This window comes from Actinomyces sp. HMSC075C01 (genome assembly GCF_001812965.1).
GTDB lineage: Bacteria > Actinomycetota > Actinomycetes > Actinomycetales > Actinomycetaceae > Actinomyces > Actinomyces acetigenes.
The window spans coordinates 1-57,671 of the sequence record NZ_KV811020.1; the positions used below are offsets into that span (position 1 = coordinate 1).

The 57,671-nt window shown below is 66.4% G+C and carries 42 protein-coding genes, 2 tRNA genes, 1 other RNA gene and 2 pseudogenes (1 of these 47 running past the window's edge); 20 read left to right on the plus strand and 27 right to left on the minus strand.

Annotation, left to right across the window (positions count from 1 at the left end):
* Positions 1-510: 510 nt before the first annotated feature.
* Complete coding sequence (locus HMPREF2883_RS15260; RefSeq protein WP_218079138.1) at positions 511-726, minus strand: hypothetical protein; 216 nt, start codon at positions 724-726, stop codon at positions 511-513.
* A 55-nt stretch (positions 727-781) separates the two neighbouring features.
* A complete protein-coding gene (locus HMPREF2883_RS15265) occupies positions 782-1,042 on the minus strand; it encodes a hypothetical protein (protein ID WP_218079139.1) in 261 nt (86 codons plus the stop codon).
* A 904-nt stretch (positions 1,043-1,946) separates the two neighbouring features.
* On the opposite strand from HMPREF2883_RS15265, the gene HMPREF2883_RS15890 reads away from it, so the two are divergent.
* From HMPREF2883_RS15890 to HMPREF2883_RS15600, 5 genes and pseudogenes are all read left to right on the plus strand, one after another.
* Positions 1,947-2,213 (plus strand): helix-turn-helix domain-containing protein, encoded by a 267-nt coding sequence (locus HMPREF2883_RS15890; protein WP_141759096.1) that lies wholly within the window; start codon positions 1,947-1,949, stop codon positions 2,211-2,213.
* On the plus strand, positions 2,210-4,483 hold the full coding sequence (locus HMPREF2883_RS14840) for an RNA helicase (protein ID WP_141759097.1): 2,274 nt from the start codon (positions 2,210-2,212) through the stop codon (positions 4,481-4,483). Before HMPREF2883_RS15890 ends, HMPREF2883_RS14840 begins: the two co-directional genes overlap by 4 nt.
* A gap of 386 nt (positions 4,484-4,869) precedes the next feature.
* On the plus strand, positions 4,870-5,457 hold the full coding sequence (locus tag HMPREF2883_RS15895; RefSeq protein ID WP_371080708.1) for a plasmid mobilization protein: 588 nt from the start codon (positions 4,870-4,872) through the stop codon (positions 5,455-5,457).
* A 1-nt stretch (position 5,458) separates the two neighbouring features.
* Positions 5,459-5,890: pseudogene (locus HMPREF2883_RS15900) on the plus strand (relaxase/mobilization nuclease domain-containing protein); the annotation flags it as partial.
* 412 nt (positions 5,891-6,302) lie between these two features.
* Entirely contained in the window at positions 6,303-7,262 is a 960-nt protein-coding gene (locus HMPREF2883_RS15600) for a hypothetical protein (protein WP_070661673.1), read from the plus strand.
* Positions 7,263-7,344: 82 nt separating this feature from the next.
* Here the strand turns inward: HMPREF2883_RS15600 and HMPREF2883_RS09810 are convergent, their stop codons facing one another.
* Together HMPREF2883_RS09810 and HMPREF2883_RS09815 are read right to left on the minus strand one after the other, a co-directional pair.
* Positions 7,345-8,043 carry a hypothetical protein gene (locus HMPREF2883_RS09810; RefSeq protein ID WP_141759099.1) on the minus strand — a complete coding sequence of 233 codons (699 nt, stop codon included), beginning with the start codon at positions 8,041-8,043 and terminating at the stop codon, positions 7,345-7,347.
* Positions 8,044-8,083: 40 nt separating this feature from the next.
* On the minus strand, positions 8,084-8,836 hold the full coding sequence (locus HMPREF2883_RS09815; protein WP_070661683.1) for a hypothetical protein: 753 nt from the start codon (positions 8,834-8,836) through the stop codon (positions 8,084-8,086).
* 258 nt (positions 8,837-9,094) lie between these two features.
* Between HMPREF2883_RS09815 and HMPREF2883_RS09820 the strand changes: the two genes are divergently transcribed.
* Complete coding sequence (locus HMPREF2883_RS09820; protein WP_256277425.1) at positions 9,095-9,337, plus strand: helix-turn-helix domain-containing protein; 243 nt, start codon at positions 9,095-9,097, stop codon at positions 9,335-9,337.
* A gap of 242 nt (positions 9,338-9,579) precedes the next feature.
* Here HMPREF2883_RS09820 and HMPREF2883_RS09830 read toward each other — a convergent pair whose 3' ends face one another.
* Positions 9,580-10,125, minus strand: coding sequence for an antirestriction protein ArdA (locus HMPREF2883_RS09830; RefSeq protein ID WP_070661689.1), 546 nt, complete (start codon positions 10,123-10,125; stop codon positions 9,580-9,582).
* 233 nt (positions 10,126-10,358) lie between these two features.
* Between HMPREF2883_RS09830 and HMPREF2883_RS15905 the strand changes: the two are divergent.
* A pseudogene (locus HMPREF2883_RS15905) lies at positions 10,359-11,345 on the plus strand (recombinase family protein); the annotation flags it as partial.
* A gap of 548 nt (positions 11,346-11,893) precedes the next feature.
* On the opposite strand, the gene ssrA reads toward HMPREF2883_RS15905, so the two are convergent.
* From ssrA to ftsE, 5 genes are all read right to left on the minus strand, one after another.
* Positions 11,894-12,264, minus strand: a transfer-messenger RNA (tmRNA) gene (ssrA, locus tag HMPREF2883_RS09850).
* A gap of 164 nt (positions 12,265-12,428) precedes the next feature.
* Positions 12,429-12,965, minus strand: a complete 537-nt coding sequence (gene smpB / locus HMPREF2883_RS09855) for an SsrA-binding protein SmpB (RefSeq protein WP_070661703.1) — start codon at positions 12,963-12,965, stop codon at positions 12,429-12,431.
* A gap of 155 nt (positions 12,966-13,120) precedes the next feature.
* On the minus strand, positions 13,121-14,437 hold the full coding sequence (locus HMPREF2883_RS09860; protein ID WP_070661706.1) for a peptidoglycan DD-metalloendopeptidase family protein: 1,317 nt from the start codon (positions 14,435-14,437) through the stop codon (positions 13,121-13,123).
* Positions 14,438-14,443: 6 nt separating this feature from the next.
* The gene (gene ftsX, locus HMPREF2883_RS09865) at positions 14,444-15,361 is read right to left on the minus strand and encodes a permease-like cell division protein FtsX (RefSeq protein ID WP_070661709.1); all 918 of its coding nucleotides are present in this window, start codon (positions 15,359-15,361) and stop codon (positions 14,444-14,446) included.
* 12 nt (positions 15,362-15,373) lie between these two features.
* Positions 15,374-16,063 (minus strand): cell division ATP-binding protein FtsE, encoded by a 690-nt coding sequence (ftsE, locus tag HMPREF2883_RS09870; RefSeq protein WP_070661807.1) that lies wholly within the window; start codon positions 16,061-16,063, stop codon positions 15,374-15,376.
* A 215-nt stretch (positions 16,064-16,278) separates the two neighbouring features.
* Here ftsE and HMPREF2883_RS09875 point away from each other — a divergent pair, with 215 nt between their 5' ends.
* Entirely contained in the window at positions 16,279-16,839 is a 561-nt protein-coding gene (locus HMPREF2883_RS09875) for a TY-Chap domain-containing protein (RefSeq protein ID WP_070661712.1), read from the plus strand.
* Here the strand turns inward: HMPREF2883_RS09875 and HMPREF2883_RS09880 are convergent.
* From HMPREF2883_RS09880 to HMPREF2883_RS09895, 4 genes are all read right to left on the minus strand, one after another.
* Entirely contained in the window at positions 16,832-17,527 is a 696-nt protein-coding gene (locus HMPREF2883_RS09880; RefSeq protein ID WP_070661715.1) for a single-stranded DNA-binding protein, read from the minus strand. The two genes, HMPREF2883_RS09875 and HMPREF2883_RS09880, sit on opposite strands and share 8 nt — an antisense overlap.
* Before the next feature lie 167 nt (positions 17,528-17,694).
* A complete protein-coding gene (locus HMPREF2883_RS09885) occupies positions 17,695-19,194 on the minus strand; it encodes a GTPase (RefSeq protein WP_070661718.1) in 1,500 nt (499 codons plus the stop codon).
* Positions 19,191-20,792: a GTPase domain-containing protein gene (locus tag HMPREF2883_RS09890; protein ID WP_070661720.1), complete on the minus strand. Its 1,602-nt coding sequence runs from the start codon at positions 20,790-20,792 to the stop codon at positions 19,191-19,193. The genes HMPREF2883_RS09885 and HMPREF2883_RS09890 overlap by 4 nt, the downstream gene beginning before the upstream one ends.
* Positions 20,793-21,099: 307 nt before the next feature.
* Positions 21,100-21,172, minus strand: a tRNA-Arg gene (locus HMPREF2883_RS09895).
* Positions 21,173-21,570: 398 nt separating this feature from the next.
* On the opposite strand from HMPREF2883_RS09895, the gene HMPREF2883_RS09900 reads away from it, so the two are divergent.
* Positions 21,571-24,261: an ATP-binding cassette domain-containing protein gene (locus HMPREF2883_RS09900; protein ID WP_070661724.1), complete on the plus strand. Its 2,691-nt coding sequence runs from the start codon at positions 21,571-21,573 to the stop codon at positions 24,259-24,261.
* 99 nt (positions 24,262-24,360) lie between these two features.
* Here the strand turns inward: HMPREF2883_RS09900 and HMPREF2883_RS09905 are convergent, their stop codons facing one another.
* Entirely contained in the window at positions 24,361-26,865 is a 2,505-nt protein-coding gene (locus tag HMPREF2883_RS09905) for a serine/threonine-protein kinase (protein WP_070661728.1), read from the minus strand.
* 183 nt (positions 26,866-27,048) lie between these two features.
* On the opposite strand from HMPREF2883_RS09905, the gene orn reads away from it, so the two are divergent.
* The 3 genes from orn to HMPREF2883_RS09920 all read left to right on the plus strand — a co-directional run bounded on the left by orn (position 27,049) and on the right by HMPREF2883_RS09920 (position 28,920).
* Entirely contained in the window at positions 27,049-27,660 is a 612-nt protein-coding gene (orn, locus tag HMPREF2883_RS09910) for an oligoribonuclease (RefSeq protein WP_070661810.1), read from the plus strand.
* A gap of 118 nt (positions 27,661-27,778) precedes the next feature.
* Positions 27,779-27,854: transfer RNA gene (locus tag HMPREF2883_RS09915), tRNA-His, on the plus strand.
* Positions 27,855-28,059: 205 nt separating this feature from the next.
* Positions 28,060-28,920: a polysaccharide deacetylase family protein gene (locus HMPREF2883_RS09920; RefSeq protein WP_070661730.1), complete on the plus strand. Its 861-nt coding sequence runs from the start codon at positions 28,060-28,062 to the stop codon at positions 28,918-28,920.
* Positions 28,921-28,927: 7 nt separating this feature from the next.
* Here the strand turns inward: HMPREF2883_RS09920 and tagD (HMPREF2883_RS09925) are convergent, their stop codons facing one another.
* Positions 28,928-29,347: a glycerol-3-phosphate cytidylyltransferase gene (gene tagD, locus HMPREF2883_RS09925; protein ID WP_070661734.1), complete on the minus strand. Its 420-nt coding sequence runs from the start codon at positions 29,345-29,347 to the stop codon at positions 28,928-28,930.
* Positions 29,348-29,886: 539 nt separating this feature from the next.
* Between tagD (HMPREF2883_RS09925) and HMPREF2883_RS09930 the strand changes: the two genes are divergently transcribed.
* From HMPREF2883_RS09930 to HMPREF2883_RS09960, 7 genes are read left to right on the plus strand one after another with little or no spacing between them, the layout of a single operon-like run.
* The gene (locus tag HMPREF2883_RS09930; RefSeq protein ID WP_256277426.1) at positions 29,887-30,303 is read left to right on the plus strand and encodes a dolichyl-phosphate beta-D-mannosyltransferase; all 417 of its coding nucleotides are present in this window, start codon (positions 29,887-29,889) and stop codon (positions 30,301-30,303) included.
* Positions 30,300-31,340, plus strand: a complete 1,041-nt coding sequence (locus HMPREF2883_RS09935; protein ID WP_070661740.1) for an MraY family glycosyltransferase — start codon at positions 30,300-30,302, stop codon at positions 31,338-31,340. Before HMPREF2883_RS09930 ends, HMPREF2883_RS09935 begins: the two co-directional genes overlap by 4 nt.
* Positions 31,341-31,344: 4 nt before the next feature.
* Positions 31,345-32,619, plus strand: a complete 1,275-nt coding sequence (locus tag HMPREF2883_RS09940; protein ID WP_070661743.1) for a glycosyltransferase family 4 protein — start codon at positions 31,345-31,347, stop codon at positions 32,617-32,619.
* Positions 32,612-34,330: a glycosyltransferase gene (locus HMPREF2883_RS09945; protein ID WP_070661745.1), complete on the plus strand. Its 1,719-nt coding sequence runs from the start codon at positions 32,612-32,614 to the stop codon at positions 34,328-34,330. Before HMPREF2883_RS09940 ends, HMPREF2883_RS09945 begins: the two co-directional genes overlap by 8 nt.
* A complete protein-coding gene (locus tag HMPREF2883_RS09950) occupies positions 34,327-35,241 on the plus strand; it encodes an ABC transporter permease (RefSeq protein WP_070661748.1) in 915 nt (304 codons plus the stop codon). The genes HMPREF2883_RS09945 and HMPREF2883_RS09950 overlap by 4 nt, the downstream gene beginning before the upstream one ends.
* Positions 35,228-36,265 carry an ABC transporter ATP-binding protein gene (locus tag HMPREF2883_RS09955; protein WP_070661751.1) on the plus strand — a complete coding sequence of 346 codons (1,038 nt, stop codon included), beginning with the start codon at positions 35,228-35,230 and terminating at the stop codon, positions 36,263-36,265. The genes HMPREF2883_RS09950 and HMPREF2883_RS09955 overlap by 14 nt, the downstream gene beginning before the upstream one ends.
* Before the next feature lie 2 nt (positions 36,266-36,267).
* On the plus strand, positions 36,268-37,044 hold the full coding sequence (locus HMPREF2883_RS09960; protein WP_070661754.1) for a DUF6270 domain-containing protein: 777 nt from the start codon (positions 36,268-36,270) through the stop codon (positions 37,042-37,044).
* A 50-nt stretch (positions 37,045-37,094) separates the two neighbouring features.
* On the opposite strand, the gene HMPREF2883_RS09965 is transcribed toward HMPREF2883_RS09960, so the two are convergent.
* The 10 genes from HMPREF2883_RS09965 to HMPREF2883_RS10010 form a co-directional block, all read right to left on the minus strand.
* Positions 37,095-38,309 carry a glycosyltransferase family 2 protein gene (locus tag HMPREF2883_RS09965; RefSeq protein WP_256277427.1) on the minus strand — a complete coding sequence of 405 codons (1,215 nt, stop codon included), beginning with the start codon at positions 38,307-38,309 and terminating at the stop codon, positions 37,095-37,097.
* 29 nt (positions 38,310-38,338) lie between these two features.
* Positions 38,339-40,735 (minus strand): hypothetical protein, encoded by a 2,397-nt coding sequence (locus HMPREF2883_RS09970; protein ID WP_070661760.1) that lies wholly within the window; start codon positions 40,733-40,735, stop codon positions 38,339-38,341.
* Positions 40,732-42,657, minus strand: a complete 1,926-nt coding sequence (locus HMPREF2883_RS09975) for a glycosyltransferase (RefSeq protein WP_070661813.1) — start codon at positions 42,655-42,657, stop codon at positions 40,732-40,734. The genes HMPREF2883_RS09970 and HMPREF2883_RS09975 overlap by 4 nt, the downstream gene beginning before the upstream one ends.
* Entirely contained in the window at positions 42,654-44,489 is a 1,836-nt protein-coding gene (locus tag HMPREF2883_RS09980) for a glycosyltransferase family 61 protein (RefSeq protein WP_141759100.1), read from the minus strand. Before HMPREF2883_RS09980 ends, HMPREF2883_RS09975 begins: the two co-directional genes overlap by 4 nt.
* The gene (locus tag HMPREF2883_RS09985) at positions 44,486-48,448 is read right to left on the minus strand and encodes a CDP-glycerol glycerophosphotransferase family protein (RefSeq protein ID WP_256277428.1); all 3,963 of its coding nucleotides are present in this window, start codon (positions 48,446-48,448) and stop codon (positions 44,486-44,488) included. The genes HMPREF2883_RS09980 and HMPREF2883_RS09985 overlap by 4 nt, the downstream gene beginning before the upstream one ends.
* Positions 48,449-48,624: 176 nt before the next feature.
* Positions 48,625-49,017 carry a glycerol-3-phosphate cytidylyltransferase gene (gene tagD / locus HMPREF2883_RS09990; RefSeq protein WP_070661767.1) on the minus strand — a complete coding sequence of 131 codons (393 nt, stop codon included), beginning with the start codon at positions 49,015-49,017 and terminating at the stop codon, positions 48,625-48,627.
* 265 nt (positions 49,018-49,282) lie between these two features.
* Positions 49,283-52,480: a CDP-glycerol glycerophosphotransferase family protein gene (locus HMPREF2883_RS09995; protein ID WP_070661770.1), complete on the minus strand. Its 3,198-nt coding sequence runs from the start codon at positions 52,478-52,480 to the stop codon at positions 49,283-49,285.
* A gap of 6 nt (positions 52,481-52,486) precedes the next feature.
* Entirely contained in the window at positions 52,487-53,770 is a 1,284-nt protein-coding gene (wecC, locus tag HMPREF2883_RS10000; protein WP_070661773.1) for a UDP-N-acetyl-D-mannosamine dehydrogenase, read from the minus strand.
* A gap of 75 nt (positions 53,771-53,845) precedes the next feature.
* On the minus strand, positions 53,846-54,982 hold the full coding sequence (locus HMPREF2883_RS10005; RefSeq protein ID WP_070661776.1) for an LCP family protein: 1,137 nt from the start codon (positions 54,980-54,982) through the stop codon (positions 53,846-53,848).
* A 179-nt stretch (positions 54,983-55,161) separates the two neighbouring features.
* Complete coding sequence (locus tag HMPREF2883_RS10010; protein ID WP_070661779.1) at positions 55,162-56,337, minus strand: branched-chain amino acid aminotransferase; 1,176 nt, start codon at positions 56,335-56,337, stop codon at positions 55,162-55,164.
* Positions 56,338-56,423: 86 nt separating this feature from the next.
* Between HMPREF2883_RS10010 and HMPREF2883_RS10015 the strand changes: the two genes are divergently transcribed.
* Positions 56,424-57,245: a gametogenetin gene (locus HMPREF2883_RS10015; protein WP_070661782.1), complete on the plus strand. Its 822-nt coding sequence runs from the start codon at positions 56,424-56,426 to the stop codon at positions 57,243-57,245.
* A 10-nt stretch (positions 57,246-57,255) separates the two neighbouring features.
* On the opposite strand, the gene HMPREF2883_RS10020 is transcribed toward HMPREF2883_RS10015, so the two are convergent.
* Positions 57,256-57,671, minus strand: partial view of a hypothetical protein gene (locus HMPREF2883_RS10020; RefSeq protein WP_070661785.1) — the 3' portion only. Its footprint extends 301 nt past the window's final position; only the last 416 of its 717 coding nucleotides appear in the window; its start codon lies off the right edge, out of view; its stop codon occupies positions 57,256-57,258.

Here is a 57,671-nt window from a genome sequence, read left to right on the forward strand (position 1 = left end):
CCCAGCACTACACCCCACTCCTCGCAGTCCTCACCTGAGACAAACAACGGAGGGCCCAGCGCCCGAAGCGCCGTCACAACCGGACAAAACGTAGCCCCCACCACCCTTGATGGATGGTGGGGGTTCCGTACTGCGTTCCCAAACGCGATACCCGTCCCGTACCCTCACCGGGCAACCACAGGCACTTTTCGTTGGAAACTCGGGAATTTGTGGGGCTCAGGGTGCACGTGTCGAACTCATCCCGGCGCAAGACCACCTACTGCTGGTGGCGCTGTCTGCGTAAGGCGGCGATGCGGCAGAAACAGACTGGAGCACCACTCAGCTGGGTGCCTCGTGTCATGATGGCCGCGAAGTGTCTTCGGTACCTCCTGTAGGAATGCCCGCGTAGCCCGGTGGTGGTCAGGAGGCTTTCCTGAGTCGTACGCCTTGTGGACGTCGGGCAGGATGCTGGGGAGCTGGGCGAGGCAGGTGCTCGTCGGTCTTGTCCTTGGCCAGGCGGATGAGGACGTCCTAGAACTCGATGATGCGGCGGGTGATGGCAGCGGGATTGAGCTGGTTGCGGTAGGAGATCAGGTCAGTCTTCTGAGCCTTGGTCAGGGCGTCGGTATCCAGGAGCCGGCCTGGCGGAGTGCGGGGAGCGTAGTAGAGGCGCTTGCGCCTGCCGGCCTTGTCAGCGCCCCACCCAACGGGCCTTGCGAGTGGGAGTCTAGGGGAGTACAACTTCACGTTGACCTGCTCCCAGAAGGGCAGGACCTCGCGCTCCTCGCTGGTGTCGTAGTGATTAGTAAGTCGGCGTAGCGGCGTACCAGGTGGTTGCCCGGGGCTCGATGATGGCCTGGTCGTTCTTCCTGTAGGGGCGCGAGCGGGCGGGAGTAGATGCCCCGGTTCCCGGCTCAATTCCCACGCCGTGGTTGATGAACTCCGAGCAGCCTACGAAGTTCATGCCCAGGACGGGCAACGGCAGGAAGTCCACGGCAGCTTTCAGGGCGAAGATGATGAGTCTTGTCGGCGACGCCTGCGGATCGAGCGGGTGAAAGTCCATCCCGTGAGCACGTCAGTCATATTCACGGTCCGGGTGAACTTCTCCTTTGAGGGTCGGCCCGCAGTGGGCGACGGTGACAGGCTTCGAAGAACCCAGGCTCGGCCACGAGCCTCGCCAGCCGGGCTTACGGATCTTAATGGAGTCGCGCAGCAACGGACCGGCCATGGTCGTTGACTTGCCCCGCAGCTGGTCGGTGGCTCGCACCGGGGCAAGTTAGTGACCGATGGCCTGTTGCGCTCGTGGCCACTCGGCTCACTTCTGGCTGTGGGCTTGCAGCGGAGCTCGTCGTCGAGCTCATGACCCGCCTCCAGCAGGCCTGGCAGCAGCGGCATGGACTCCTTGAGAATCTTGCCGCACTGCCCGCCACTGGCAGCCCACACCCGCTGAAGTACCTCCAAGGTGCCCGTCAGGAATACCTGCGGACCCCGGCACTAGCCTGCATCAGGCAACCTCATACCACGGTCCACGGACTTCGCGGGCATCCTTGATGAGTCTCGGCGGTGGGTTGATGGACTTGACGGGACGTGCTAGGCTGGGTCGCGACAACTTAATCAAATCGCGCCCGACGGATCGGGCACCCGCTCCTCTCACTGAGCAGCCGTTAGGCTCGAGCGGGTACGGGTGGGGACGATGGCTGCGCCCCTTAGGAATTGAAGTAGGCCAAAGCCGGACTGGACCGGTAGCGTGTGGGGTCTCGTAAGCCCCTTAAGAGATTGCTCGAGGAACGTCCACCTCACCGTCGAAGCCCATGGTTTCCAGACAGCATGGGGGAAGACGAGAGTCAACCTGTAAACGGGCGAGGTACCAGCTGACCAAGAGTCAGCCAGGGGCCTCCATCTGGTGACATTGGCGTGAAAGACAACGCCAGCTACGGGAATGTCGACCAGAGATCGCAGCACACATCATGTGTGCTCGTCTCTGGGAGGAAACTGTGGCTAAAACGCAGCACAAGGGTGTCGCAGACGATGATGTCCACGCTCTGACATCGGTTCAGGCAGGCGATTTCCTTGGACTATCACCTAAAACTCTCGCAAACTGGCGAGCACAAGGAGTAGGCCCGTCATATATACGATACTCGCACGGCCGAGCAGGCCGCATCGCCTATCGGCATGATGACCTTATTGCTTTCATGGAAGCCCATCGCGTTGCTACCGCTGGCGGTGCACGATGAACACACATATCGAACGGCAATTAAGTGGTGCCGAGAACCTCGATAGCGTCGATTCGTTTGGTGATGCTGGACAGGCTGAAGCGGTCGAGCGTCACATGTCAAACACTGTCTGCAACTCTGTAGCAGAAATAGCGGAGGCGGATCTTGGAACCGCGCTGTTGGACGACGGCTCTGCATCTGCACTGACGCAGTGCTGCAACGACACTCCAGCAAGGATCGCCGTCGATCCCATCACGGACGAACTCCAGTTCGAATCTCAAGGGCATCCCTACACGTGCGCGGGCGATCCCTTGGATTCGCCCGCGCACGAGGGGACTGCGTCAGTAGATCCATCGGTAAAGACACATTCAGTCGCCAGCTTTAGCAACATGGAGATCACCTCTGGTTGTTACGAACCGGGGTTCAAAGTCGTAAATTCAACTCAAGATGATCAGGATGCGTCGACTGCGTTCTTTGTCGGATGGAAAAAGAAGGAAAGTAGTGATCAAAAGAAAAGAGCTCGACAGCAAAGCACAGTCTTCAGCATCATGCAGTACCGACGCCATCCCGATACAGGTCAGATCCTTCTTACGCAAGAGGGTATCGACGCCGCGATTAAGGAGCTAGAAAATCAGGGAGTTCTTGATAGATATGCGATGATTTGGCAAGATCGCTGCCCAGTGGAGGAGTGGTCAGAGTATCCAGAGGACTATCCTTCATCAACTGTTGATCTTAAGCCAGTTCATCTGCACCTCGCCCTCATTCTGAATGTACGTAAATCTATTCGTTCAGTTTCTGATCTCTTTCACATTCCTGCGTCTAGGGTTGAACTTGGTGGCACAGCGGTTGCAATCCATGGCGAGTCAATTGCAGGTAAAAATAGTGCAGCGCAGAAAGCTTTTTGGCACCTGTGCACCTACCTGACGCACGAACACTTTAAAAACCTAAAAGCTCGCGATTGCGGAAAAACACACAAGTTCATTTACCCTAGGGCGGAGGTTAGGTCTAACTTTAACTATTCCGATTTTCTTGATGCTGGCCTTCCTGGGGGTAGCGGCTCCACTTCCGGAAAGTCGAAAAAACTGAAGAAAATACTGGAGCTTGCGGTAACTTTCGACGGAATGACTCTTTCGGAAGTTCGTACGAAAGCTCCAGAACTTTGGACTAATCCAGGTGCGAAAGCACACTTCGAGAAGCTGCGCGGAGACTATCTTTCGCACTTACCCGCTCCAGAACAAGTAATTAACTTCTACATTTGCGGCCCTGGCGGTACCGGAAAGGATCTCCTTGCTAAGGCGCTCGCTCGTTCACTAGCGCCGGAAACTAAGCTACCTTACTTTAAAATTGGTGGTGAGAATGTTTCTTTTGAAGGCTATGATGGCCAGCCTGTTGTAGTCTGGGAAGATTTCCGGGTCGCTGACATGATTCGAGCAACCAGAGGGCGGGGCACTTTATTTCGCATTCTTGGTCCATGGCGCGAGGCGGAAGAAGCGCCGGTTGTCAACATCAAGATGTCTAAGACACAGCTCGTTAATCGAATCAATATCGTTACGGGACCACAAGAATACGATGTTTTCCTGCGAGGACTCGCGGGTGAGTACACGTCGATGCGAGGCGGAATTGCCGTTAGGCATGAAGCAGAGAACTTGTCTCAAGGATTTCGGCGGTTCCCGATCATCATCCCAGTTGATGAGCGCGAGTTCTCTATTTATATTAACCTTGGCGTCCTTAATGGCACCCGAGAATACCAAGCATATGAAAAATTTGAGCATATGCGTCAGGACTTGGAGACTCTGCGGCGACGTTGCCGAGGCATTCAGGATGTGGCTGATCGTATTCGTACCATTGAGGAAATCGAGCGGCAAACGGTTGCTCCAATAGTTGAACAAGCTGACCGACTCGTTAACTCATCCGACACAGCTTCAATGGAGGACGTGTTAGCGGAGTTTGCGGATTCAGGGAAGTCGTTCACACCTATCTCATCAACTCCTTCCACGCCTGCGACGTCTGAATCGATTGAGGACGCTGGCCTTGAGACTGCAGCTCTTGAGGAGGAAGCGCGACGTTCGCGTGAAGCAAACTTCCGCACCCAGGCTCGAAAACAGGCGGAAGAGGAAGACAAGGAGCGGCGCGTTGCGCTCGCAATGAAGGGAGAGTTTCCAGGTCCTGACGAGAAGTTCATCAGTAGTCGAACTAGCGAGATCTACTTCCAATTTCTAACGGAAATGGGCGCGCAGGATCAGGACGTTTCCTTGAGAACCCTACAGTGGACCAGTCCTTGGGAGGCATGACTTCAAACTAGAACGCTTGTTCAATGTTATCAAGATACTTGAGTAGATGCGGATATCTGATGTCAATCGAAAGGAGCTTTAAATGTCGGAGACGAACTCTTTTGATGAGTTAGTCCCTGCTGAGCAGAACGGTGGTGGGCGTTTACGCAGGTCAGGAACTCAGTCCGTCAAGGACTGCCAGGAAGTTGATTTGGGGTGCCTTGAGTCGTTGCGCCGGGAGTATGCGGAAATCTGCGAGCGTTTGGTTGGTGAGGTTATGCGCTCTCGAGATGAGAGGCATGCTGAGTTGATTGCTCGCATTAGGTCCGGGTTTGAACGAAATAGTGATGCCCCCAAGCAGGGCACGGAGAGCGAGCGCCACCAGGGCGTTGCCGGTGGTGGTCACCATGGCTGAGCGATGTGTGGCTGAGTGGGACTCGCTCGCGAGTCCCGTTTCCCCTCCGCCCGCAGCGAGCGTAGCGAGTGAGGACGGAGGCCAGCGGGGTTTGGGGAACGAGGGCGGAGCCCGATTGTTCGACAAATCCCCTGCTGGCCTCTCTTCAGAACCGGCTCAGAAGGAAGATCACCGTGCCGGTTCTGTCTCCACCACGCGGCGGCATCGGGAAGCACTGCGCGTGGTGGAGGACAGGGAGACGCTCGATGCTCGCATCGCTGTGCGCGTCTCCCTCTCTGAGCTCGACGCCGTCAGGCGCCGAGCTCGTGGGCTGGGCGTCAAGCCCAGCGCATGGGCACGGGCGGTCCTACGTGATGCGCTGGATACCCGACGCCATGAAGTCAGGGATCTTGCGGCTCACGCTGTGGCGCCTCGGCCCGCTCCCGAGGTATCCGAAGCTGTTGAGCAGTTACGGCGAGTAGGTGTGAACCTCAATCAGGTGCTCCGTCGAGGGGATGTTGTTGATGCAGATCTGTTGTGTGAGTTGCGGGATGCGGTCAGCACCCTGCGTGGGTCACTTGGTGACAGGACGGTGGTGTGAGATGTCGATAGTGAATGTCAAGAGCTCGAGGTGTGTCGCGAGCACGGTTCACTACGTGCTCTACGGATCAGGCAAGCAGGGCAGGCAGCGTGCTGCTGCCAAGCAGCACCGAGCAGCAGCGCTTTCCGTATCCGTGGCGAACGGGAGTACTGACCCGAGTGAGTTCATACGAATGACTCAGGCTCACAACGACGCTTGCAGTCGAAAGGTGGAGGCCTATACCTACATCCTCGCCTTCAGCCCTGACGAGTTCGATGTGCACAGTTCCGAAGACGCCCAGCGGGTCTGCGACATCGCTGAGATGCTCACGAACCGGATGCACAGTGCTGACTATCTCATCGCTGTGCATAGCGACGCTAAAGGGCATCATCTTCACGCTCACATTGTCGTCGCTAACCACGACAATCTGACAGGAAGGTGCCTAAATCGCAACACGAGCTGGGCACACGGGGTGCGCCAACTCAACGATGAACTCATGCAGGAGCTTGGCCTCCAGGTGTTACCGGATCCAGGTAGGCCTAAGCCCGACTGGGACCAGCGTCGCGAGGACTTTGAGGCGGGCGGGTTCGAGCAGGGGCTAGGCGACATCGTCGCTGACGCCCTCTCCGATCCTCGATGCGTTGACCAAGCAGCTTTCGAAGACATTCTTGCAAATAACGGCGTCCGCCTTGCGGTGACCAAACGAGACGGCTGGAGCTACAAGATGCGCAGAAAAGACAGTGGAAAATTAGGCAGACGCAAGGCCTCCTCCCTTACCCCAGAATTCACCTCTGAAGGCGCTCAGGAGATCTTCGAGTACCACGCCAAGAAGATGAAACATAACCCACACGTGAAAGGAAACAGCGATGGGGATTCTCAAACAGATACAGGAGCAAGACGAACGGAACACAACTACGGAGATCTTGCCCGACTTGATCTCGAGACTCGACAGCGTAGAGCAGCATCTGTCCAAACTCACAAAGCACATCTCAGATCAGACAGCCTACATAAAGAGCATCGACGAGAACACGACAGCACAGCTGGAGAGCCTGTTAATCTCGCATCCAGGCGAGCAGCACTCGACCGAGTTCGTCGAGATGCGGAACAGGCTGAGCGAGATCGAGAAGACGATCGCCGCCGTCGCCGAAACGCTCACCGCATCACGACACGTGACACTCCCCGACGGTACGACCATACGATCAGCAGACTTTCAGGCCTACAACTTGACACAGAGGATCAACAACCAGCTCAAGACGATGGTTTCGAGCTGTGACCATCTCGCTAAGGAAGTCCGTCAACGCGGCACTGTTCGCATCAATACCGACAAACTCACCCAGCATTGCCTTGACGTCCTCGATAGACGACTAGCTGTGGCCGTCGAGGGCCCTTTACAGAGGGTCGAGCACAGATTGGACGGCCTTGAGAGACGTGTGTCATCTCTGGGCGCCAAGGAGATCTCTCGTGCCGTCGGCGAGGTTGAGCGGGTAACCACCAAAACCGACGAACTGACGGAAGCGATGCGAGACGCCGAGCTACGTATTGACAGGCTCTCAGCCCGAGTGACTTGGGTGAGCGCAGGACGCATGTGCCTTGCGCTACTTCCACTTGCCGTAGTGCTTCTGGTGGTTGGAGGCCTGACCATGGGGGCCTTCCACGCGCTCGGCATGGGCCCCCTTCTGGGGTGGGCGTGGGCATCGTTCGCAGCGGCTCAGGCATGGTGGGCCAAGGCACTAATCGCACTGGGGACGCTCAGCTGCGTTGCAGCCTTCGCCTGGCTCGTCTGGTGGATCTCGCACCAACTCGCCGATGAGTACGCGCGCTGGTAGCAATCACGACGTACCGAGACAGTGGGGCCCTGAGACCGTTGCGACGGCCTCAGGGCCCCACAGGCACCTCCGCGGAACCTGGTCACATTGTTGTGAGCAAGTGGATCGTCTGGCCAGCGGCCAGGGAGATCAGGGGAAGGAATCCTCCTAGAGGTGTAAACGAGATGACGATCATGATGCCTGCTGTGATGGCGCTTCTCTTCGCCAGGGTTCGTAGCGGCAGGTCGAGCTTCGTGGCGATGAAGCCGAGCAGTACGGCGGGGATGGCCCATATCAGGGTGGGGTTGATGAAGGGGAAGAGGAAGCCCGCGAGGTACAGGGGGTTGTCCTCGAGTACTTCTTCGGTAGTGGCGCCCTTGAGAACTTCGATCATCATGTCGAGCCCCAGCACGTCGGCCACTGTGGCTAGGGTCAGGCAGAAGGCACCTACAGCTACTAGGCCGGGCGCGAGTTCTCTAGCCTGTCGTCCTGTTGGGCTGTCCCATTGAAAGCGTAGCCACCCCCAGAACCGGCTGTTGCAAGCGGACTTGGTGATGATCAGCGACACTGGAACGAAAGCCACCGCCAACATGACTATCACCGCGAACGCGATTGGGAAGATGACGTCGCGATCAGGGGCGATCCCCATCACGGGCTTGCCTGTGGCGACGATATTCGTGGAGATCACGTCTATTGCCCTGAACTCCACGGTGATCAGCGCGATCCACACGAGCAACAGAGCCCACCACCGCTTACGTAGCACGCGGCCGAGCGTCCATGAGCGGGATTGTGCACTTCTCATCTATGTCTCTCCTCGCGGGCGCCTCGAGGGCCAGTTGAGCCTACTTCTTCTTGAGCCAGTTGCCTGAGGTGTCTCGCTCGTACTTCTTGGTCTTGTTGTTGACGAATCCGATGGTGCCGTCCTGCATCACGGTGATGCCGACCTCGGCGATACCGTCGCGGTGCTTGCCGTCGTACATCTGGAAGGTCATGTCGGTGGAGGCCGATGTGTCATCGAAGCTCGAAGCGCAGGACTTCACGATGGTGAAGCTGCTCGTGGAAGTCATGTACAGGCCCTTCTCGGGGTTGGATTCGTTGAGCTCTTTGTTGTCAAAGGAGTCCGTCTTCCCTGGGAACAGGAAGGCGGCCACGTTCTGGGCGGGCGTCTTCTCCTCGCTGCTTCCAGTGCCTTTCTGCTCGAGCTCGGCCCGACGGGTGCTGAGATCAGAGGCGCGGTCCTTGGTCTCTCGCTCGATATCTGCCTCACTGGCAGTATCGCCGAGTTCCTTTTTGACATCCTTGCGGATCTCGTCCTCGGTGGCGCCTCCGAACTCCTCGCGCAGCTGTTCGTCGACGTTCTTGGCCCTCTTCGTCGCCTGCTGCTCCTTGGTCTGCTCGGGCGCTGATGCGACGGCCTCGCCGCCGCTCGCGTAGGTAACCGCGCCATCGACAGCGCACATACTCGATGAGTCGAGCTTGTGTGCGGTGAAGGTGACGCCGGTGACTGGGACCTGATTGCCGTCCTTGGTGACGACGTCGATAAGTCCCTGAGGCACCTGGGCGGTCGCTGCGCCCTTGGAGACGAAGTTGCTCAACGAGGCGAACTCGTAAACCTGGGCTGACGGACTACTCGCACCGCCTGAGGCGCTGCCGGACGGGGCGGTGGCGGCTGAGCACCCGGTGAGTGACACAGCGCCTGCAAGCAGGGCAAACGCCAGGACGGTTCTGGAGGGGCAGGACACAGGGATACCTCGATTCGGTTGGTGGTTCAGCACGATCATACGGAACTCATCGCTTCCAGTGGAAGCGATGAGTTCCTGGAATCGATGGATTCCGCCTCTCACGATGGGGACGTGGCGACATCGTTGAGGCAACGGCTTGGTGCAAATCTGCGCGCCGAGCGTCGTCGCCGTCGGCTCACGCAGGAGGACCTGGCTGAGCAGCTTGGGGTGACAGCCCGATACCTGGGCGGCATCGAGCGGGCGGAGCGCAACATGACGCTCGACTCCGTTGACGCCTTGGCCCAGGAACTTGGGATCGACGCCCTGGACCTGCTGTCCAGCACACCCTCCGAAGGGCTGGCTCAGCGCCCGTAGAGACGCTGAAGGACTGCTGGACCCGGACTCAGTGATGAGGCCACGGCGCTCCAGCTCATTGCCCCGAACTGGACAAGCTCACGCACGCGGACAGCGATCGCCACATCCACAGCGCCACGCAGTGCCGCCAAGTCGCGCAGCTCCGCCTCCCCAAGCGACATGCTGGGGTCACCCACGTGCCATCTGAACCGTGCGACATGGTCGCACGCATTCGACTCCACACTCACAACGACACCCCTCCTCTACAGGTTGTGGAAGACGAAGACACCGCCGCAAGGGGCATCGACAACGGTGAAGTCGTGCCGGCAGTCGCGCTCGTACTTGTCCCAGTCGAAGTGCCGGACAGCGTCCTCCGGCCACTGGTAGAACACGCCGCAGTCGTCGGCCCAGGACTCCACGAACTCACGGAACGAGTCCCAGCAGCCCTGATCGGCCTCCTCGAACTCGCTGGCCGACGGCACGCCGTTAACGTCCAGGGAAGGTGAGCAGTTCTCGTACCAGGCGAGAAGCTCCTCCCAGCGGTCACTTCCGACGTCGACGAAGATCTCACCCCAGGCAGCCGCCCGCGGCTGCGAGATCTTACTGACGCCACGTGGGAGGTACTCAGAGTCGAGCGCGAGCACCTCTTCGCAGCCTGGGTATACATACTCCTGGCCTCCGTGGACCTCGGCGAGGGTAACCTCTTCGATCATGTCGCAGGGGAACCAGCGGCCGACCAGGTGGCCGCTGTTGTTGCAGCTCAAGCATCCGAGCCACACAGCGGGCTGAGCATCGGTTTTCATTGACATTGGAACCTCCCAAGTAAGGAGAGGTCGGGCTGCGATACTCCAGTCTCGGTAAGGACACTCACGGGAACAGCCCGACCACCTCTATTGCCAACCTCGGGCCGTCGGCGACGGCCCCCTGCTCCCACCCCATGGCCGGCCTGACCTTCAGTGTGACGATCACGCCGTAGGATTGTTGATGAGACTGGACGAGGAGGAAAATCGTGAGGCCTATGCCCCCGTACAACGACAATCAGATGGTCGTTGCGTACTACCGATACTCCTCCTCTTCCCAGAACGAGGCCTCTATCGAGCAGCAGCGCGAGATGGTCCACAAGTGGGCGAAGTCACAGAGTCTCGTCGTCGTGAACGAGTACGAAGACGCAGCCAAGACCGGCACCAACGCCGACCGGCCCGGCTACCAGCTCATGCTGCGCGAGCTCCCGAAGATCAAGCCCGCCTACGTCGCGGTGTGGAAGAACGACCGTCTGGCACGCAAACGCACCGAGCTGATCCTGGTCAAGCAGACAATCCGCAAGGCCGGTGCCCGTGTGCACTACATCGAGGGAATCTCCCCCACCGACTCACCCGACTCGGTTCTCATGGAGGGAGTAGCGGACGCCTTCGCCGAGTACTACTCGCTCCAGCTCTCAGCCAACATCCGACGAGGCCAGCGGTATAACGCCGAGCGGGCGCTGAGCAACGGCCACAAGATCTTCGGCTTCTCCGTGGGCTCCGACAAACGGTACGTAGCGGACCCGGAGACCGCGCCCATCGTCACCCAGATCTTCGACGACTACGCCCACGGCGTCTCAATGCAGAAGATCGCGGATCGTCTGAACGCCCAGGGCATCCGCACGATCCGTGGATACCAGTTCACACCCAAGAACCTGAACAAGCTTCTGAAGAACCGCGCCTACATCGGCGAGTACTCCTTCGGGGAGCACGTCATCGAGGACGGCATGCCCCGCCTCGTCGCCGACGACGTCTTCGAGCAGGTCCAACGCAGGTTCGCAATCAACAAGCGTTGCGGGGCCAAGACAAAGGCCGAACTGGCCGCCCAGGGCGAGGAAGCGCCCGTCTACTGGCTCACGGGGCGCATGTACTGTCTGACGTGCGGCGAATCGATGGAGGGCGTGAGCGGCACATCCAAGACAGGCCGAACCTACCGCTACTACTACTGCCTCAATCAGCGCAAGAAGAAGTGCTCAGCCAAGACGTTGCGCAAGGACGAGATCGAGACCCGCGTCATAGAGATCATCGAGTCCTTCCTCCATCAGCCTGAAATGCTGGCCTCGCTGGCTGTCGACCTAGCCGACCACTACCGCAAGACCCACGAGCGCGGCGATGAGGTCCTCAATGCGCTGGAGGCCCGCAGGAGGGACATCGAGGCCAAGCTCGCCAACTTCGTCAAGGCGATCGCCCAGGGGATCTTCAACGCGTCGACCGCTGAGGCCATGAACGCCCTGGAGGCCCAGAAACAAGAACTCGACGCCGCGATCCAGACCGAGCGTGTCAAGGCAACCCTCTTCGAGGACGAGGTCTCAATCGGATCGTTCTACAAGAGGTTCGCCGAAGCTACGATCGACACCGTCGACACACGCGATCAGCTGTTCGACTACTTCGTCGACAAGGTCTTCGTCGGGCCGAACCAGATCGTCATCGTGTCCTACTACTACGACAGCGAGAAGCCCATCGAGTTCGAGGACCTGGAAGAGGCCCTTCTCAGCGGTGACAGAGCGGAGGAAGTGCGAATGTATGCCCGAAAGCACGAGTTCGACACTTCCCCCTCAAGTGGAGATGGGGGGAATCGAACCCCCGTCCGACGGCCGCACAACAGGACTTCTCCGGGTGCAGCTCGCTAGCGTTTTTCTCAGCCCCGGCGTCTCACGCGAGCAAGGACGCCGACGGGCTCAGTCGATGAAAAGTCCCAAGAGCCCTACCGACACGGGCTCTCAGCAGTGGCTTCCTGGATGACGCCAGGAACCGGGGCGGAAGCGCTCCCCGGGCTGACGGACTTCGAGGCTCGCTCAGGCGGCGAGGGCGAAGTCGGTGCGAGTGTTATCGGCACCTATTGGTTCGCGCAGAGCGTTGACGAGATGACTGCGCATCCTCGACCCGCTTCTCCTGAACCTACGACCGTCGTCGAAACCGATCATCCCCTATGGAGGTGTCACCGGACTCCCGCAGGAGACCTGGAACGCGCTCTCAGCAGAGCCAGACCACTTTAGCAGAATCAGGGACAAGAACACAGAAGGCCGCTGACCCGTGCCTCACACGGCCGGTCAGCAGGTAGAAACACTCAAGGAGCCTCACTCCCGCTTGTCTCAGCCCCGACGCCGGTTGGCGGCTGCCATGGCCCGGGCCGCCTCCCGCTTGTCCTGCGCCTCACGCAGCGCCTGGCGCTTGTCCCAGTCCTGCTTACCCCGAGCCAGGGCGATCTCCAGCTTGGCGCGCCCCCCGATGAAGTACAGCTCCAGCGGGACCACCGTGTAGCCCTTGGCCTGCACCCTGGTCTCGAGGCGCTCCAGCTCGCTGCGGTGCAGGAGCAGCTTGCGCTTGCGACGCGGGGAGTGGTTGTTCCACGTCCCCTGCAGGTACTCGGGTATGTGAGCTCCTTGGAGCCAGGCCTCGCCATGGCGGTCGATCTCGATCCAGGCCTCGGTCAGCGAGGCCCGCCCCATGCGCAGCGCCTTGACCTCGGTGCCGGTGAGGACCAGTCCCGCCTCGTAGCGGTCCTCGATGAAGTAGTCGTGAGTCGCCTTGCGGTTACGGGCCACCGTCTTGTGGGCGTCGGAGGCGGCCTTCGCCTTCTGTCCGGCCGTCGGCTTGGACGCCCGAGCAGACTTGGAGGCAGGGGTCATCGGCCTGTCCTTTCACGAGTACGGGATGGCTGGCGCTCCCCTGTCAGAACGACCCGGAGCTTCCTCCGAGCGGGCCGAGCCCGACCGGGGCATCGTGGCGTGACACGACGACGCGCAGGGACAGGAGTCTACGGGCCCAGTCAAGAAGGACTCACCTAGAAGCCGGGCAGGGACATCGGGTCGATGTACACCCCGTCCTGAGCCACCTGGAAGTGGACGTGCGCCCCGGTCGCGTAGCCGGTTGAGCCCGTCGCGCCGACGACGTCGCCGCGCTTGACCTGCTGACCGTCGGCAATGCTGCGCGAGGAGAGGTGGCACAGGGTGATGACGTAGGAGTGCCCTTCGATGATGCCACCGTTGATGTCGATGCCGATGCCGCAGGACTCGGAGTTCCAGTAGGTGGCCACTCCGGAGACCGCCGCGTACTGGGGCGTTCCCTCACTCGCGGCGAAGTCGACCCCTTGGTGCCCTGTTGCGACACCGGTGACCGGATGGACGCGGTACCCGAAGGGCGAGGTCACCTCGAGCGGGCCGGTGATCGGGTGACCGATGTACCCGCTTCCCAGGGAGTCGGCACCGATCGAGCTCGCGGGGACCGAGGGCATCGTTCCGGCGCTGGCCGCGGCCCGGTTGGCGGCGTCGATCTGGGCGACTCGCGATGCCGCGGCCGCGGCATCGGCGTTGGCCTGGTCGAGCTGGGACTGCAGATCGCTCTTACGGCTCTCCAACGCCTCGGCGGCCGACTTCTTCTGCGCGGCCAGCCTGGCGACCTCGTCCCGCTTGGTCTTGGCCGCGTCCCGGGCCGCCTTGGCGTTCGCCTCGGCGGTGTCGGCCTCGGTCTTGAGCGTGCTGACTCGCGTGGTGGCAGCATTCTGCCTGGCCTCACGGTTGGCGTTCTGAGCGCGCTCGACCTCGGCGGCGGACAGTACCGCCTCCTGGACCCCTGAGCCGATCTCAACCGCTGAGGCTCGCTGGCTGAGCTCCTCGACGTCCTGGGAGGCGAGGACATAGCTCCAGGAGGTCACCGAGTTGTCCCCCTGGTAGGTGGACACGACGATCTCAGCCACGGAGCCGGAGGTCTCCTCGGCCGTCTTCTTGGATGCCTCGGACTCCTTCTTGACCGTCTCAAGGCTGTTCTGCGCCGTGGTCAGGCGGTCACTGGCGATCTGCTGCTCCCTCTCCTTAGCGGCCAGAGTCGTCTCAGCGGTGGTCAGCTGTGTCTCCGCGGTGCTCAAGGAGGCCTGAGCGTTCTGAAGCGAGATGTAGGCCTGCCCCAGATCGGCGCTGACCCCCTCCAGCGAGGAGATCACCTGCTGCTGCTTGCGCTGCGCCTCATCCTGCTTGGCGACGGCGTCGTCCCGCTCGTCGGCCAGGGAGATGTCCCCGGAGTAGAAGAAGACGAGGCTGGCGGCGGCCAGGGCGCAGACTGCGGCACGCCGGCGTGAGCGGCGCAGGAACAGACGAGACAGCATGTGAGATCAGATCCTCGTGTACTTGGACAGGGACAAGGCGGAGGAGACCGCGGCCAGGGCGATGGCCGCCAGAATCAGCCAGGGCGACAGGAGGAGGACATCCCTGGTGCTGATGAAGGCGCTCGTGAAGGAGATGGATGAGGCGAGCCACCCCTCCACGACGTAGCGCACTCCCAGCCACAGCGTGGCCACGGCGAGAATCGCCCCGGTGAGGGCGGCGATGACCCCCTCGAGGATGAAGGGCAGCTGGATGAAGAGGTTCGAGGCCCCCACCAGGCGCATGATCCCGGTCTGTCGGGAACGGGACATGGCCGACAGCCTGATGGTCGTCGAGATGAGCAGCACCGCGGCCACCGCCATGATGGTCGCCAGCCCTCCCGTGATCCAGGAGGCCCGGTTCATCACGAGGAAGAGCGGCTCGAGGGTGGAGCGCTGGGCGACCACCCGCTCCACGCCGCTGTGCCCCTCGAACTGCTCGGCCACCAGCTTGTAGTTCTCGGCGTCCTTGAGCTTGATGCGGAAGGACACGGGCATCATGTCCTCCGTCGCGTTCCTCCCGACGGCGGACTTGGCGTAGGCCTTCATGAAGTTCTGGTAGGCCTGGGCCTTGGTCTCCATCTGATAGGACTTGACGTAGCCGGAGGGGGCGCCACTGGTGATGAGGTTCTCGACCTCGCTGATCTGGGCGGCGGTGGCCTCACCGTTGGCGCAGTTGGAGGAGGCCGACGACTTGGGGCACATGTAGACCGAGACCTCGACCTTGTCGTACCAGTCGCCCTTCATGGTCGAGATCTGGCTCTGCAGCAGCGACGAGGCCCCGACGAAGAGCAGCGACACGAAGGCGACGAGAATCACCGACACCGTCATCGCCAAGTTCCGGTACATGCCCTTGGCGGTCTCCGACAGGACGAAACGCAGTCTCACAGTTCTTCTCCTTCAGCGGTCCGAGCCGTAGACGCCGCGGTCTTGGTCGCGCACGACCTCGCCGCCCTTGAGCTCGATGACGCGTTTACGCATCTGGTCGACGATCTCGTCGTCGTGAGTCGCCATGACGACCGTGGTCCCCTGCCGGTTGATGCGGTCGAGCAGACGCATGATGCCGACCGACGTCGAGGGGTCCAGGTTCCCGGTGGGCTCATCGGCCAGGAGGAGCTTGGGCCGGTTGACCATGGCGCGGGCGATCGCCACGCGCTGCTGCTCACCCCCGGAGAGCTCGTGGGGCAGGCGCCTCTCCTTGCCCGCCAGCCCCACCAGGTCAAGGGCCTCGGGCACAGCGGAAAGGATGTAGTGGCGAGGCTTACCGATCACCTGGGAGGCCAGCGCCACGTTCTCCAGGACGGTCTTGTTCTCCAGGAGCCGGAAGTCCTGGAAGACGAAGCCGATCTCCTGCCGCAGCTGAGGCACCTTCCATGAGGAGATCTGCGACAGATCACGACCCAGCACGTGGATGCGTCCCTTGGTGGGACGTTCCTCCCGGATGACCAGCCTCAGGAAGGTCGACTTGCCCGATCCCGAGGCGCCGACAAGGAACACGAACTCGTCACGATTGATCTTGATGTCGACGTCGTCGAGCGCCGGACGCATCCCCCGGTCATAGACCTTCGAGACGTGATTGAAGCGGATCATCTGCTCGTTGCTCCCCTGCTGCGCCCCGAGCACGGCACTCGGGTTCATGGCGTTGTGGCCACCGTATGCGTCGACACGCCATTTTTCCGCCGTGACACGCCCAGCGTCGATGTGGCTTGTGATGGCCGGGACGCGGTGTGATCCTCCTGTGATCACAGAACTCGAGAGCACCAAGCTCCATCCACTGACCGGCAACGCGCCCTAGGCTTGGGAGCATGAGTGAGACCCCCCTATCGCCCGCGCTGTCACGTGCCTTCGAGGATCGCGTCGACCTGGGTTCCTGGGCGGGCTTCACCTCGTCGCTGGCCCGGTTCCTCGACGAGGTGTGCAGGCCGTCCGCGCAGCGGGGAGAATCCGTCGAGGCCACCATTGACCCGTCCGGCGGGACCCTGCTGCTGACTGCCCCGGTCCCCATGGTCAAGCCCGAGGAGCTGGCTCCCCAGGGGCGCTGGTCGCAGCTGCTGGCAAGACTGTCCCTGATCACTCCCCCCGTTCCCTCCCCGGACCTGCCGGGTGTGGTCCTCGTCGGACGCTCCGACGGCATCGAGGTCTCGCTGCCTGAGCTCGATGCGCAGGGACGGGTGCTGCTCGGCCCCACCGAGCGCAGGATCCTGGGGGCGATCGGCTGGCAGGAGAGCCATCATGTCTTCGCCAGGCTGCTGTCCGACGCGGACGAGACCGCCGACCTGGTAACCCGCATCCTCATCGAGGTGCTCGAGGTCGCCCATCCCGCAGACCTCGACTACCTCCTGCGCGCGCACTCCGACATCAGCTGACCCCTACGGCCTGCTCGACGAGATCATCGGCGAGCTCGTAGGCGGGCCACGGCTCCCCGGTCTGGCCCTCGGAGCGCACGCTGGCCGGATCGACGACGAAGGACTCGGAGCTCTCTGCATGCGTCGCGCCGGACCCGCCGAACCCGGTGGGCTCAGTGGACTTGGAGGACTCCTGGGGGGCTGCGGGCCCCGGGACCGGTGAAGCCGGGGCACCTGAGGCCGCCGCCTCAACCTCCCAGTGATCCGATGAGACGTGCTCGTCACCACCGGGCTCGGGCTCGACATCACCGGTTCCACCGCCCGAGGAGGCCGAAGGCGCCGACTCCACGGCTTTCACGCGCGCGAAGCGGGACTCCCCTCTGGTCAGGTCGTGACCGGCGGCCTGAAGCGTGATGACGTTGGTCTCATGCTTCCTGCCGTTGCTCTCCCAGGACTCCTGGGAGAAACGTCCAGTGAGCAGGACCGCGTCCCCTTTACGCAGGGAGTGACTCAGATTGGCGGCGAGCTGCCCCCATGCCTTGGCGGTGAACCAGATCGTCTCGGCATTGTTCCAGCCCTGCTCAGTGCGGTAGGTCGGGGTGACGGCGACGCGGAAACGACAGTAGGGACGGGCACTGTCCCCGACACGGGACAGGACCGGACTGGTTCCGACGACGCCCTGAACGGTGAGGTCGAGCTGACGAGTCATGAGGGGGCTCCTTGGTTGTGGGCGGGCGGCCCTCTGCCGCCCTGCACCACAACGGTGCTCGGCCCGCCCCTCAGGTGCCCAGCCGGACCCGGGCTCACTCCCCACATGACTCTGCCCGGAGGGCAGGCTGAGGGCTGTGGCCACGCGGTGGCCTTGCACAGACGGGGTTAGAGCCCCAGAGCCGATTGCAGCACCCGGTGCTTGTCCAGAACCTTGGCGGCCGGCCGGCTCAGTCCCCGCTCAACCACGGACTCCAGGCGGGCACGCACCCGTTGCCCATAGCGCTGCGCCTCGCGGCGCGCTCTGCTGCGCCGGCGCACCGTGGCGATCAGGACCGCTATGAGTCCGACGGCGATGAAGCAGACCGGGACGATCTCGATACTGCGGTGCAGGACCTCGAGCCCCTCTCGCACCACGGAGGCGGACAGCCACGACACCCCACCGAGCACCATGAGCAGGCCCCCCCACCACAGCAGGTCGATCAGCGGCTGGCGGTGCCCTGGCAGCGCCACGGAACCGACCGCCTCAGCGGTCTGCCCCGCCAAGGTCTCCGGGGAGACGACGGCGGCCTCCAGACTCCGGGCCCATGTAGGCGGCAGCCCCTGCGAGGTGCGGTGGACCCATGTGGAGTGGGCCGAGGACACTGCGGTGCGCGAGGGCGGTTCGGGACGGGCCAGGGCCCTGGGCAGCACCCTGGACAGTCCGGCTCTCACCGAGTCCTCCACCGCCTGGGCGCCAGAAGCCTGCAGCAGCACCTTGGTGGTCTCCTCGGTGAGCTCGGCATTGAGCTCCACCTTGTTGCGGGCCACCGTGGGACGCAGACGACGCGTGATCGCGTCAAGCTCGGCCGAGGCCGTGCGTGCTGCGTTGGACTCCCGTGCGACGCGCTGGCGCAACATGCTGCGCACGACGTCGAGGTTGTCGCCGCGCACGGCCGAGACCGGGAGCACCTGAACCCGACTGAGCCCGTCGTCCTTGAGAAGAGACCCGACGTCGTCCAGCAGACTCGCCAAGCCGCTCTCCGGAAGGGTGTCCACCTGGTTGACCAGGACGAGCATGTCCTCCTGACGGGCACCCAGTCCGCGCAGGTAGCCGTCGTGCAGGGCCGCGTCGGCGTACTTCTGAGGATCAACCACCCACACGAGGATGTCGGCCAACGGGACGAGGCGATCCACTTGCAGGGAATGCTCGGTCGTCACTGAGTCGTAGTCGGGAACGTCGAGCAGGACCAGGCCGGACATGGAGCCCTGGTCCTCGGCGTCGAGAATCGAGTCCCTCCGGATACGCCGTTCCGAGGAGACCCCGAGGAAGTCCAGGAGCGGGCCGGCGTCGTCACCCCAGGAGCAGGCGGCGGCCCGCGACGTCGTGGGGCGACGCGCGCCGACATCTGCGAAGTTCAGCTGGGTCAAGGCGTTGAACAGCGACGACTTGCCCGAACCGGTGCCCCCGAAGAGCGCCACGACGGTGTGATCCACTCCCAGCGCCAGACGCTGGGCCACGGCATCGAGCGCCTTGTGGGCAGGGATCGACAGGGAGGCCGGAACCTCCGTGGGGCACAGGCGCAGGGCTTCTCGAACCGCATTCAGACGGGCATCGAGGTGCTCGGCGTCGAGCACCTCGAAACCTCTGTGCGCCGAGGTGGAGGGGACGGATTCGGAATGGCTCATGCTGTGGCTCCGGGACGGGTGAAGGGCTTGAGCTCGCCCGAGCGCAGACGCAGCGCAGCGGCGAACCCGGGGGCGGGGGCGAGCGAGGTGGCCGCCCCCTTGGGGACTGTGGCAGTCAGCGCCTCCGTGACCGCTTCCACCAGGAGGGCGCTGGCCTGAGCGGTCTGCTCCTCCAGTCCCAGGCGTCTGGCGGCTGAAACAGCCCCGTCAACGCCGGCTGCGGCGGAGATGAGGAGGTCGATGACACTGCCGGGGCTCAGTCTACGGATGTCCTGCGGGCTCTCGATATTGGCCTCCAGGTAGCCGACCCAGGCCTCAATGGTCGCGGCCGCGTCATCACCCTGCCCCAGGATCCTGTGCGCACGTTCCTCGGCCCCCACCTCGGCCCAGGCCCTTCGAGCCTCGGCGTTCAAGGCGACGATAGCGGCCTGAAGCTGGTTGGCCAGGGCCTGGCGGGCATCGTTGGCCAACTGGGAGAGCCCCTCGGCGCGGGCCTTGTCCGCCCGTCCCAGGAACCCTCTGCGCAACTTGCCCCCCTGGGCCAGCGAGGCCAGCGGGCCTCCGGAGGAGGCCAGGGTGATCCACCGGGTGGCGGTGGCGCCCTGGCCTGCAACACCGGCCCTGATGTCGGCGCTCATGGTCTCGATGGCGGTCTCCCTCAGCTCCTGGCACGTCCTCTCCAGCTCCTGGGCCACCGCGTCCTGGGCGTCGACGTCGTCGGCCAGGCGCTCCAGGTCGGCGCGCAGTGTGCTCCACACCCCTCTGCCGGTACGACGCACGAGACCGGCTGCGCGGTGACGCCCGGCGAGGAGCTGCAGCCAGTCGCGCAGCTCGCTGACGCCGTCACCCGACAGGAGCCCCTCGTGCGGCCCGGCGTCCGGGACGACGAAGAAGGGCGCCTCCGACAGTCCCAGCCCCTGCAGGCGGGTGATGAGATCCCGACGCACCTCGGGCAGAATCTTCGCCGGCACCCGGTTAAGAACCACGCCGATGGGGGTCTCACGGCGTGCGGCCTCCTCCAGCGTCGTCCACGGTGTCTGATCGCCGTAACGCGCCGCGGTGGTGACGAAGAGCCACAGGTCGGCCGCCTCCAGCAGCCTGCCGGCCAGGGCCCGGTTGGCCTCGTGCACGGAGTCCAGGTCCGAGGCATCGATCAGGGCCAGGCCGGCCGGAATGGCAGCGGAGACCTCCTGCCGGCACACCTGGGTCAGAGGGTGCTCGGACAGTGAGCCCATATCCTCAGGATTGGCCACCAGCACCGGAGTTCGAGTGGTGGGCCTGAGCACGCCGGCAACTGAGACCTCCTGACCGAGCACGGAGTTGACGAGCGTGGACTTCCCGGCACCCGTCGATCCGCCGATCACCACGATGGATGGGATGTCGGCATCCTGGAGGCGAGGAATGACCTGGTCACGGACCTGCCCGATGAGACCGTCGCGCAACGTGCGCGCAGCCTCGATGCCGTCGGCACTCAGAGCCAGGTCGAGGCGCTCGAGATCCCGGACCAGGTCGGACAGGACATCGAGGAGCTGAGCGCGACTCAGGGCGGAGACGGGGGCGTCGTCCTGGGAGTGGCGCGAGGGGACAGGAGCGGGCATGTGCCAACACTATGAGCACAGCGCAGCGGAGTCGACGATTGATCTCGACAGTTCACACCACATGTGTCGCAAGCCCAGTGAGAGTCTCCTGTCACCCCGCTGTGACCACTGAGAGCGCGCACCGAATCTCGCACGAGAAGAGAATCCGCCCCTCAGGCGTGCCCGGAACTCAGCCCCCGACTGCGGCGTCCAAGCCGGATAAAGCCGGTGGCGATGAGTGCGACATCGTCGCCTCAGTGCCTGCGATCCGGCGACCCGAACGGTCGATAGTCCGCGGAATATCAACCTTCTCGGTCTCAACAGCCAGTGCCCCCGGCCGGACTCGAACCGGCAACCTGCGGATTAGAAGGCCGATGCTCTATCCATTGAGCTACGGAGGCGTGCGCGAAGCGCCTCACCAGCCTACGCCATCAACCCGGCGGCCCCGCCCCCGACGAGAGGGGCGCCCCAGCGCTGTTGTCAGCACCAGAAGACGATCTCGAGAAGATCACGCTGCCATGACGAGCGTGCATCGATCCGAACGGCCGATCGGTTCTGCAAAGCCACAACGGTCATGCCTCACGCCACTCAGCGCTCGCGCCGCAATACGACCGTGATCGCACTGCAACGACCCTGTGACCGGTTCGATCGACACCTCGGAGGTCCCCGTACCCGCCCCGACGACGCCACCGGCATGTATCCAACCTCACGCCGGGGAGTCCTCACTCTTAGCGACGACGCCGAAACACCAGTATCGTGGCCGGAAGCCCCCATCCCACCCCTCCGGAAGGACCGCCCCTTGCCCACTCCCGCACTCATCGTGCGCTCCCTCTCTGCCCAGGCATCACTGGAGCCCCACACCTTCACCGCGCCTTTCACCGTGGGACGCTCACCGGACAGCGACGTTCAGATCGTCCACCCCCTGGTCTCCCGCACCCACCTCCAGGTGACCCCCACCCCGACCGGGTGGGCGGTGAGGTGCCAGGGACGTAACGGCATGCTCGTCAACGGGGCCGTGACGCGCGAGGCACTCGTGACTCAAGGCACTCGTATCCAGTTGGGCGACGCCTCCGGGCCTGCGCTGGGGCTCACTCCGGTCGTCTCCGGCAGCGCGCCTCAGACCGGCGCCCCCGTCCAGTCCCAGCCGATGGGCCAGCCCGTGCCATCCGCGCCGAGCGCCCCCTTCATCCCCTCGCAGCCGAGTGCGGCCCCCGCCCCGCAAGCCGCTCCCCTCCTCCAGCGCCCTGCCGGCCAGTCCCCGGCCGCTGCCCTCTCGGCGCAGGCCGCGCCCGTGCCCCAGGCCATGGCATCAGCGTCCTCAGCAGCCACCTACGTGGCACCCCCGGGCCGCCCGGCGCCGCCCTCATCGAGCTCAGCGAGCTCGGGCGCCTTCCCCACCTCGCGGCACACGCTCAAGTCCTTCCGCGTCACCTCCTCGGGCACCATCGGGCGCGCGCCCGACAACACCCTGGTTCTGGATGACCCGCTCATCTCCAAGCACCATGCCCGTATCGACGTCTCCCCCAACGGAATGGTCGTCACCGATCTGGGCTCCACCAACGGCCTGTATGTCGCTGGGCAGCGCGTGTCACAGGTCCAGGTCACCCAGCCCGTGCTTCTGGGACTGGGCTCCACATTCATCGCCCTGAGCCCGGACGGTCTGTGCGAGGTCCAGGTTGCGGGCGGAGCCGGCGGCGAGCTGGTGGGTAAGGACCTGACCTTCCGCGTCAACAACGGCAGCATGACGCTGCTTGACGGCATCTCCTTCTCCCTGCCGGGCAATGAGCTGCTGGCCGTCGTCGGCCCGTCGGGGGCCGGGAAGTCGACGCTGCTCAAGGCCCTCACCGGTGAGCAGAAGGCCCAGGAGGGCCAGGTGCTCTTCAACGGGCTGGACGTGTACGAGCACTACCCGGTCATGCGCAACAAGATCGGCGTGGTCCCCCAGAGCGACGTCATTCACTCAGCCCTCACTGTCCGCAAGACCCTCGAGTACGCCGCTGAGCTGCGCTTCGCCAAGGACGTGTCCAAGGCCGAGCGGCGCCAGCGCATCGCCGAGGTCCTGGAGGATCTCGACCTGACCGCGCATGTGGACAAGCGGGTCAAGAAGCTCTCCGGAGGACAGCGCAAGCGGGTCTCCACCGCGATCGAGCTGCTGACACGCCCCAGCCTCCTGTTCCTCGACGAGCCCACCTCCGGTCTGGACCCCCAGCTGGACCGTGACGTCATGGACCTGCTGGCATCCCTGGCTCACGGGACACGTCCTGGTGACAGCGGCCGCACGGTCGTCGTCGTCACCCACAATGAGAACCACATCGACCGCGCGGACAAGGTCCTCATCCTGGCTGCGGGCGGCAAGCCCGTCTACTACGGCTCCCCCCGCGAGGTGCTCCCCTACTTCCGCCAGAGGCTCAACGAGATTGCTTCCCAGGGCCGCCTGCTGCTCAACACGCCGAAGGGCACTCTGCCCGACCCGCCCGCCGTGGACGGCTACGCCGACGTCTACGCCCTCATCCGCAACCACACCGCGGAGCTGCGTCAGTACATGGAGGCCACGGTGCCCTCGACGCGGCGCGGAGGGGCTCCCGCAGCGGCCGCGGGACCGGCAACGCAGGAGAAGCCGCCCAAGCAGCAGTCCGTGCTCAGGCAGGTCTCGACCCTCGTTCGGCGCCAGCTGCGGATCGTGGCGGCAGACCCGTCCTACCTCGCCTTCATGCTGTTGCTGCCCATCATCATGGGACTGCTGACCAAGGCGATCGAGGGCAGCGACGGCTTCGCGGTCCCCCACTACCCGGAGCCCACTCCCCCGACGCCGGAAAACCCCACTCCCCCGATCATCAAGTACTCCAGCCAGGCCCTGCAGCTGCTGGTCATTCTCATCACCGGGGCGGCGTTCTCCGGGATGTCGGCGACCATCCGCGATCTCATCGGGGAGCGGGACGTCTTCCTGCGGGAGAAGGCCGTCGGTCTGAGATCCGGCGCCTACCTGTTCTCCAAGGCGACCATCCTGGCGCTCATCACCACCATTCAGACCGCACTGATGGTGGGCATCGCCCTGGCCCTCAACAAGGGCCCCACCGACGCCGTCATCTTGGAGGGGTGGCCGGGGCTGGAGCTGGCCTTCTGCTGCTGGGCCGTCGCCTTCGTCTCCGGGCTCCTGGGGCTGGCCGTCTCCGCGATGGTCTCCTCCTCCGAGCAGGTCATGCCGGTCCTGGTGGTCTCCATCATGGCCCAGCTGGTCCTGTCCGGCGGCATCATCCCGATCGCGGGACGGGCGGTCTTCGAGCAGCTCGCCTGGTTCATGCCATCGCGATGGGGTTACGCCATGGCCTCCTCCACGTTGGAGATGCTCACCATCCTGCCCAACCGTGACGACGCGCTGTGGAAGCACGAGACCGCGCAGTGGCTGACGGACTACGGCATGCTCTCAGCCATCGGCCTGGCCTGCATGGTGGTGTGCTACGTCGCCCTGGCCCGCCGCGGGCGTCGCTGATCCCCTTCTCAAGCCCTCCCGACATGAGCGCCGGGGTGCCGACCAGTTCTGTGGTCGGCACCCCGGCGCTCATGTATCGGCCGTGTATCGCAGGTGCTCCTACTTGCTGGTGATGCGGGAGACCACCAGGTCAAAGTTGAAAGAGGAGCCCTGTACGACCAGGAGACGGGCGTCGCTCTGGCCCTTGGCGGGAACAACGGTGCCACCGTAGGCGCCGGGGGTCTTCCAGCCGACCTTGCCCGTATCCGGGGACACGGCGACGACCAGGTTCCCCGGATCACTCCCCAAGATGCTGTACTTCCCGACCTCCATCAGCACCTGTCCGTCACGGAGCAGCCCAATGGATCTGATGTGACAACCATCGGAACGCGAGAACTCGGGCAGCGCGAGCTGCTTGCTGCCGACCTTGGCCGTGCAAGCACTGGCGTCGACGACGACGTTGACCGTGCCGTCGGAACCGATGACCGGGGTGGTCGAGGACGATGCCTTCGCCAAGGAGGAGTAGGCGTCTTTCAGTGACGAGGCATCCAGTGGCGCTGACGCGGCCCACCAGTGCTTCTCCGAGAACTTCCCCGAGACGGTTGATGCCTCGCTGCCGTTGGCCTTGTAGATGGTGGCGCCCGAGGACGTCACTCGGGAGAAGGCCTGCGGCCCGGACTCGATGTTGAATCCACCGGGGAATCGAGTGTCCTCATCGAAGTCCGAGTCCGGCTGCTCGCCGTGCTCCGAGACGAGGACCTCGCCGGTCTTGGCCGACAGCACCTGGAACTGTCGCGACTTGATCTCGTAAGTGAGGATGAAGCCGTTAGCGACCCGGCCTCCCTTGTACTCGCCGGAAATCCGCCACTTCTCCTTGCCGGACGCGTCGTACGCCCTCATGGGGCCTCCGTCGAAACCCTCCCCCTTGTCGGAGACCATGCCAAGCTCCGGCGTCGCGCCGATGTAGAAGGAGTCCTTGGAGAAAGGCACCTTGGAGGTCTTGCCCGCAGCCCCGATCACCGTGGACTCGTCACTGGACTTGGTGCAGAGCATCGAGCCACCGACCCAGGGGCGGGTCTTGTCGCACTCACCGCTCCACACCGGCGTCGTCGCGCTCTTCGTGAGATCCACCAGGCGCGTCTTGCTGTCGTGCCAGAAGGCCATCGTGGTCCCGTCTGCGGACATGACGGGGTCGGAGACATCCGAGTAGCGCAGCTCCTCCCGGACACCATTGCCGGCAGGCAGGTCCGCCGCCCACCTTTTGCCGGTCTCCGCTCCGGAGAAGAAGTACCACCAGGCCGCGCTCGCCCCCACTACTGCCAGGACGGTGACCACGGCAGCCGCAGCCACCCACCGGCGCCGCCACCACCGCCGACGCGCGCCGGTCTGCGGTCCACCCGTCGCAGCCTCCGGGTACTGCGGGCCCTGTTGACTGTAGAAAGCGGGCGCAGAGGGGCTGGAGACACCGGGGCTGGTCGACATCTCAGGAACCGCGAAGCCGGCGGTCCCCACCGTTCCCGGGCTGACAGGAGCCTGTCCGAGGCTGGGGACGTACTGCTGCCCGCCCACCAGGGTCGGCGCATCCGGGGCGAAGGGCATCGTGGCCGAGATCGCCGAGGGACTCGGCAGCGTCGCCGGCGGCGCAGGAGCCGCAGGAGGCAGGGCATCCCAGTCATAGGGAACGAGCGAGGCCGTTGACTGCGGGGGCGAGGCGAGTCGCGGTGCGGCCGGCAGACCGGCCAGAGTGGACTGCATGACGTCCAGATGCTGGGCGACGTCCTCAATGGAAGGACGCGTGCCGGGCTGCTTGGAGATCATCGAGGCGATGAGCTCCCACAGCGGGTCGGGCACTCCTTGGGGCCGGCCCGCGTCACGTCGGGCGTGCTGGCTGAGCAGCTGGGCGGGTTCCCCCACGAACGGCGTCGTCCCGCACACCATCTCGTAGAGCATGATGCCCAGTGAGTAGATGTCGGCGGCAGAGGTCGGGGCCTGCAGCGACAGGATCTCCGGCGCCATGTACAGCGGTGTACCGATGGCCCCCGTGATGTGGGAGGCGGAGAAGGTGTCGCAGATGCGCGCCACCCCGAAGTCCGCCAGTCGGGGCACAACAGTCTCGGGCACCTCCCCTCCCGGCGCGACACCAACGACGACCGTCTCAGCCGGGTCGCCGCCCCGGCTGAGACGGGAACTGAGCAGGACGTTGGCGGGTTTGATGTCCCGGTGGATCACACCGGCCTGATGGACCGAGGACAGTCCCTGAGCGATACGCGTCCCCAGGGACGCCACCTGCGCAGGCGGCAGGCAGCCGTGCACCCTCAGCAGATCTCGCAGGTCACCGCCGTTGACATAGTCCATGACGATCGCGAAGGTGGACCCCTCGATGACGACGTCACGAATGGCGACGACATAGGGGCTGCGCACCCGCAGCAGAGTGGAGCGCTCCTTGATGAAGCGCTCCACGACGTCGGGATTCTCCACCAGATCCGCACGCAGAACCTTGAAGGCCAGGGTCTCACGGGAGTCGGTACGCCGACCGCGCCAGACCTCTCCCTGGGCACCTGCACCGATCCGGGTCTCCATGATGTAGGAGCTTCCGAGGTGACGGGGATCGGGGCTGTGGGACATCAGTGCTCCGTGTTGCTCAAGGGCGGCCAGACTTCATGGAGACCTTATCGCGATCTTCGTACCACCGGACCGCTCCGCCAGGACATGAGCGCCCATCGCGCCTCGAATCTCACCACTCCCATGGGAGGGTCCAGGGGCCTGAAGCTCGCCGAGATGACTACAGTGGCTCCCGTGAGCAAGCAGATGACAACCTCTGACCCGCTGGTGTGGATCGACTGTGAGATGACGGGCCTGGACCTGAGCGCCGACGCGCTCATCGAGGTCGCCGTCGTCGTCACCGACTATGAGCTCAAGCCCCTGGCGGAGGGAATCGATGTGCTCATCAAGCCTCCTGCCGCCGCGTTGGAGCAGATGGATGACTACGTGCGCACCATGCACACCTCCTCGGGCCTCCTGACCGCCCTGGAGGACGGAGTGACCATGGAGACCGCCCGCACCACGGTCCTGGACTATGTGACCTCCCTGGTGCCCGAGCCGCGTACCGCCCAGCTCGCGGGCAACTCCGTGGGCACGGACAAGGCGTTCCTGGCCCGCGACATGCCCGAGCTCATCGAGCACCTCCACTACCGGATCGTGGACGTCTCCTCCCTCAAGGAGCTGGCTAAGCGCTGGTACCCCAGGACCTTCTTCCACGCGCCGAAGAAGGTCGGCGGGCACCGTGCGCTGGCAGACATCCTGGAGTCCATCGACGAGCTGCGCTACTACCGCGAGGTCCTGTTCCCCGACGGGGAGGGCCCGAGCTCCCAGGAGTGCAAGGACGCGGCTGAGCGGATCCTGCGCACACCCACCAGGTGAGCGGGGCGACGGCGCCCTCTGCGCACCTGCCGGACGTGACGTAGTGCACCGAGTCCAGTTTGGTGTGCGGGGAGAGGAGCGGATACAGTACCGATTCGTTGCGGTGATGCCGTACATGGTGGCTGTAGCTCAGTCGGCAGAGCGCCTGGTTGTGGTCCAGGAGGTCGCGGGTTCAAACCCCGTCAGCCACCCCACTGATGGCGGATCATCCCGTCCTCCCCTCTCCCTCCTCGGCAGCAAATGACGCTGCCACCTCGTGGCGCAGGCATGCTGCTGACAGCGAAGGCTCCAGCCTTTCCACTGCGCCCCGATCAACATGCAGCTCCCTGACTGCACCGCCTCGGCCGGCGGAGCAGGTGCTCGGTGCCCTGACAACCCACCTTCGAGAAAGTCCCTCCCATGCAACGCCGCGACTTCCTGCTCGCCCTGGCCGCCGGAACCGCAGGCTGCCTCAGCGCCTGCAACACCGCACAGCAGGCAGCCCATTCCGCCTCACCGGCCTCACCCCCGGCGCAGGGCTCACCCCTGGCCTCACCATCCCCCTCGCCCACGCCCTCACCGATCCCCTCCCTCAGCCCGCTCCACCTTCAGGACGGCCCTCCACCACTGCCCGCCCCCAGTCCGGCGGACTCACCCATCACCGGCCTGCCGGACAACGTCGGCAACGTCGTGGCCATCACCATCGACGACGGCGTCGACTCCTCTGTCGTGGACGCCTACCTGGACTTCGCCAAGGACTCAGGAGTCCGCCTGACCTTCTTCGTCACCGGCAGCTATCCGAGCTGGACCGACAACCGGGACAAGATGAGGCCCCTGGTGGAATCCGGGCAGGTTCAGCTGGCGAACCACACCTGGACGCACCCCGACCTGACGACGCTGTCGGAGGGCGGGATCATCGAGGAGCTCACCCAGTGCGAGAACCTGCTGCGCAACACCTACGGCGTCACGGGCGCCCCCTTCATCCGACCGCCCTACGGCGGCCGCAGCTCCTACACCGACTCGGTCTGCGCCAAGGTCGGCTACACGACCACGACCATGTGGTACGGCTCCTTCGGAGACTCCGGCCTGCTCACGCCGGAGGTCCTTCTCGGGGAGGCGCAGAAGTGGCTGCTCGCGCAGCACATCGTCATCGGTCACGCGAACTTCCCCACCGTCACTCAGGTCTACGGTCAGATCATCGATATCCTGCGTCAGCGCTCCCTGCAGACTGTCACGCTCGACGACGTCTACTTCGGCCCCGGACACAATCGTCACGTCTGAGGGGCGCTCACCGCACAAGAGCCTCCTGGGCGTCCTCCCGACTCTCGCGGCACGGCCGTCCCTGAACGGAGCCGATCTCCGGGGTCCGCGGGAGGTAGGCGATCTCGCAGCGACCTTCGAGCTGCTCGTCGAAGGTGCCGATCCAGTCGTCGCCGATGACGAAGACATCGATGCCGTACTCGTCGACGTCCTGGCTCTTCTGGCTCCAGGTCTGCTCGGGAACGACCATGTCGACATAGCGAATGGCCTCAAGCATCGCCTTGCGCTGCTCATAGGAGAAGTAGGAGCGCTTCCCCTTGGAGGCGCTGAACTCATCGGTCGATAGAGCGACGATGAGATAGTCACCCATAGCCTTGGCCCGGCGCAGCAGCTCGATGTGCCCGTAGTGGAGCAGATCGAAGGAGCCGTAGGTGATGATGCGTTTCATTAGGATTGTCCTCGCGGGTTGGTCCATCGTTTTTGTATGAATCACACAAGAATCGATGGCATTGTCGTTGGTTGCGCGTATGGCGGTTGAACGCGCTCGCCACTAAGTCTAGGCACGAGACACCCCCCAAAATTCCCTTGTTATCCCTCTGAAGCAGGCTTTCAACTATGTCGGCCGTCACCCACTATCACTTAACCCAATGAATGTGCGAAACCGCCGACCCACTCCTCGCACCGGGCCGCTACAAGCTGAGGCCATCATGTGACAGAACCCGGGTATTCCGTGATATCACAACGATTACGAGCGGTTTCGGCGCCGTCACGATAAGCCCCGAACATCACAGTCTGATTGCAGACAAGCCAATCATGACCACTGTCGCTTTTCCAACTCTGCGACACAACTACCGTTATAAGAAAGCTAGTAAAGAAGGCCACCCCCAGGCCTTTCCCGCCCCAGAAGACCGGAGGTCACCAGTGGTCGCAGTAGCTCCTGCCCGCCCCCTTGCCACCCCCTCCCGTACCACCTCAAGCGTCCCCTCCATGGCGGCTTCAGCGCCCGGCCTCCCGTCCGATTTCTCAGCGGTGAGTCGGGACATCGCCTCCTGGGCACTATGGCTCTTCCTGGCGACCCTTATCAGGACGCTCTTATCAACGCATCGAATTCTTTATCCGCGCCTGCTCCTGATAGGGGTCGTGGCCGCCGCGCTCATTCAGATGACCGCCTGGTGTGTGACCTGGCACTACTGGCCGTGGGCCTCCACGCGGGTCATGCCGTTCGTCATCGTGGCGGGGGCCGGGTTCGCACTGGGTTCCTGCTTCCTCGACCTCGCGACGAAGGTTCATCTCCTTCCGTGGACCGCCAGCCTGGCCGGGTCGGCCGTCGCGGTGACGGATCAGTGGCGGCTCCGACTCAGATGGCGGGCTCACGCACGGCGGCCCCTGGAGGCGGCCTCATGACCACCCTGCTCCTGAGCGGGCTCGCCGTGACGGCAGCTGTCAGCGCCTCCTTGACCGCGGCCGTGATCCCGCTTCTGAGGAGAGCCCGCGCCATTGACGTCCCCGGGGACAGATCCCTCCACCGGCTTCCTGTTCCCCGCGGTGGTGGACTCGCCATCGTCCTGTCCGCCTCGCTGGCCACCTGGACGGCCGTCCTCGCTGCGGTGCACCAACGAGGCGCGGTCCACGCGATGACCGGACTCGACGTCGCACTCATGGGGCTGGCGACCGTGCTCGCCTTCGCGCTGCTCGGACTGAGCGAGGACCTGTTCTCAGTGTCCGTCAGGACTCGCTTGGTTCTCCAGCTCGCCCTGGGCGCAGGGCTCGGGCTGGTAGCGCACAGCGCCTTCGAGGTCTCACTGTGGTGGACCCCGGCGATCTGCGTGGGCACAGCCGCACTGGTCAACGCCACGAACTTCATGGACGGCGCCAATGGCCTGGCCTGCAGCCACGCCCTGATGACCTCCCTGTGGTATGTCCAGGTGGCGATCGTCGCCCCGGTTCCCGGGCTGGGACTCGTCATGGTCTCGGTGGCCGGAGCCTGCCTCGGATTCCTGCCATTCAACACGCCTCGCGCCAAGGTGTTCCTGGGTGACTCCGGTTCCTACGCTCTGGGCGGCGCCTGGGCCTTCGCCGTCACGGCCTGCCTCGCCCGGGGTGTGGCCGTGGAGGCGGCGCTCGCCCCCGTCCTCGTGCTTCTGGCGGATACCGGCTACACCCTGTGGATGCGGATGAGAGCAGGTCAGTGCTGGTACGAGTCGCACCGGCTTCATGTCTACCAGCGCCTGGTGTGCGCCGGATGGCCGCACTGGGCATCGGCTCTCCTGGTGACCCTGGCCGCGGCCTCGTGCTCCGCTCTGGCGGCGGGCAGCCTCCTGACCGGCAGCCGGCTCTGGATGTCCCAGGTCGCCATGGCAGCAGTCCTGATCCTCTACCTGCGGATGCCCTCCATCGTCGGAGCGCCCGACCCCTTCCCCACCCTTCGACGGGCGAGGTGAGGACATGCGCATCCTTCTGCTCACACACTACTGGGCTCCGGAGGTCGGTGCTCCTCAACGCCGCTGGAACCGGCTGGCCGAGGCGCTGATCTCACGGGGCCACGAGCTGGCGGTGCTGGCTCCGGCCCCCCACTACCCAGGAGGACATCTCCTGCCAGGCGGCGCGGCCCACGTGGCTGGTTCGATCAGGCGGGACGTCACCGGAGCGATGGTGCATCGCACGATCTTCCGCCCCTACAGCAGCGGCGTGTGCGGACGAGGCGTCGATCAGATGGTCGCGGCGGCCGACTCCGTGCGCCTGGGGGTGGGGCGCTTCCGGGGAGCCAACCGTCCCGACGTCATCCTCGGCTCGGTTCCTGGGCTCCCCACCCTCCCGGCTGCGCTCGCCGTCGGCAGGGTCCTGCACCGTCCGGTCGTGGTGGAGCTGCGCGACGCCTGGCCGGATCTGCTCCTGTCAGCCGCGCAGTGGTCCGAGCCGGCCACCTGCCCATCGGCCATCACGCAGGCCCGCCGAGCCCGTCGGCTTCACGTCGTCGGTCGGGGTGCGCGTTGCCTCCTACCGCCGCTCATCACCCGTTTGGAGCGGGAGGCCACGGCCGTGGTGACGACGACGGACTCCTTCGCCCAGGTCCTGCGCTCCCGCGGGATACGCCGCGTGGTGACGGTGCGCAACACCGGCGCAGCGGTGCAGACAGGCCGCACGGGTGCCGACCGACGCCGCTGGGACGGCACCCTGCACGTGCTGTACCTGGGGACAGTGGGGCGCGCTCAGGGACTGGGCTTCGCGGTGAGGGCCGCGCACATCGCTCAGCGCAACGGCACCCCGGTGGTGCTGCGGATCGTCGGCGACGGGGCTCAGCTCCAGGAGGTGGCGGCCCTGGCCCGCAGGCTCGGGGCCCCCGTGGAGATCCTCCCCCCTGTGCCCTGGAGCGAGGTGGCTCAGCACTACGCCTGGGCCGATACGGCGCTGGTGAGCCTGCAGAACTGGCCGGCCATGTGTGTGACGGTCCCGTCCAAGCTCTACGAGATCATGTCCGCCGGAGTGCACGTGTGCGCCTCGGTGGACGGGGAGGCCCGGCGCATTGTGGAGGACGCCGGCTGCGGTGACGTCACCGCCCCGCAGGACCCGCAGGCCCTGGCGTCCCTGTGGGGCGCCCTGGCTGCCGACCGCAGCCGTCTGGACGTGGCGGGTGGACGGCGCTGGCTGGCGGTCCACGCCGACGCCGAGGCCATGACCGACCGCTATGAGTCCCTCCTGAGGCAGGTGGCCGGTGGCTGACCTCCAGATCCTGAGGAACCTGGCACTGCTGAGTACCTCCGCCACCCGGCAGCTGGTCGAGGACCCGGTGCTCCTGGCCCTGCAGGGGGCGCGTCGGCTCTCTGAGCCCTGGCGCGGCCGCAGCGCTCGGGCTCTCGGCATCGGCGCGGGCGAGCATGAGCTGCGCCGGGCGCTGTCGGCGTTCATCGCCGACCGACCGGACTCGGCTAGTGACGCGCTGAGCCGGGCGGTGCCGCGATCTGCCCTCGGCCGCCGGCTCGCCGCCGAGATGGCGATCCACCTCGGTTCCGCCGAGCGCAGGCATCTTGGGGCCGAGGGCCTGAGCCCCGCGGTGCGCGCGCGGGACCTGTGGTCCCGGGGACACCTGAGCGCCGCGCTCAGCACGTTGGAGGCAACGCCCGGCTCCGGGGCGCTGTGGGCCCGTCTGCGTTCCCAGCTCGCCATGATGAGCCAGGGCTTCCACCTGCCCCGCTTGTCCCCCTCACCGGGCTGGACCGCTCCTGACCCCGGTGAGCCGCTGCGAGTCCTTCACCTGCTGACCAGCTCCCTGCCCCACACTCAGTCCGGCTACACCGTGCGTTCGCACGCACTCCTTCAGGCGCAGTGCGACGCCGGCATCGACGTGCGGGCGGTGACCCGCATCGGCTACCCCGTCATCATCGGCAGGCCCGCCGCTCAGGCCACCGACGTCGTCGACGCAGTCACCTACCGGCGGCTTCTGCCCGCACGCACCCAGGCCGCACCGATAGCCCGGCTGGCTCAGATGAGCCGTCTGCTGGCGCGGGAGGTGGAGGCGTTCCGCCCCCACGTGCTGCACACGACCACCAACTACGTCAACGCCCTGGTCACCCAGGCGGTGGCGCGCTCCTACGGCCTGCCCTGGGTCTACGAGATGCGAGGGGTGCTGGAGTGCACCTGGGTGGCCTCCAGGCCGGTGAGTCAGCAGGCCGAGTCACTGGGCTCTGAGCGCTTCGCGCTGCTACGGGCCAAGGAGGCAGAGATGGCCAGGCGGGCCGACGCCGTCGTCGTCCTGTCAAGGGTCCAGGCCGAGGACCTCGCGGTCCGGGGGGTCGAGCCCAGCCGGATCACGGTCGTTCCCAACGCCGTGGACCAGGAGGCCCTTAAGGCCACCAGGTACTCGCCGGCAGATGCCCGCCAACGGCTGGGACTGCCCCGCGACGGCCTGTGGGTGGGCAGCGTCTCCTCCCTGGTGGGCTACGAGGGCTTCGACGTGCTCATGCGGGCCGTGGCACTCTGCCGCGCCCGGGGGGTCGACCTGCGGTGCGCCGTCGTGGGTGACGGGGTCAGCCGTCCCGGGCTGGTGGCCCTGGCTGGAGAGCTGGGGCTGGAGACCTCGGCGTGTGTCCTTCCCGGACGGGTGGAGCGCGCCAAGGCCCTGGACTGGTACCAGGCCCTGGACGTCTTCTGCGTGCCGAGGCTGGATACACCGGTGTGCCGGCTGGTGACACCGCTCAAGCCGATGACGGCGATGGCGCTGGGCCGGCCGGTGGTGGCCTCCGACCTTCCCGCGCTCAACGAGATCACCGCCCTATCAGCAAATCGGTCCTTCCCGGCCGGCGACGTGGAGGCGCTCAGCCACGTGCTGACCCGACTGGCCGCTGGAGAGCTCCTGCCCCCAACACATCAGACGCTGCCCACCTGGAGCGGCAACGCAGTCCGTCAAGCCGAGATCTACAAGGAGCTGGTATGAGTAGGGCGTCCTGGACCCCGTGGCCCGATGGGCAGCCGTTCTGGGGGCAAAGCTCGCAGGTCAGTGTCAGCGTCGTCGAGCTCAGCGAGCTCTACCCGGTGGGACGGCGCCCGCCGCTGGTGGCCTACATCCGCCAGCTCTGGCAGCGCCGGCACTTCATCTGGGCCGACGCCCGGGCCAAGGCCCTGGGCTCTCAACGGGGCACCTTTCTGGGGAACGCCTGGCTCATCGCCAAGCCGATGCTCGACGCGATCGTCTACTTCCTCGTCTTCGGGCTGCTCCTGCAGACGAGCCGCGGCATTGACAACTTCATCGGCTACCTCGTCATCGGCGTCACGTTCTTCCCGCCGCTGCAGCGGGCGGTCACCGGCGGCAGCCAGGTGATCGTCGCCGGGAGGAACCTCATTCGGGGCTTCTCCTTCCCTCGGGCCGCCCTGCCCGCGTCGTACACGATTCGCTGCGCAATCGACCTGGTCCCGCCGATGATCGCGCTCCTCGTTCTCGTGGTGGTCCTTCCCCCTCACACCTGGCCGAGCTGGCACTGGGTCCTCATCGTCCCGGTCCTGGCTCTTCAGGTGCTTCTGAGCCTGGGGCTGACGCTGGCGGCCTCCCGTATCACGACGACGGTCCCGGACATGCGGAACATCTGGCCCTTCCTGACTCAGTTCTGGTTCTACGCCTCAGGTGTCTTCTTCTCCTACGAACGGTTCATCAATCACCCGCTGATGCTGCGGGCCATGGACCTCAACCCCGGATACCTCATCATCACGATGTATCGGGACGCGATCCTGTACCAGCGCGTCCCGCAGATGCGCATGTGGCTCATCCTCGGTGCCTGGTCACTGGGGCTGACCACCGTCTCCTTCGTGTTCTTCTGGGAGAAGGAGGAGGCCTACGGTGTCGAACGCTGAGACCGGACTGAGGAACGAGTCTGCGACCCTTCAGGCCGGCGAGCCGGAGGATACGACGACGCCCTCCCCCATCGTCACGATGACACCCGATGGCGACTCGTCTGCCGCAGTCATGACCGCGGCAGACAGTCACGAGGCCGGCATCGGCACCGCCACCGTCGTCGTCGACGACATTCGGGTGAGCTACCGGGCGCCCTCCACGGACGTCGAGGAGCTGCGCGCCGCCTCCGTGGCGCGGAAGATCGTCCTGGGGCTGACGGGACACAGGCCCAACGTGAGGGTCGAGGCCCTCAAGGGGATCTCCTTCGTGGCGCGCGCCGGGGAGTCGATCGGGATCCTGGGTCGCAACGGCGCTGGGAAGTCCACACTGCTTCGCGTCATGGGCGGCTTGGAGACGCCGACCTCGGGAACGGTGAGCGCCCGTTCCACCCCGGTGCTCCTGGGAGTCAATGCGGCCCTCGTCCCCGAGCTGTCCGGCGAGCGCAATGTGCGCCTGGGATGCCTGGCCATGGGGCTGACTCCCCAGCAGATCGAGGCGATCATTCCGCAGGTCATTGAGCTGGCCGGGATCGGGAAGGCCATTTTCCGCCCGATGAAGACTTATTCCTCGGGAATGTCCTCGCGTCTGCGGTTCGCGATCGCCGCCGCGGCGAACCCGGACATCCTCCTCATCGACGAGGCCCTGTCCACCGGTGACGCCGCGTTCAAGGAGCGCAGCGAGAACAAGATGACCGAGCTGCGGTGCGCCGCCGGGACGGTGTTCATCGTCAACCATGCCGCACAGGTCATCGAGGAGATGTGCACCCGGGCGCTGTGGCTCATGGATGGCGAGCTCATCGGTGATGGCCCGGGGCCCCAGATCGCCCACGACTACCGCTGGTGGTCCTGGAACATCGCCAAGAACAAGCCGGACAAGGCCGCCACGATCCTGGCCGAGTGCCGGGAGAAGTGGAAACCGGCGGAGGTGCGGATCCAACGCTCGGAGAGCCGCACACTGCCCTACCGACACGCTCGAGGAGTATGACCATGCACAGTGAGGAAAGCACGATGACAGCAGGACGAATCACGGTTTACGGCTCTTGCGTGGCCAGGGACGTGGCCAGTGAGATGGAGCAGCGGGGCTGGAGCGTGGAGCGTTACATCGCCCGTCAGTCCCTCATCAGCGCGGGGCGCCCGGCCGACGTGGGGGACCTCGATCTGTCCCTGCTCAGATCGTCCTTCGCCCGCCGGTCCTTCCTGTCCGACATGGTGGGCAACCTGGAGGCGCAGCTGACGGCCGTCGCCTCATACACCGACCTCCTGCTGTGGGACCTGACCGACGAGCGGCTCGGAGTCCTGGAGACCTCCCCCGGGGCCTTCCTGACGCGTTCGACCGAGGCGCTGACGGCCGGCCTCTACGAGGGGCTTCCCGCCAGGTTCCTCGAGCTGGGGACGCCCGAGCACCTGCACCTGTGGCGCCCCGCCCTGCTGCGTTTCCACGCCCTCCTGGAGCGGCTCGACCTGGCGAGGCGGACGATCCTCATCAACGTTCCCTGGGCGACGCGGACCACCTCGGGGATGTCAACCGTCCCGAGCTGGGGGCAGACGGCCATGGAGGCCAACTGGGTCATGACCCGCTACATCGACCTCGTCTACCAGGAGACCGACCTGCGGATCCTGCAGGTGCCCGATGAGCTCGTGGTGGCCGACGACGCGCACCGCTGGGGGGCCGCCCCCTTCCACTACGCCGCCTCCTTGTACTCATGGGTTGCCGACGAGCTGGAGATCGCCCTGGCACCGCGCAGCCTCGCCCCGGCGCTCTGAGCCGCGCCGCGTGCAGCAGGCGGCGTCGGGCCGGTTGGGACCGGCCCGCTTCAGCGACGACGCCGCAGCAGCCTGCGAAGGCGCACCGTCCTGGCCGGGCCAGGCTCAGCCAGCCGTGGCCGGCGGGGCCACAGGGGGATGCGGGGGACGTCTGTGCCGGAGTAGCACTGCGCCGCCTCGACCCCGGTGAGGACCCAGCCGACGTCGGTCCCGGCGTAGCCCAGGGGCTCCGCCTGCCGGCCGGCAGGCTCGGCGGTACACAGCTCGGTGACTTCGCCGTCGCGCACGACCGCCACCTCGGGCCGGTCTTTCCACAGCAGGAGGCGGGCCCGGTCCCGGGCTCCGAGGTTCCCCCAGGGGCTGCGGAGGATCTGCTCGGAGTCGAGGCGCTGCGCCAGCCCGCGCATCTCGGCCGCGTGCTCCTGCCCCAGCCCCGGTGGCTCGGAGGGCATCCGGCCGGCGTCGACGACCCCGAAGTACCAGCCCAGGTCGTACAGGATCGTCTGCTGGGCCCAGGGGGCGCCACCGGCGGCATCGAGAAGGGCATGGTAGCGCGTGCGCATCTGAGCGACGTAGCGGCCCGGCCTCGACCAGGCGGTCTGGACCGCGGAGTCCCCTGAGATCCGCTTGTCATAGTGGTAGACGGCCTCGGGCACGTAGACGATCCGGCCCCAGCGGCTTCGGATGCGTCCCAGGTAGAGCGCGTCCTCGAAGGTGGGTGCCTCGCGGTCCTCGGGGAACCGGGCCGCGAGCGCCCGGTCGGCCCGGATGAGGCACTCGTGGACGGAGAGCTGGATGGCCTGCGGCTGCTGGGCGGCGTCGGCCCGAGCCGTCCCGAGCTGGAAGCGGAAGTCGAGGGGGTGGGGGATCTCAGCGCCGCCCTGGTGGATGAGGGTGCGCCCGGCCAGGAGGACGTCGCCGCGGCGCCTGGCGGCCAGGAGCCGGGTGAGGAAGTCGGGGGCGAGCCAGTCATCGGGATCGGGGAAGCCGATCCACTGCCCTTGGGCCCGTCCCATCCCGAGGTTTCGGGCGCGGCCCTGTCCACCGTTGTCCGTCTCGACGACCTCGACGTCGAGGGCGGTTCGCCTCGCCCAGCTCCGGCAGACCTGCGGTGAGTCGTCGCAGGCCCCATCCAGGACGAGCACGACCTGGAGACGGTCGTGCGGGTGGTCCTGGGCGTCGAGCGAGCTCAGGAAGCGGGGCAGGTAAGGGGCCACCCCGTAGACGGGGACGATGAGGCTGACCAGGGGCGTGCGGCGGCGCATCGGCGGGGTCCCCGGCACCGGGGATCGCATCAGATCACGTCGCGTCGGAGCAGCGCAGTCAGGCGGGCGCAGGCTCCGGCGTCGAGCAGGATGAGGTCCTCGGGGGCGGTGAGCCGGCCGGCGACGACGTCCTCCACCGCCTGATGCACCTGTGCGGAGGTGTCGACGCCGATGGCTCCGATGGCCTCGTGACGGACGCGATAGCGATCCGTGTCCGGCCGTGCTCGGGGGTCCCAGACGATGCCGACGCAGCCGGCGACCATGCCCTCGTCGAGGACGGATGAGCGGTCAGAGACGACCGCCCAGGAGCGGACCAGGGTCTCGGGCAGGTCGCGGCCGGTGACGGCGGGCACGCCCAGGGCCCTGAACCACTCGGGTGCGTGCAGCACCAGCTTGGGATGGGCGAACAGGACGGTGCGGTGACCGTCCTGGGTCAGGCCCGCGGCCAGCTCGAGCCAGGGCCGGTAGAGCGTGCTGAGGAGCCCGACGGCGTCGGGGTCGCCCTCCAGGGCGCGTGAGACCTCCGGATCCCAGGTGGGGGCCAACAGAATGCTGTCGCGTTCGCGTCCCAGCAGGCTGTGGAGGTGGTCGTGGCGGGGGAAGCCGGTGCGCCAGACCTCTCGGTCGGTGAGGGTGTAGGAGGTGTGGTCGGCCGTCAGCCCGGCCTGCTCGGCTGCGGTGGCGCACACGACGACGTCCATGCGGACGCCGTTGAACCAGCGCCACATGTCGCGCATGGTCACGCCGTGCTGGAGGAAGATGAGGCGCTGGTCGGGGCCGACGCCCGCACCGGTGAGGCGGCCTGCGATGAGCGGGTCGCCGATGTCGGACAGCAGGATGGTCTCGGCACCGCTCCAGGCGGCGTCGAATCCGGGGCCGGTCGGGTCCAGCAGGACGAAGCCGTCCTGCGCGAGGCGTTCCCAGTCCGGGCAGCTGCGTTCGATGACGAAGATGTGCCGGACGCTGGGAGCGTGGGTGCGGGCATGGCGGTACAGCGGCTCGGCGTTGTCGCCGGCGCTGTCGTGACGGTCCATGTAGAGCCAGGTGCGGGGCCAGTCGGAGGGGGATGAGGCGGTGTACGGGGTGGGCGCCGAAGAGGTCGCGGAGGCGGCTGCGGAAGAAGCCTGCGGGACCGGTGAGGTGCCGCCGGCCCGCTGGTTCTCCTGCGCCTGGCTGTGACGCAGGAGCCGGGCCAGGCGCCGGCGCAGCCCGGATGACGCTGCTCGCGGGCGGCCTCGACCCGGAGGCGTCTGAGGCGGCCTGGGGTTGCCCCGGTAGGGGGCCACGAGAAGCTCCCGGGCGTTGATGACGGCGGTGATCTGGCCCTTGGGCAGCCAGACGATGCGCTCGTGGAGGACCACGTCGTCGAAGTAGCGGTGATCGACCGTCTTGGCACTGGTCGGCTGGGCCCAGGCGCCATCCACCTTCCACTGCTCCTGGGGCATGTCACCGGTGTAGAAGTAGGTGGCTTTCTGGTCGCTGCGGAACCTGCGCCCCGAGGGCAGGATCGGGGCCGGCATGGGGCCGGCGGCCATGGCGACCAGGGCGGTACGACGGCCCACGGCCAGCGGCGTGGAACAGTACGCCTCGATCTGGGAAACGGGGACGCGTTGGGTGACGGCGCGCAGAAGCTGGGCCACCTCAGCGCGCTCGGCGGCCGTGAGCCCCGCCGAGGGGTAGCGCAGTCCGCGATCGGCGTCGGTGACCTGGATGAGGCGGTGGATGATGAGCTGGTGGACCCAGGCCGGTGGGGGGCTTCCGACCTGCAGCCACGTCGGCAGCACCGTGCCCAGCAGGTGGCGGTAGTGGTCGATCCTTCCCCAGGGTCCAGGAGGCTTGGGAGCGCGGCGGATGACGGCCGGGCCGTCGTGGAGACCCAGCCGGTTGCCGGTGGCCACGATGTGGGCGATGAGCCCGCTCAGGGCGGTGTTCTCGTCATCAGCGGCGGTGGCCTCAGCGCCGACGGCGTCGTCCACGCCGTGGAGGGCTCCCGATCCGTCCCAGTCCTGCAGGCCGTGGCGGGGGATGGTGAGCACCGCTCCGCTGACGGTGTCCGGGAAGATGTGGGGCTCGACGGTCAGGTCAGCGGTGCGGCTGCCGTGATTGAAGCGCCACTGCAGCCGCTCGTCGCGGGTGCCGTCGGGGCGGATGGTCACGGTCGGTGTGAGGACGACGGCGTTGCCAGTGCCGGGCTGGGCCAATGAGGTGACATAGCCCGGCTCGACCCTGTCTCCCGCCTTGAGGAGCAGGACTCGGGTCCCTGCGGCCAGGGGGCGCAGAACCTGGCCCAGGCCCGCCGGATCGGGGCAGCCGATGGGGACGATCCCGCCTTCAGGCGAGTCCTGGTCAAGAGAGTCGAGTGTGTCCTGACCACCTGCGGAACCGATGATGATGACGTGCAAGGTCTCGGTACTGCGGGCGTTCATGAGGTGGGCATCTCCATTTCGTGGGGTGGTCCCCAATGACTAATGGTGGACGTAGCCAGCACCTCCGCGTTGGAGATGTCCCAGGTGTGTCCGAAAGTCGTCCCTCGCCGCTGGACGAACCCGAATCGGGAGGCCGAATAGATACGGACCCCGGCACGTGTGCAGTCATTAAGGAAACCGGTGTCCTCCCCGGTGGTTGTCTCGGGAAAAGTGACCTCGCGCGCCAGGTCCGCCCGAGCCACCAGGGTCGGCCCGGAGACGAAAGTCGTATAGCGGTGCTCCCAGTCGGCGAAGCGCAGCACCGTCAGGTCCGGGCCCGTCAGGTGCAGGTAGTGGGCGTGCTTGCCCACGACCTCGGCACGGGCGTAGTCGGCCGCAGCGAGGGACTCGAAGAGATAGTGATCGCCGTAGAGGTCGTCGTCGTCCATCTTGGCGATGTAGTCGGCCTCGACTCGCGAGAGCATGAGGTTGTAGCAGCCTCCTAAGGGAGTGCTGGTCTCAGCGGTGACCCAGTCGACCTCGAGGCCCAGCTCACGGGCGCGGGCCCTGCTGCGGGCCGGGGCGGTGAAGCCGTGGGTGAGAATGACCGGGGCCATCGTCACCTGCTGCTGGCGGGCCAGGGTCTCAATGACGTGGTCGATCTGATCGGGCCGGATGGTGGACACCAGTGGTGCGATGGTGGGCCTGCGCCTGGCCCGCTCCCCCATGCCGACAGCCCGTAGCACGGTCTCCACGCGGTGGCTGTAGGTGTGCCGGCTCCAGATCTCCCGTTGCGCCAGGTAGGTCATGTACTCCCCGAGGACCGGGTTGGTCACGAGCGCGCGCACGGTGTGCCCGGCCTGGGCCCGGTCAGTGACCTTGGCCAGGGCTCCTGCGGGCAGAAGGCGGTCGGTGGCCGGCGTCGGGGTACTCACCACGGGAGTGCCGCAGGCCAGGACCTCGATGACGCGGCGCGGAAGCATGGAGGGGCTGTCCACCACGGAGCTGACGTTGAGGAAGACGGCGTAAGCGCGGTGGGCGCTGAGCATCTGGGTGTAGGTGAGGCTGCCGCGCACGTGGGAGTCCCAGGGAGGCGGGAACTGGTAGGTGTCGTCACCGTCGAGGTACCGGGAGAAGATGTCCAGCCCGTGGGGCAGGCGTGCCGAGACGTCGTGGGCGCCGCCCAGGACGATCTCCATCTGCGCGCGCCGCTCGGGGTACTTGTGAGCGAAGTAGGTGCCGGCGAAGGCGACATCCCTCAGGGGTACGGGGCGCCCCGTCTCGTCCAGCAGGCGGATCGGGTTGTGGATCGCGGGCTGGGCGGCGAAGGGCAGGATCCCGATGCGGTCATGCCCCAGGTCTCGCCGGTAGTGCTCCACCATCGCCTCATCGGTGGTGAAGACCCAGTCGAAGAGGCGGGCGGTCTCGATGGCCTCGTCGTAGTGGGCGGGATCCTCCTTGTTCCAGAAGACCGTCGGCACTCCTTGGCCTCGCAGCGCGGTGACCATGTCCCTGAGGTGGCCCGAGGGCCCCTGGGAGCCGATGACCTGGAAGCGCCAGGCGTCGTCGTTGCCGTGCCAGGCGGACTCTACGAAGAGCAGGTCGATGGGGGTCTGCTCGACCTGCTCGCGCCAGCCGGCGGGGGTCAGGGGCACCGAGCGCCACTCGTAGTCCAGGGCGAGCGCCGTGAACTCATCGGCGATCACCCCGACGGTCACGTCGTGACGCGGCCCGGTCTCCTGTGGCAAGGGCAGGGGCCAGTCCGGCAGGAGCATCCGGCCCCGTCTCCTCAAGGCCCGCCTGCGGGGGCGGGCCCAGGCGGTGGCCCGACGACGGCGCAGGTGCTCACGCAGCCCCATCACCCCGGAGTGGCGCAGGTGCCACAGGGCGCGGCGCAGCTCGGAGGCTGTCCGAGACGAGGTGCGGCTCTCCGGCGAGCTCATGACTCCCCCCATGTCTCGTCCAGGGATTCGAGCAGCTCGTCGAGCTGGTCGCCGTCGCGCTCGACGTTGAAGACGTAGTCCCGGTTGGTGACTCCCAGGTCCCGGCCCTCACAGTCCTTCTCCCTGCCGTCGGTGATCTCGTCACCGTAGAACAGGTGCAGGCGGTGGCCGAGCGCCGAGCAGATGAGGTACTCGTTGGTGGCCAGGTAGGACTGGTTGATGAAACCGATGACGTCGATCGGGCGGCGCGCGAACATGATGTTGTACAGGGCGGAGCCGATGTAGCCGGCCACGACGTCGGCCTCGTAGAACATGCGGGCCTGCTCGACGATGGAGTGGCCCTCGGGCCGGATGATGGTGAAGCCCCTGCGGGTGAAGCGCTCCTCGAGCTCGTCACGATTGAGGCACTCGCGCCACATATCGGGCTTGCGGGAGATGAAGAGTCTGCGGTGGGGCTTCGCGTTGGGCTCGGATCGCTCCAGCAGGCCGTCGCGCAGCCGGTGGCAGGTGCGGGCCAGGCGCGGGTCGGCGAATCGCCCGTTCTGCATGAGGGGCATGGCGCAGACGAGGGCGTCGACCGTCACCGGGGAGGTGATGACCTCGACCTGGTCGTCGTCGATGCCGTAGGCCTCCAGGAGGATGCGCTGGTAGGCAGGGGGACGGCTGCGGTCAGCCCTGCTGTTGGTGAGGATCCGGATGTCGGGATGCGTCGCCTGCGCCAGCTCCCAGGCGTAGAGCCGTGGGACCGCTTCGGTCATGAAGTGGCCGAAGTGCCGGTTGTACTCAAGGTCCAGGTGGAAGAAGGTTCCTCCGAGCCTTGGGGCCGACTCCGTGTTAACCGTGGGCGCGGCGTAGTAGTGGTTGAGCTCCTTCAGCGCCGTGTTGACCAGTCGCTTGGTCGTGGCCAGGCGGAAGGTGTTGGGCAGCAGGAGATGATCCTTGACAAGCACCTGGCGGGGGGCGATGCACACGTCCCGGTACTCCAGGACCGAGGTCTCGGGGATCCGGTTCTCGCGCGGCAGTCGCTTGGCGCACAGCCCCCGGTTGTTAGTGACGCCGATGACTTCCAGCGGGGTGACCCGGGCGGGGAGGATCTCCAGCGGACGCCCCCAGGACTCGCCGTAGCGGGCGGACAGGATCGGCGGGGTCTCGGCGTATCGGAGCTTGACGAAGCCGTCTCCTCGTTTGCGCAGCACGACGCCGCCATCGAGGACGGTCAGTGCGGCCACCTGCTCGCCGTAGGCCCGTTCGTCCCCGCTCAACGCCCCCTTGGCGCCGTGCAGGACGGCGAGACTGCGCGAGGCCCGGGTGACGAGCTCAGCGGTGTTGGAGCTCTCGCCCAGCGCTGCGCCGTCGATGGCGACGTAGTACCCGCCGTCGCGGACAATACCGATGAACAGCTGGGCGGCCAAGGCACGCATGCTGGGGCTGTGGGTGAGGGCGTCCACGAGGACGTCGAACCGACCATGAGTGGCCAGGGCCTGGTGCAGGTCGATCTGGTTCGTGAAGGGAACCACCCGGGCGAGGCCGATGAGACCGGAGCTCGCCGTCGGTTCAGCCCCGGGGCGCCCGTCCTGCTTCTCCTGCATCGTGTAGACGATCAGCTCGCGCGCTCCCAGTGCCAGCGCGATGCAGTTGCTCAGGTGGGGCTGAGGGCGGTCCACGAGTACGGCGACACGCGGCGCCGCTTTGGTGTCCTCCCCACCGCCCAGCCCCTGCAGAACGTGCTGCAGGACCTCCTCCAGCTCCACTGAGGGCTTGCCGGCCGGCATCGAGGAGGAGGCCATTGCCCGGGGAGCCGCTGCGGGCCGTGACCCGTGGGGGCACGTCATGCGGACGTCCCTCGCGAGGCCGCACGCTTGCGCCGCCGTCTCTTGGAAGCCGACTTCCCCTTGGGCTGCTGGTGAAGCGCCTCGGGGCCGAGCACCGCCTCCAGGGTGTCCCGCAGTGAATGCGCGTTGTGCTCCTGAACGTCGAAGTCTCCGTGGGCGAGGCGGTGATCGGCCAGAGCCTTGCGGATCGCCTGGGCGATATCCTGGGGCGAGGTGCCGCACAGAACCCCGTATCCGAGGGCGATCAGCTCCCGGTTGCCCGGAAGGTCGGAGGCCACGACCCCGGTTCCCAGCGTCATCGCCTCCAGCAGGGTGACCGGCTGCCCCTCATGAAGGGAGGGCAGGACGAACAGATCGGCTCCGCCCAGGACCGGGAACGGGTTGTCCATCTGTCCCAGCAGCGTGACGTGCCCGGACAGGCCCAGGGAGTCGATCCTGGCCCGCAAGGTCCCCTCGAGCACCCCGGAACCGACGATCGCCAGGCCGATGCTCAGCCCCTGAGCGGTGCCGCCCTCGGTGCCGTCCTGCTCGCGCAGAAGGGCGAGCGCCTCGATGAGAGCCGCCTGGTTCTTCTCCATCGACATCCGCCCCATGGTGGCAAGGACGATGTCGTGCTCGTTCTTCAGCGCGGTGAAGGCCTCGGGGGCGGGTGCCTGAGCCCCGAGGCGAACCCGCTCGACGTCAAGGAGGTTGCGGGCCGAGACCTGGCGCTGGGAGAGGTCGATGCCCAGCCCGGCCAGCCCACTGCGGTTGTGTCGGGCCAGTCCCGGGCTGACGGCGACGACGGCGTCGACATCTCCGTAGAGGGCGAAGACGCGCCTGAGGCCCGGGTACTTGTCCCGGTACTCGTTGTCCATCTGGTTGTGCTGGTAGCAGGAGGTACGCGATCCGCGACGCCCCCAGGCCGCGATGAGCGAGACCCAGGTCTCGGCGTAGCCGTCGTACTCGATGGCGGCGTCGGGCACGAAGTCGCCCAGGATGCGGCGTGTCTCGCGCTCGTAGTAGGCCCAGTAGCAGTCCCAGAAGCTCTGCGAGGTGAAGGCGTCGGGGTGGCGGGCGAAGTCGTTGACGCAGGCCCGCTCGTGGATCCGCCAGGGCGCGGCCCCGGGCTTGCAGATGACGTGGACGTGGCTGGGCAGGCGTCGGAAGATCTCCTGACGGTCCTCGTTGTCGCGTAGGACGGAGGGCTCAACGATGAGGTTCACCGAGTAGAGCGCCGGATCGAGCGCCTCCAGGAGGGCCAGAAGGGCGGAGGCGATCCCGTTGGGGATCATGGAGGCGTGGAACAGGAGGGTGCGGCGCTTACGGGCACCGTCGCCGAGCGGCGAGTCAAGGGCATGGTCCCTGATAATCGCCCGCTGCCCGTGGTCGAGGTCGTCGTCGAAGAAGGCTCGAGCCAGGCGTGACGAGGCCCGCCCGTCCTCGTAGGGGCAGTAGCGGGCGAGGGCCTCCTGGGGGGCGACCCCCTCCCCGTCCAGGGCTCGCCCGATGGCTGAGGCCAGCTCGCCGCGGTCGTAGCAGGCCAGCCCGGGGACCTCCGCGGGATCGAGGTACAGGCCCCGCTCGGCCCGGTACTCCTCGATGTCGTGCATGTAGAGCACGATGGGGCGCTTCTGGGGCAGGAAGTCGAACAGGATCGAGGAGTAGTCGGTCACCAGGACGTCGACGGCGGCCAGCAGCTCATTGGTGTCGATGTCCTTGGGTACGACGTTCACCGGCAGATCGACGCCGGCCAGCAGCTTCTCGGACAGGCGGTGGGCGCGGTAGACCACGAGCGCGTCGTCGCGGGAGGCCATGGCGGTCAGGTCGGCGACCAGGGCCTCGCGGTCCAGCTCCCGCTTGCTGACGCCGCCGCGCCAGGTGGGGGCGAACAGGACCAGACGGCGCTCATCGTCCTCAGCCAGTCCCAGGCGCCCCCGCAGCGCCTTGCGGTCCTGAGCGCTCGTCGTCAGCGAGGTGTCCAGACGGGGGGAACCGGTGATGATGGTGCGGCCCCGGTAGACGTCGAGCAGATCGTGGTCCTCGACCAGCGCCCATCGGGTGAGCTCATTGGGCGCCATGAGCGTGGTGCTCAGCTGGAAGTTGCGCTGCAGGTTCTCGTAGTCGAGCAGGCCTCCCCGCATGGACCGTCCCAGGGTCTTGAAGGGGGTGCCGTGCCAGGTGTTGAGGTAGCGCTGCTCGCGGCGGCGCACGAAGTAGGGGGCGAAGGAGACGTTGTTGACGAGGTACCCGGCGGTGGCGAGGTACTGCATGTACTCGGTGCTGTGCAGGGGGACGAAGACGACGTTGCGACGCCCCAGCAGATCCGCGGGGATGGCGCCCAGGTCGTTGACGGCCCACACGTGGATGAGGTGGGAGTACTCCGGCCGGTCCACCATCCAGCGGAAGACGGCCAGGGGGTGGCAGCCGATCGAGGCTCCGTGGTTGGACTCCCACAGCACCAGGTGGGGGCTGACGGGAAGCACCTCCAGGGCCTCGGCGTAGCGGATGTTGCGGGCGGCTCCCGCAGTGCGCCCGTAGGCCCGCGGGTCCAGCCCGTCCTTGCAGCCGAACTCCTCGGCCTGCTCGAGGATCTCGCAGGCGAGCTCCGCCTGTCCGGCGTCCTGGGCCAGCTGGGCCAGGACCAGGCGGTGGTTCCGGTCTCCCTTGAGCACCAGCGGGAGAATATGGCGGATGGACTGAGCGGCCTTACCCGCCGCCGCGGGTGGGATCGCCTCACCGGCGCCGGGATCGCCCGTAGCGTCGCGGGAGCCGAGAGCCTGGTGAAGGCCGAGCACGATGTCACCGATAGTGGACTCGACCAGATCCTCCGGCCGCTGCCGAGGCGGGGGTGTGCTCTTCGCGCGGACCAGGTCGAGGAAGCCCGTGCTGGCCAGCTGATTCGACACCGATGCCAGCCCGCGCGGGGCCGGCCCCAGGTAGGCCCAGAAGGACTCCAGGGCCTCGTCATGGCGTCCCAGCCTTGCCAGGCAGACGCCACGGCGATAGTTCCACCAGCTGCGTGCGGGCTTCTTGAGCGTCCGCAGGGCCTCCTGGTAGGAGCGCTCCGCGGTGGCGAGGTCGCCGACGCGTTCCGAGGCGAGTCCCAGCTTGTACAGGGTGTGCCCGTTGCCCGTGTCCAGCGAGGCGGCCAGGGCGTACTGTCCTTGCGCCCGCTCGTGCTCACGCAGACGGTCAAGGCAGTAGGCCAGCTCGTAGGCCAGCTCCACCCTGGACAGTCCCTCTCCCGGGTAGATCTCGAAGAGCTCGGCCGCCAGCCTCCAGTCTCCCCCGGAGCACGCGAACTGGGCCGGCCCCTTGCTGCGGGCCTTTCCTCCGGCAGCCTCGCAGGCGGCGGCGAAGCTGGCGGCGGCGGAGGCCCGATCACCCTCGCGGTGGGCGATGACCCCCTGTTCGAAGAGCTCCTGCGCGCTGAGCTCATCGACGTCGGCCAGGGCGTCCAGGGTGCACCTGGCCGGCCCGTTCAGTCCCAGGTGGAGCTGAGCTTGAAGGAGCTTGCGCAGCCAGGCGGCGTCGTTCTCGTGCTCGGGCAGACCGGAGAGCAGAACCTCCAGGCGCTGCCACTGCGGGGTGCTCGCGGGCAGGCAGGCGAGCAGGTTCTCCGAGTAGCGCCGGTCCCGCACCCCTGAGGAGAGGGCTCGCGAGAAGAAGACGGAGGCCCCCTCTGGATCATCCTGACGCTTGAGGAGGCAGCCGGCACGGTAGAAGGCCTCTCCGCAGGCGGGGTCGCGGTCGGCCACCTCGGTGTAGGTTCTCAAGGCGGCATCGAACCGCTCCTGACGCTCGGCGATGACTCCCAGACGCAGCCGCGTGGCGGTGTCGTGGCCGCTCTCAGAGAGCCTTTCATACAGGCGCTTGGCCTCCGCCAGGTTACCGTCCTCGTACTCCCTGGCGGCGGCATAGCGCACCAGTCGGGTGGCAGCCGGCAGCTGCAGGCGGCCGGAAACGGCACGTCCCATTCTTCTGAGAACAGCATCCTTGCTCATCATCATCGCCCTTATTGCCCTTATTTCAACATGAACATTTCACGGACTAAATTCTGTACCCGTTGACGCAGCATGCAGCGAATCCCGGCCGAATCCCCACTCGGCGGCCTGATTCAACCCGCACGGCGAGCCATCTCACGGCATGCCACTCAGCCCAGGCGCATATCACTCTTGATTTGAGTTGTCGAGACCTCCGGAGTCCGCGGGAGGTAGACGACCTCACACAGCCCCTTGAGCTGATCATCGAACTCGCCGTCCCAGTCATCCCCCATGACGAAGACATCAATACCGTACCTGGTGATGTCCTCGGTCTTCTGACCCCAGGTCTGCTCGGGCACCACGAGGTCGACATACCGGATGGCCTCGAGCATCACCTTGCGCTCCTCGTAGGAGAAGTACGCCTGCTTACCCTTTCCGGCATTGAACTCGTCACTGGACAGCGCCACCACCAGGAAGTCCCCCAGCGCTCGCGCACGCTTCAGCAACGCAATATGACCATAGTGGAGCAGGTCATATGTGCCATAGGTAATCACGCGCTTCATGTGGCCACTTCCTGGTTGGACGTTCGAGGCTCGCCCACAACAACACTCCGGACAAACCACCGTGAGTATTCCCTATGCTCCGAACCGATATCGAAGATGTCATAGAATCGATGCCATACCGATATGGTACCGAAATACATGATGTTCACTATCGAATGTCACAAAGAGGCCTGCCCCACCTTTCCTGGTCTCCTCACGCTCTCATGACAATTATTCTTCCCAGTTCTTTTGAGAGCTGCGGCTCATCCGTCCTCCCGGTCGCTTATCAGCTGAGGAAACGGGTGACCCATCCACGGATCCAAGCAAGGTTGTCCAGGATCGGCGCGGGATCCACCTCCGGCAGAGCGCAGCCGCTCTCTGCGTCGTCGATATCGCCGAGGATCCTCCGCAGGTGGGAGGTGAGCCCCTCGTGGTCGACGGCGACGGGCAGTCCCGAGTCAAGGGGCCAGTCACCGTACAGGCCCCTCTCAACATCTCGGTAGGAGGCCAGGTCGGGCGCGTAGACCACTGCTGGCTTCCCGGTCAGAGCGAAGTCGAAGAAGATGCTCGAGTAGTCCGAGACCAGGACGTCGGCTGCCACCATGAGCTCCTCAACACTCGGGTACCTGCTGACATCGACCATCCCTCGGACACGAGCGGCCCGGTTCATGTGGTGGCTGCGTATGAGGACCGCCGCACCGAGGTGATCAGCCAGACGCGTCCCGTCCAGCGCCCCCGCCGCCTGCGGCCCGCCCGCGGCACCGCATCCGGCTGCACTCGTCGCAGGCCGCAGGCTCTCGCGCCAGGTCGGGGCGTAAAGAACGACCGGCCGCCCCAAACCGATACCGAGCTCGTGGCGCACCCGCCTTCGCAGTTGGGCGCCTCCGAGCAGCCTCACGTTGCGGGGGTACTCCCCGACCCGAACCGGCCCGTGATATCCCAGCGCCTGCTGAAGGCGCCGACCGGCCTGCGGGCTCTGGGCGAGCAGCAGGTCCCACTGGGGAACCTGGCGGTCCATGAGCCGCCGGTATCTCGGGGTGACGGCTCCAGGGGCGTCGCGCAGCAGCTTCTTGATCGGAGTGCCGTGCCAGGTCTGGAGCAGGTGCTGGCCCTCACGCTTGGAGAACCAGGAGGGGAGGTGATCGTTGGTGACGATGACGCGAGAGGTGCGCAGAGCCTCCACCCACTGCGGCGATCCGACGACGACGGGACGCGCGCCTGCCGGCACTGGAACCGTCCCGTCGACAAGCGACCACCACAGGGGCGCGGCCACGCCGTGGGCCGCCAGGTCCTCGCAGATGGCGGCCGGGTTGTCTCCCCCGCTGCGCCCGCCGAAGGACTCCAGGAACACGCCCGCCCTCAGGGGCCCCGCCGCGCGCTCGATGAGGAGCCGGTGACCCCGTCGTGAGCGTTCGTGAGGAGTCAGCGGGGGAATGACGGCCACGGCCACGGAGCCGTCCAAGCGGGTGAGGATCCGCGCACGGCGCCCAGGGCGCCCGGAGCCCGCCCCGGTGACGCCACCTTCGGGTACCGCCACGCAGCCGCTGGGCGCCGGGATGATGGGCACCTCGAGGGCCGGGCCGTCGATCCCCTCACCGGCCAGACAGGTCCCCTCGACACGGTGGTCGGGCTCCCCCTGCGATACGGCGCTCCAGCCCACCGGATAAGTCCCCAGCCCGACATCGGGATCGGCCAGGTCGATGCGCGCCGACCAGCGGCCGCCCGGCGCCAGGACGGCCGGCACCGTCATCGCCCCGCCCCTGGCGGCCCTGCCACCCAGGACGATGTCCAGCCTCGCCGGGGCCGCCGTCACCGTTCCACTCAGCACCAGCCCGGTGTCGATGTCCAAGCGCGCGCAGAGGAGCACGACGTCGATCTCCCCACCGGACAGCGTGACGCTCCCCCGGCTCTCACTCGGCGCCGGGGCGACCTGGAGCAGCCCCCGTTGACCTCGCGCCTCCAGGCGCTGCCCGGACTCCGGCGGCGCCAGGTGGCTCCTGCTGGAGCCGGCCGGTTGCGGCATCCACGCCCGCACCTCTCTCCCGGCCACGCGGGTCACCACCCGGAACCAGGCGCAGCGACCCGGTTCGAGCTGGAGACGCACCACGGTCCCCGAAGCGAGGTAGGAGCGCCATGGGTCGCCGGCCTCCAGGTCGGCTCGGGGCGCCTCACAGCGATCAACCTCGGCGCGGCCCCGAACTCGCCCGGCCTCATCGACCACCTCAACGAACGGGCGGTCGGTCAGGCCCGGGTCGAGGCCCCAGACCCAGGCGCAGCCACGCACCTCCAGGGTCCTGGGGCCCAGCCAGCGCACCGTGTCAACGCCGACGTGCAGCCTTAAGTCAACGTCCCGGACCTCGGTAAGCCCGCGGGGCACCATGAGCCCTTCCAGGAATCGCGGCTCAGGGCGCACAGTCCCCGCCTCGATGGTCAGGGGAAGACGGCCCAGGTCCTCACAGCGTCGACCGATCAGCTCCTCGAGCTCCATAGCGCAGGCCGGATCGTCCTGGATGAGGAGCCACAGCACGAGCCGGTCGAGCAGCCCGGTCGACTCCCACACGAAGTCACCGCCATCGGCGAGCGCCCTTCTCGCGGTGCGGCGCAGCCTGCCGGCGAAGTCGGGCCCCTCCCGGTCAGCGCGCTCAGCCAGACGAACCAGGTCCCGGCTCAGGCGTCCGGCGACCAGGCACCGACGCACGGCCTCCGGGGCGTCGGCAGCCAGCTGCGCCAAGGCGTCCACCTCCGCCAGGAGGCCGCCGGGATCCGTGTGCGCACCGGGGCCACAAGCCCGTGAGCCGGCGCGCCAGGTGTAGACCTCCTCATCCAGCACGTCCGTGCGCATCGCGGCCAGAAGCACCGCGAGGGTCCTGGCCGGCAGGGACATCGCAGGGGCTCGGAGCGCACCGGGCGACCTCGACGACGCCCACAGCTGTCGGCGAGCCATGACGGCGCCGGCCACCAGCTCCTCACCCGCCTCGGGTGCCCGAGCCAGTGGCTGCGCGAGGCGAGGCGCGCGGGGAGGCTCCGACCCCGGCCAGGCCCCGGTTGCCGGTGTCAAGGGCCGCGAGCGCGCGACGACGGCCTGGGATCCCGACTGCTCCAGGCACTGAATCATCGACTGGCAGGCACCGGCGATCAGTCCATCACCGCCGTCGACGACGGTGACCAGGCTCCCCCTGGCCCGCTTCAGGGCGGCATCCAGCCAGCCGCTCGGGTCACTGCCCCGGACGGCGGGCACGACCCGGACGCGCCGGTCCCTGGCGGACAGGCGAGTGGCCACCTGCTCGCCAGAGCTGTGCGCATCGGCCCCCGGCTCGACGACGACCAGGACCTCCAGGTCCCTGAAAGTCTGGTTGAGCACGGAGCGTACGGCCCCCTCCAGGTGAGGGCCGGCCCCCGCCGCTTGGACGATGACGCTGAGTCGGGGCCGGTGCACGCCCCGCACAGCAGCACCGATGAGGCGTCTGAGACGCCGGCCGCCCATGTCCTTCTACCCCGTCAACTGGGGAGCGCGGGAGTGCCAGAGCCCCGTGGTGTCGATGACGCTGCGTCCCTCGAGCAGGAGCGGATCGAGGTCGGCGAACTCCTGGTGGCTGACCAGCACCGCCACGACATCAGCCTGTTCGACGGCCTGCCGCCACCCGGTCAGCCGCACATTGCCTCGCCGTTCCAAAGATGGCGGAAGCTCCTTGGCGTGCGGCTCGGCCACCAGGATCCGAGCGTGGGGCGCTGCGACGGCCACCTGCTCGGTGATCGCGAGCGCGGGCGACTGACGCAGATCGTCGACGTCGGCCTTGAAGGTCAGGCCGAGCACCGCCACGGTCGGCGAGGAGGCGGCCTCCAGGGCCTGAAGGATGCGCCCGACGTAGTGGGCCGGCCGAGAGTCGTTGACCTGGCGGGCCGTGCGGATGAGCCTGGTCTCCTCCGGAGCACAGGACACCAGGAACCAGGGGTCCACGGCGATGCAGTGGCCGCCCACGCCGGGGCCCGGCTGCAGAATGCTGACCCGCGGATGACGGTTGGCCAGGTCGATGAGCTCCCAGACATCGACCCCGACCCGCTCGCAGACCAGGGCCAGCTCATTGGCGAAGGCGATGTTGAGGTCGCGGAAGGAGTTCTCCGTCAGCTTGGTCATCTCGGCGGTGGTGGCGTCGGTCAGGACCAGCTCGCCGGCGCAGAAGGTGGCGTACAGGTCTCTGGCCAGCTGCGAGGCCTCGGGGGTCAGGCCGCCGATGACCCGGGAGTTGGTCACCATCTCCGCCATGATGTGGCCGGGCAGCACGCGTTCGGGACAGTAGGACAGGTGCACTCGGGGACGCGAGCCGCTGCCGTCCGTTGACAGGTCCGGGCGCATCGAGCCGATCGTCTCGGCCAAAGCGCGAGTGGTGCCGGGTGGGCAGGTCGACTCCAGGACGATGAGCTCTCCGCCTGTCAGACGTGGGGCGATCTGCCTGGTGGCGGCTTCCACCAGAGACAGATCGGCCATGTGGTCCCGACCCGTCGACGGGGTCGGCACCGCGATGATGTAGGTCCGTGCCGACGGCGTCATCGTCTGGGCGCGCAGGCGGCCGGCCTCGACCTGCTCGGCCAGCACGGTGGCCAGCCCCTCCTCCAGGAAGGGCAGCTCTCCACGGTTGACGGCCTCAACACGTTCCCGGACCCGGTCCACCCCGACGACGCCGAGCCCGGCGCGGGCCAGGACCGCTGCCGTGGGCAGGCCGATGTACCCCAACCCGATGACCGCGACGTCGACCACTTCAGCAGTGTCAGTCATGAGTCTCCATGCATCTGTACGCGCCCCACGAGGAGCTCCCCGGGACGCTGCGCCGTGCGCCATGAGTCCTCACCTCTAGTTCACCGTGGCGGGAAGCAGCTCGACGGCGGTGGGGTGCTCGGTGAGGTAGGCGCTCACCCGGTCCTGGGCGAAGGCCTTGAACAAGGGGGCGTCCGCGGCGGTGTCGAGCTTGACGATGGACTGCCCGTCCGCGGAGGTTCCCGTACCGGAGGTCGGTACGGTCATGAACTTGATGTCGTTGCTGTGGAGGTGGCGTGTCTCCAGGGCCAGGGACTGCATCTGGTTGAGCGTGAAGGACTCGTCCACGGCGACTGTGCGCGAAGCGGTCTTGAGGAATGAGTACAGCGCCGTGGGACTGCTCAGGGTGCCGTTGTTCAGGACCCTGCTCACGATGGAACGCATCCAGGTCTGCTGACGCTTGACACGGTCGAAGTCCCCGTTCGGGAGGGAGGAGCGCTCGCGGGTGTAGGCCAGGGCCTGTTGCCCGTTGAGTACCTGAGCTCCCGTGCCGAACTCCTTGCCGGCGAGCCTCTGAGGCGTCTTGAGGTTGACGCGCACCCCACCGATGTCATCGGTCAGCGCGACGAAGGACTCGAAGTTTGCCACCGCGAAGTGGTCGATGTGGATGCCGGTGAGGTTCTCCACGGTGTGGATCGTCAGCGAGGGTCCCCCGTAGGAGTAGGCGGCGTTGATCTTGCCCTGGCCGTGACCGGGGATCTCCACCCAGGAGTCACGGGGGATCGACATGACCGAGACGGTCTTACGGTCACCGCTGACCTGAACGATCATGATCGCGTCCGTGCGCTGGGCGCCCTCCTGCCACTGGGAGGGGTCGGAGGCGGAGGTGCGCGAGTCGGTTCCCAGGACCAGGATGTTGACGGCTGGCTCCTCGCCCGCCGCCGCCTGCTGCTGAGGGGCCCGCGTGGGAATGCCCGCGAAGGGATCGGCGATGAACTCCATGCCGGAGGCGATGGAGTGGCGTACCCACAGGGCCAGGCCTCCCGCAGCCAGGGTCAGAACCAGGAAGATCGCCAGGACACTGAGAAGGGCGATCCTCCATCCCCGTCCGGGACGGCGTCGACCACTGCCAGAGCTGCGCGCCGAGGTCGTGTCGACCTCTGATAAGGCCGTTTCAGCACCACGCTTGTCAATCGAGGTGCTTTCGGGTTCTGGTAGGAGGGACTGCGTCATGAGCCAATGGCACCACATATTTCTCGAGCGTTTTGCCCGGAATCCCTTGGTTTTAGGAATTCCGGGCAAAACGCTCATGAAATGAGACGCAACTGAGACCGGCGCAATCTCCCTGTCATCATTTCATGTCACGCCAACAATATCTTTCTGGACGTTCAGAAGGAATATCGCCGGTGGTCTTATGAACGAGGAGGCACGAGCCGATACATCCACCCGTAGGGGTCCTCGGCACGGCCGGACTGAATGGCGGTGAGCCGGTCGTGAATCTGCCGGGTGACCTCACTGCCCTCGATGCGGGCGTCGAAGCCCTCACCCTTGAGATGCCCCAGAGGCACGACGACGGCGGCGGTTCCACAGGCGAAGACCTCACTGACCCGACCCGACTCGATGTCTGCGAGCAGCCCCTGGAGGCTGATGGTGTCCTCCACGACGCTCCGCCCGGAGTCGCGCAGCAGGCGGATGATGGCGCTGCGGGTGGATCCCTCGAGGATCGTCCCGGTCAGGCGCGGTGTGCGCACGGTCCCATCGGCGCCGACAACCATGATGTTCATGCCGCCGAGCTCCTCGATGTTCTTCTGCGAGACGTCGTCAAGGAAGCAGACCTGGTCGCAGCCCTGCGCGTAGGCCTCCTGCTGGGGAAGCAGGGAGGAGGCGTAGTTGCCCCCGGTCTTGGCCGCCCCGGTCCCTCCGCGTCCGGCGCGGTGGTACTCGGTGGTCACCCAGATGGAGACAGGTTCGAGGCCGTGGGGGAAGTAGGAGCCCGCGGGAGAGGCAATGACGTAGTAGTCGACCACGGCGGAGGGGCGCACGCCGAGGAAGGCCTCGGAGGCGAAGGCGAAGGGGCGCAGGTAGAGGGACTCGCCCTCACCTGAAGGCACCCAGGCGGCGTCGGCACGCACCAGATCCACCAGGGACGCCACGAAGTCCTCCTCCGCCAGCTCGGGCAGAGCCATGCGCCGGGCGGAGGCGTTGAGGCGCGCCGCGTTGTAGCGGGGACGGAAGGTCCACACCGATCCGTCCTCGTGCCGGTAGGCCTTGATGCCCTCGAAGATCTCCTGGCCGTAGTGGAGCACGGCGGCGGCCGGGGACAGGCTGAGACTGCCGTAGGGAATGACGCCATAGTCACCCCACCCCTCCCCCTGCCTCCAGCGGGCGTGAGCCATGTGGTCGGTGAAGGCGTCACCGAAGTGGAGGCTCGCCAGGACTGCCTCCCGCTCGTCCTCGGTGACGGGTGAGGGGTTGGCGGTCAGGGGGAATCGGCCTGCGAGCTCGTCGGCCTCCGGGACGGGGACCTCGGCAGCACGAGCCAAGGAGGTGGATGCGAAGTCGGTTGAGGTGGCGTCTGTCTCGGACATAGGCCCAGCCTACCGCCGAGGCCACAACTCGGACACGACTTTCCCATATGCTGGCCGCCGGGCGGGCTCGGGGCTAGGTTCCGGACATGAGTTCCGTTCAGCGCCCCTGGGTCGACGCTCACTGGCCAGGCCTTCGAGCCCGGTTCATCCGGGGCGCGGTGGCCGGCGCCGTCCTCCTGACCGGGATGGGCGGATGCGCGCAGGTCGACCTGGATCAGCTCGCTGGGCCCGCATCGAGGTCGGCGTCTACTGCCGAGGCGCCGCACACTTCGACGGCCCCGTCCCGGATGGTGATGCCCACTGCGCTGCCGACCGCCCAGGCCACGGCCGCGGCCGCGGCCGCGCTCACGGTCGGCTTCCCGGACCTGCCCGGCTACACCGCCTCTACCGCATCCCCCGCCTCTGCGAGCAGCCCGGCCGGCCCCACCGGCCCCGCAACCGTGTCGCTCCCAGAGGCATCCTGGTCGCGCTCCTACGCCTCGCGCACTTCTGGATGCCAGGTGAGCGCCGAGGTGAGCAGCGCACCGGCGCTGGTCGTCTCCGGCGGAGATGACCGAGCCCTGTCCGAGCACTGGTCCGCCTCCTTGGCCAGGACCTACCCGGACTACCGGCAAACCGGCCAGGAGGAACTCACGGCGACGAACCGCTCCGGGCCCTACGTCGGCATCGCCACGTCCTTCAGTGCCAGTATCAGCGGCTCCCGGGTCGCGGGGAGGACCTTCGTGCGGGTGTGGTCGGCCGACGGCGCGGCCCTGTCGGTGACACAGGTCTGCCAGCAGGGGGCCTTCGATGAGGCGGCATGGGTCGCCGTTCTTCGCGGCGTCGCCGTGGGCGGTCTGTCGGGTCAGTCCCGCTGGCCCATAAGGGTACCCGGGTCTGAGACGCCGGCGGCCTCCGCCACTGGGTGAGCCCGTCTCTTCACGGCTCCTGAGAGTGCTCCCCCTGAGAAGGAGGCGGGGCCTGCGCCGGTTCAGCGGAGTCCTGGGGACCCGATGGCTCGGTGCCGGGCGGGGCACCGACCTGAGCTGAGGACTCGGACTCCCCCTCCCCCGGTTGGTCCATCTCCCGATCCGCCTCTGCGGACTCGCCGTCCCCTGCGGGCTCGCCTGTCTCTGCCCCGCCGGGTGCTCCCAGCTGGCTCTCCTGCGTGGACGGAGCCGCCTGGTCCTGCCCCGCCGAGGAACGCCGGGCCGAGACCGCGGACTCGGCCGCAGCCACAGCGTCACGAAGGTCCGTGAGCGCCGTCGTGATCGCCTCGACGTCCTCGCCCTCAATCGCCCGGTCGAGCGCCGCCCTCTTGCTCTCAAGACCGGTGGACTCCGCCTCGCTCAGGT

What these genes read in the sequence shown, in the direction of transcription:
- HMPREF2883_RS09960 (WP_070661754.1), top strand. Translation starts at nt 36,268, where the DNA reads ATGCACAGTGAGGAAAGCACGATGACAGCAGGACGAATCACGGTTTAC.
- HMPREF2883_RS10005 (WP_070661776.1), bottom strand. Translation starts at nt 54,982, where the DNA reads ATGACGCAGTCCCTCCTACCAGAACCCGAAAGCACCTCGATTGACAAG.
- HMPREF2883_RS09980 (WP_141759100.1), bottom strand. Translation starts at nt 44,489, where the DNA reads ATGACGTGCCCCCACGGGTCACGGCCCGCAGCGGCTCCCCGGGCAATG.
- HMPREF2883_RS09810 (WP_141759099.1), bottom strand. Translation starts at nt 8,043, where the DNA reads ATGAGAAGTGCACAATCCCGCTCATGGACGCTCGGCCGCGTGCTACGT.
- HMPREF2883_RS09875 (WP_070661712.1), top strand. Translation starts at nt 16,279, where the DNA reads ATGAGTGAGACCCCCCTATCGCCCGCGCTGTCACGTGCCTTCGAGGAT.
- HMPREF2883_RS10015 (WP_070661782.1), top strand. Translation starts at nt 56,424, where the DNA reads ATGAGTTCCGTTCAGCGCCCCTGGGTCGACGCTCACTGGCCAGGCCTT.
- HMPREF2883_RS09975 (WP_070661813.1), bottom strand. Translation starts at nt 42,657, where the DNA reads ATGAGCTCGCCGGAGAGCCGCACCTCGTCTCGGACAGCCTCCGAGCTG.
- HMPREF2883_RS14840 (WP_141759097.1), top strand. Translation starts at nt 2,210, where the DNA reads ATGAACACACATATCGAACGGCAATTAAGTGGTGCCGAGAACCTCGAT.
- HMPREF2883_RS15600 (WP_070661673.1), top strand. Translation starts at nt 6,303, where the DNA reads ATGGGGATTCTCAAACAGATACAGGAGCAAGACGAACGGAACACAACT.
- wecC (WP_070661773.1), bottom strand. Translation starts at nt 53,770, where the DNA reads ATGACTGACACTGCTGAAGTGGTCGACGTCGCGGTCATCGGGTTGGGG.
- orn (WP_070661810.1), top strand. Translation starts at nt 27,049, where the DNA reads ATGACAACCTCTGACCCGCTGGTGTGGATCGACTGTGAGATGACGGGC.
- tagD (WP_070661767.1), bottom strand. Translation starts at nt 49,017, where the DNA reads ATGAAGCGCGTGATTACCTATGGCACATATGACCTGCTCCACTATGGT.
- HMPREF2883_RS09880 (WP_070661715.1), bottom strand. Translation starts at nt 17,527, where the DNA reads ATGACTCGTCAGCTCGACCTCACCGTTCAGGGCGTCGTCGGAACCAGT.
- HMPREF2883_RS09930 (WP_256277426.1), top strand. Translation starts at nt 29,887, where the DNA reads ATGGCGGCTTCAGCGCCCGGCCTCCCGTCCGATTTCTCAGCGGTGAGT.
- HMPREF2883_RS09860 (WP_070661706.1), bottom strand. Translation starts at nt 14,437, where the DNA reads ATGCTGTCTCGTCTGTTCCTGCGCCGCTCACGCCGGCGTGCCGCAGTC.
- HMPREF2883_RS09935 (WP_070661740.1), top strand. Translation starts at nt 30,300, where the DNA reads ATGACCACCCTGCTCCTGAGCGGGCTCGCCGTGACGGCAGCTGTCAGC.
- HMPREF2883_RS09940 (WP_070661743.1), top strand. Translation starts at nt 31,345, where the DNA reads ATGCGCATCCTTCTGCTCACACACTACTGGGCTCCGGAGGTCGGTGCT.
- HMPREF2883_RS09885 (WP_070661718.1), bottom strand. Translation starts at nt 19,194, where the DNA reads ATGAGCCATTCCGAATCCGTCCCCTCCACCTCGGCGCACAGAGGTTTC.
- HMPREF2883_RS09985 (WP_256277428.1), bottom strand. Translation starts at nt 48,448, where the DNA reads ATGGGACGTGCCGTTTCCGGCCGCCTGCAGCTGCCGGCTGCCACCCGA.
- tagD (WP_070661734.1), bottom strand. Translation starts at nt 29,347, where the DNA reads ATGAAACGCATCATCACCTACGGCTCCTTCGATCTGCTCCACTACGGG.
- HMPREF2883_RS09890 (WP_070661720.1), bottom strand. Translation starts at nt 20,792, where the DNA reads ATGCCCGCTCCTGTCCCCTCGCGCCACTCCCAGGACGACGCCCCCGTC.
- HMPREF2883_RS09905 (WP_070661728.1), bottom strand. Translation starts at nt 26,865, where the DNA reads ATGTCCCACAGCCCCGATCCCCGTCACCTCGGAAGCTCCTACATCATG.
- smpB (WP_070661703.1), bottom strand. Translation starts at nt 12,965, where the DNA reads ATGACCCCTGCCTCCAAGTCTGCTCGGGCGTCCAAGCCGACGGCCGGA.
- HMPREF2883_RS15895 (WP_371080708.1), top strand. Translation starts at nt 4,870, where the DNA reads ATGGCTGAGCGATGTGTGGCTGAGTGGGACTCGCTCGCGAGTCCCGTT.
- HMPREF2883_RS09950 (WP_070661748.1), top strand. Translation starts at nt 34,327, where the DNA reads ATGAGTAGGGCGTCCTGGACCCCGTGGCCCGATGGGCAGCCGTTCTGG.
- HMPREF2883_RS09965 (WP_256277427.1), bottom strand. Translation starts at nt 38,309, where the DNA reads ATGCGCCGCCGCACGCCCCTGGTCAGCCTCATCGTCCCCGTCTACGGG.
- HMPREF2883_RS09970 (WP_070661760.1), bottom strand. Translation starts at nt 40,735, where the DNA reads ATGAACGCCCGCAGTACCGAGACCTTGCACGTCATCATCATCGGTTCC.
- HMPREF2883_RS10010 (WP_070661779.1), bottom strand. Translation starts at nt 56,337, where the DNA reads ATGTCCGAGACAGACGCCACCTCAACCGACTTCGCATCCACCTCCTTG.
- HMPREF2883_RS15890 (WP_141759096.1), top strand. Translation starts at nt 1,947, where the DNA reads ATGTGTGCTCGTCTCTGGGAGGAAACTGTGGCTAAAACGCAGCACAAG.
- HMPREF2883_RS15265 (WP_218079139.1), bottom strand. Translation starts at nt 1,042, where the DNA reads ATGGACTTTCACCCGCTCGATCCGCAGGCGTCGCCGACAAGACTCATC.
- HMPREF2883_RS09830 (WP_070661689.1), bottom strand. Translation starts at nt 10,125, where the DNA reads ATGTCAATGAAAACCGATGCTCAGCCCGCTGTGTGGCTCGGATGCTTG.
- HMPREF2883_RS09995 (WP_070661770.1), bottom strand. Translation starts at nt 52,480, where the DNA reads ATGGGCGGCCGGCGTCTCAGACGCCTCATCGGTGCTGCTGTGCGGGGC.
- HMPREF2883_RS09920 (WP_070661730.1), top strand. Translation starts at nt 28,060, where the DNA reads ATGCAACGCCGCGACTTCCTGCTCGCCCTGGCCGCCGGAACCGCAGGC.
- ftsE (WP_070661807.1), bottom strand. Translation starts at nt 16,063, where the DNA reads ATGATCCGCTTCAATCACGTCTCGAAGGTCTATGACCGGGGGATGCGT.